The following is a 57,671-nucleotide window of genomic DNA, read 5'->3' as shown; positions in this document are numbered from 1 at the left end:
GTAGGCCTGGGTGAAGGCGTCGCGGATGTCGGCGGAGAGCTTGCCGTAGTCGGCCGCCGCCGCGTCGTCGCCCAGGGCCTTGGCCACCTCGGCCATCATGCGGGCGTTCTCGGCGTAGTAGGCCGTGCCCAGGACGCCCTGCTCGGTGGGGTCGTCCAGGTGCAGCCAGTCGTCGGTGAAGAACGTGGTGCGGCCGGGCTCGAGCAGGTCCGCTCCGGCGCTGTCGCGCACGAACTGGAAGAACTTCCGCATGGCGGGGTAGTTCTCCCGCAGGATGCGGGTGTCGTCGTAGGAACGCCACACGGAGTACGGCACGGTGATCATCACGTCCGACCAGCCGACACCGCTGTCGCCGAACTGTCCCTGGGGAGTCGGTACGACCGCCGGCAAGTCCCCGTTCGCGTACTGGGAGTTGCGTACGTCCGCCATCCAGTGGGACAGGAACGCGCGGGTGTCGACCAGGTAGTTGGCCGTCGGCGCGAACAGGCTGATGTCACCCGTCCACCCCAGGCGCTCGTCGCGGGCCGGAGTGTCGGTGGGGATGGAGAGGAAGTTGCCGCGCTGGCTCCAGGAGATGTTGCTCACCAGCTGGTCGAGCATGCTGTCCGAGGTCTTCAGCGTGCCGGTGGACGGGAGGTCGGATCCCCATACGACGCCCTTGACGTCGGCGAGCGCGGGGGGTTCGGTCACCCCGGTGATCTCGATGTAGCGGAAGCCGTGCTGGGTGAAGGTGGGCTCGTAGGTCACCGTTCCGTTCTCGGCGAAGGTGTAGCGGTCGGTGACCTTGGCGCTGCGGAAGTTGTCGGTGTAGAGAGTGCCGTTCTTGTTGAGCACCTCCGCGTAGCGGATCTTGACCGACTGGTCCGCGGAGCCGGTGAGGGTCAGGCGTGACGCACCGACCATGTTCTGGCCGAGGTCGTAGACGTACGTTCCGGGGGTGGGCTCGGTCATCTTGCGGGCCTGGAGCACCTGGGTCCGGCGCACCGGCTCGTCGCTCTGCGGGACCAGCAGGGCGGTACGGGACTCCAGGCTCGCGGCGGGCTCCCACTTCGCGTCGTCGAACCCGGGCCGGCTCCAGCCCGCCGGCTGCAGACGGGCGTCGTAGGTCTCGCCGTCCTGAAGGTCGGCCTTGACGTAGGGGCCGTCGCCCGCCTTCCACGAACCGTCCGTGGCGATCCACTGAACCGATCCGTCGGTGTACGTGATGCGCATCTTCGCCACAAGAGCGGGGGTGTCCCCGTACTGGCGGCTCCAGCCGAGCCCGACCTTGCCGGCCCACCAGCCGTCCGCCAGGGAAGCGCCGATCACGTTGTCGCCGCGGGCGAGCAGCTTCGTCACGTCGTAGGTCTGGGCCTGGATGCGTTTGTGATAGTTCGTCCAGCCCGGGGCGAGCACCTGGTCACCGACCGGCTTGCCGTTGAGCTCCAGCTCGTAGAGGCCGAGTGCCGACGCGTAGACGCGCGCGGAGGCGACCTTCTTGCCGCTCCTGGTCGCGAAGTCCTTGCGCAGCAGCGGCTGCGGCCGGGCCGCGGGTTGGTAGAGGGCGTCCGTGGTGCCGGACACGACGAGGGCGGAGTCGGCGATCTCACCGCCGGTGAACGGGTTGCGTCCGGAGGCGAAGTCGGTGTCGAGCAGGGTGGTGCCGTCGGCGCCGGTGACGACGGCGTCGTGGACCGTTCCGCGTTCCTCGCAGCACGCGTGGGTGCGGAAGCCGATGTAGCCCTTGGGGAACGTGGAATCCGTGAAGGTGTTGACCGGCTTGCCGTCGAGGGTCGTCCTGATGGTGCTGCCCGCCACGTCGTAGCGGACGGTGTGCCTGCCCTCGAGGAGGCCTGCGTTGGTGAAGCCATGGGACGCGAGATCCACCTGCTGCACCACGGAGTAGGTGCCCTTGACCTGCTTGTGGAGTCTCAGCATCGGGGTGGCGCCCGTGGCGCTGAACTGCCACATGTAGCCATTGCTCACATCCGGGGCGCGCAGGAACATGCCGAAGGCGGCCCTGTCCAGCTCGAACTCGACCGTGGCGGTGTAGTCGGTCCACCTGTCCAGCTCACTGGGAGCCGCAGGACGCGTGATCCACTGGGCGCCGTCCCAGTCGCCGGAGTCCAGCAGGCCGGTCTCGAAGTACGCGCTCGCACTCCACGGACTGGCAACTCCCTTGCCGTCCCAGGCCCGAACGCGCCAGTGGTAACGGGTGCCCGCCTCCAGCTCAGGACCGCCGTACCGCACGCCGACCTGACGGTCGGACGCCACCTTGCCGGACGACCACACATCGGCGGACCGCGGCGTACGTCCGACCTGGATCTCGTAGGCCTTCTGCGAAGCCGCCCGCCGGGCCGACGTCAACTGCCAGCCGAAGACCGGGTCTTCACCGCCGATGCCCAACGGGTTGACCCGGCCGTTGGTGGACAGGGCCTTGGCGGCGAACGGCGCGTCACGCACCGACGCCGCGCTGGACACGGAGCCTGGCAGGACCGCCGCGCCTCCGACCACGGCCAACACGAGAAAGCCTCTCAGGAGTACGAACAAGAGCGAGCGTTTACGGACCATGGCATCTCCACAGTGTTGAATCGTTTCATACGGTGGGTGTTCGTGGCTGACGTCGCCGCAAGGCGCAACATGCGTTCCTGTGTTGTGTGCAACGTTCTACGCTGAAACGACTCAACCCTGAGGTGGAGATGACTGGCGCGTCAAGAGGAGTGGCGGGAAATTCCCGGCGGGCGGACGCGGCAGGCCGTGCACCGGATCGCCTGCACGCGGCGTCGCTGCGTCCGCTCGCCACGGCGTCGGTTCGGTGTCCGTCCGCCGGATGTGGATCCGTCCGCCCTGCGGTGAGGGCGTGGGCTGTTGATCAGGCGCTGGGCGGTGCGGTACTGCTCCGCGTCACCAGGTGCGGTGTCGAGGCCGTGACGACGGCGCGGTCACGCCGCTTCTCGATCCGTTCCAGCAGCAGCCGGGCCGCGGTCTCGCCCATCATGGCGCCCGCCTGGTCGACGCTGGTCAGGCTCACGGGGGCGAGGGCGGCGACGGAGGTGTTGTTGTATCCGGCGAGCGAGAGGTCGCCGGGGATGCGCAGACCGAGCTCGGCGGCGGCCCGGAAGACACCGGTCGCGGCCACGTCCGCGCCGGCGAAGATCGCGGTGGGCGGGCGCGTGGAGGTGAGCAGCTCCATGGCGCCGCGGTAGCCGCCCTCGTCCGAGTACCCGGAGTGCACCACCCGGGCCAGGTCTGTCAGACCATGCCGGGCCATCGCCTCGCGGTAGGCGGCCCGGACGTGGTGTTCGGGCCGCTGCTCCCACTGGCTGCCGCGCACCGTCGGATGCGATACGTGCGCGATGTCCCGGTGCCCGAGTCCGACCAGGTGGTCCACGACCAGGTCGACGCCGGCCCCGTCCTGGTTGACCACGCAGTCGTACGCCGGCGAGGGGTCGTGGTGGCCGATCACCACCGTCGGCACCTCGGCGGCGATGCCCACCACCTCCGCGCGGGGAACGGCGGGCGCGATCAGGATCAGCCCGTCCATCCGCCGGTCCACCATGGCGTGGATCAGCTTGGTCTGGTCCTCCATCTCGGAGGAGCCGCTGGAGCCCATGAACAGCGCGTACTCGGTGTTCCGCAGAGCCGCGTTCACGCCGTCCAGGAGGTCGGCGTAGAAGGCGTTGCGGATACTCGCGAGCAGGACACCGATCGTGTAGGTGCGGCCCCTCATGCCGCGGGCGGCGGCGTGCGGGCGGTAGCCCAGCTCGGCCATGGCCGTCTGCACCCGCTCACGCATCGCGGGGCTCACCCCGTAGGCGTTGCGCAGCACCTTCGACACCGCGGAGGTGGACACGCCCGCACTGCGCGCGACGTCGGTGATGGTGGCCCTCTTCGAGCCGCCTGCCGGTTGCACTGGTGCGCACCTCCGTTGTCATGCGCCGCTCTGCCCCTTTTGGCGTTCCCGGAACGTTATTCGCGGATGACTTGACGGCTCCGGTCTGTTCGCTTCAATCTTTTGGGCATCCCTTCGTGGAACGTTACACGAAGGGAGATCGCATGACGGGGCTCGTCAACGGGCGGCTGCGCCACAGCCGGGCGGCCCACGGTGTCAGAGGTGGTCGACCGCGACCGGAGGGCCCCAAAGCCGCTGTCGAATCGTTGGACGAGTCGTAGACGGGCGATCGGTCCCGCCGTTCCGGGAACGGGGCGGCGGGACGGTGCTCGACACGGCGGGCTTGGCCGCGGGTTCGAGTCCCGGCCGGCTGCCCGTCCGCTCTGCGGCGGCAGGCGATACGGCCATGCGTGCCTCCAACGGCGGTAGTTGTCCGGGTGTCGGTGTGTGAGACAGCGACGGTAGCCGCTCGGTTTCACGCTGCTGGGGCGGTGTCGTGGCGTACGGCGTCGGCCGTACGCCCGGTCTGCGCCACGGTGACGGCCCGTACCACGAGGACGCCCGCCACGGCCGCGGCCACAACCACCGCGTCGGAGAGCAGCAGCTGCCAGATGTCCGTGTAGGCACGCGCGATGACCTCGTCCGTGGAGTCGGCGTACATCAGGCCCGCCCCGCTGAGCATCCCGGTCAGCCACAGGCCCCACCACCAGTTCAGGGCGCGGGGCAGCGGCTCGCCCGGGGCGCTCGCGCGGTGCACGTCGGCGACGATGCCGCGGGGCACCCAGAGGTTCGCGACGGGGACGATCCAGCCCAGGTAGATCCAGGGCCAGGAGTAGCGCGGGCGCTCGCCCGAGAGGGCGCGGGCGTTGTCGCGGGCGCGCACGAGCCAGAGCAGGAAGACGAGCGCACAGAGCCCGGTGGCAATGTCTCCCACGGCGCTGACGATGTGGTACGCGTCCTCCAGCGAGGTCGGCGTGCGGTGATTGCCGTTGCCCTGGTCGGGCGGCCCGGACGCCGGCTCACCGGCCGCGGCGAGGCGGATCTGCCACACGGCCCGCGCCGTCCAGGCCACGCCCGCGAGGGCGAGGGCGGCCTCGGCACAGCGGGCCGCCCCGCGCGGAGGGCGCGGGGCGGAGGCGTTCTCTGCTAGGTGATCGTTCACCCGGTCATCCTTGCCGACGCGGGCAGTCGGGCACCATCGCCGGACCGTCCTGTGACACGGCGGGGACCGGCCTGTGGCCCAGCGGCTCTCACGTCGCGAGAGCCGCTACCGGCCGCGGGCTTTACCGGTCGGCGCCGGTCCTTGCCAGGGTGACGTCTTCGGCGTTGACCTGCGTCTGTGCGTCGCTCTGGACGACATGTCGGCCTCCGTGGCTTCGATGCCTCGACCTTGGGCCGGTGCGAGCGCTGATCTATGGCAGGCCGGGTAAGAGGCTCGCCCTGATCGACTTCGCGGCCGGCTACCAGGCGCCTTACGCAACTGTCTTGCCGGCGATCTCTGTTGAACGCGACGACACCTCACACGCCGTCCTGTGTCTGGCATCCGCCGCATCGCGCTACGTCACCGGCACCGTCCTCAACGTCGACGCGGGCATGGTCGCCATCTGAGTAGGGTCGGGGACTGGCGCGGTGACTGTCGTTCCGTTTCCGGTCCCCGCCGCTTGAGTATCGAATTCAGATCTCCGGAAAGAGGTACGAATGGCCGAGCGCCACCGATCCGAGCGTGCGGCCCAGCTCGACAATCCAGTCTGGTTCTCGCTCACGGGAGCCGATGCCGCCCATGCCGTGGGCGGTGAGAAGGCTCGGCGGTACCGGTCCTCGGTCTCTCCGTTCGCCGCGGTCGCGGACGAGCGGGATCCGGCCGCGTGGGACGAGCTCGCCGAGGTGACGGGAAGCGACACGGTGGCCGTCGTCTGCTCGCAGACCCCGCCCGGCTGGCAGGAGCTGCAGGTGCTGTCCGGCTCCCAGATGGTGTGGGGCTCGTCGGCGGCCGCGCTCGGCTCACGCCCGGAGGGCGGTTACCCGGCGTTCACACCGCTCGGTTCCGACGATGTCGACGCCATGGTGGCTCTCGCCGAGCGCACCCATCCCGGCCCGTTCGAGCATGAGACGGTCAAACTGGGCGGCTACCGCGGGCTGTGGGACGAGGGCGAGCTCGTCTGCATGGCTGGCGAGCGTATGCACCCTGGCGAATGGGCGGAGATCAGCGCCGTGTGCACGGACGCCGGCTATACCGGTCGCGGCCTGGGCGGGGCGATCACCCGCTCGCTCGTGCACGACATCGTCGTGAGTGGGCGGCGGCCGTTCCTCCACGTCTTGTCGGACAACTCCCGCGCGCGCAGGTTGTACGAGCACCTCGGCTTCCGCGACCGCATGCACATGACGGTGCGCGTGCTTCGACCCATCGGCTGACCTTTGAGTGCCTGCTGATCTCTTCGGAGTGTTGTCGGGGGCGATGTGTGCTGATCCCTGCGAGAGGTCAGTGGAACGTCGGCGGCGTGCCTGGCGGCAGCACGGACTCGTCCAGGCCGTAGAGGAAGAGGAGCAGAGGCATCAGTGTTACCGGACACTGATCGTGCCGGGCGCGCGGGTGGAGCCGAGCCTCGCGGTCTCCGCGAGGGTGTGCGCCTCGCCTGAGGCTGCGTCAGGTCATGTCGAAGCAGGCCCGGGCCTGGTCGAAGCGGCGGGCGGCCAGGTCGTCCCGGCGGATCACCCAGTCGATGATGCCCAGGTCACCTTCGGTCAGATCCTCGCCGCCGAGTTCGGCGAGCAGCACCCAGTCGCCCGGGCCGTGGTCGTAGTCCGTGGTTGGATCCGCGTTCCAGACCCAGGGGTAGCCGCCCATCTGCACCGTTCCGCCCGTCTGCATCTCGTCGCAGGTCTCCCACCACACCTCCCCCAGGTCGCCGGCGTGCGGGAACTCCTCGGTTGCGTAGCCGCGGTTGGGCAGCGAGGGCTCGATCATCAGATGTAGATCTTGGGTGGGGTGGACCGGCGGCTGGTACTCGCCGCCCGGACGGCGTTCGGAGACGGGCGTGCCGACCGGGACGTAGACGAGCCGGGACCATTCGCGGCCATTCCACGGGTTCTCCGTGCTCGCGAAGAAGAGCAGCGTGCCCTCCTTCGGGAGCGGGATGTCCGTCGCGCCGGGCGGGATGGCCGCGAGGTCGACCGAGGCGAGGAACGGCAGGCGCGGAACGGGTTCGTCCTCGGGCATCGGCGGCAGCCCGCCGAGTCGTCCGGCCACCGGGCTGCCGGGCGGCGCCTCACCAGCGGTGCCCAGCATCGCGCAGGGACGGACGGTGCCGAGCCATCGCTCGACCTCGTCCTCCGGTAAGTCGCGGCTGCGGGCTTCGTTGCGGAATGGATCCATCGCATTCATGTCGCAGAGTATGCCTGGGGCGATCATGACCACCTGCCGCGATGAAGTGAACCGGTTGGGGGCCGGACGACCGACGCCGCCCTGACCGACCCGGCCCGCACTGACGGGCGTTTCAAGACGCCGGAACAGGCCCCGCGGCCCTCGGCCGTTCGTGCCGTGTCCGCCGCTGCGCACACGGCAACGGCGTCTGCCGCAGCGCCCCCACTCCCAGCCCGCCCGTCCTTGTCCAGGAGAAGCGGGACCGGGCGGCGGGCCAGGCGCACGACGACGGCGAAGACGCCACCCCAACTGTCGCAGGACATGGAGGGAACCTCGTTGTTGGCACTCGCGTCGTGCATGGCGGTGGCACTGCCAGATGACGACGAGGGAGTCATGGGTTGGAGATCGGTACAGAGGTAACGGCCGACACCGGTCCCGGCGCGGAGGCCGAGGCGGGGCGCACCGACGACCGGCCCTCACCGCCGTCGGCAGGGCGTCGTGTGCTGCGCTGGTCGCGTCGGCTGGTCGCGGTGCTGGTCAGCGTCTGTGCCCTGCTCGGCGCGGTGCGGCTGGTCGTGCCCGCCACCGCGGGCACGGACGGCGAGCCGCCCGGGGTCCGGCAGCAGCTGGCGTTCCTGCGTGAGGCGCTGGACGACGGGGCCGGCGGCGAGGCGCAGGGGATGTTTCCCGAGGGCTACTTCTTCCTGCACGCGCTCTATGGTCTGAGCTGGGTCGAGATCGGGATGCGCGAACCGGTCGGCGAGCGTTCGACGGCATTGCGAGAGGCACGGTGGGCGCTGCGGCGGCTGGACTCTCCGTCCGGCCGTGCCCCGTTCAGCCCGAGCCTCACCCCGCCGTACGGCGTTTTCCACCGAGGCTGGAGCAACTGGCTGCGCGGCGGGGTGCTGAGCCTGCAACCGGCCGGGCAGCGCGATCAGGCCGAGGTACGGCGGTTCACCCGGGACTCGGCCGCGCTCGGCGCGGCTTTCGACGCCTCGAGGTCGCCGTATCTGGAGGCGTACCTCGGTCAGGCGTGGCCGGTCGACTCGACCGTGGCGATCGCATCGCTGCGGCTGCACGACACCCTGCTGCCCGACCGGTTCACCGAAACCGTCCAGCGGTGGCTGCGCGAGGTGCGCCAGCGGCTCGACCCGCGCACCGGACTGCTCCCGCACCGGGCCGCCCCGGACACCGGCGACCCGATTGAGGTGGCCAGGGGCACCTCGCAGAGCCTCATTCAGCGCTTCCTGATCGACATCGACCCGGTCTTCGCCCGTCAGCAATACCTGCACTTCCGCAACCGGTACATCGCCTCGCCTCTCGGCCTCGGGCCGGCCGTGCGGGAGTACCCCGACGGCATGGACGGCCCGGCCGACGTCGACTCCGGCCCGCTCCCGCTCGGCGTGAGCCTGTCGGCGAGCGTGGTCACCATCGGCGCGGCCCAGGTCCACGGCGACGCCCCCCTCGCCGCCGCGCTGGCAGGCGTAAGCGAAGTAGCCGGCCTGCCGATCCACACCCCATGGACCAAGCGGTACGCCTTCGGCCTGGTCCCGGTCGGTGACGCCTTCCTGGCATGGTCGAAGACCGCACGACCGTGGGTGGCCAAGGAGCAACCTCCGCCACCGTCGCAGGTCTCGGCCTGGTGGCGCATCCCGCTGCTGTCGCTCCTGTCCGTGCTCGGCGCCGTGCCGTGGCTGCCCGCACTGGTGCGCCGCCACCGACGCCGCCGCGCCCACCGAGAACCAGCCGGCCTGGCGGTCGCACGGAGCCAGTGGTGACCACGCGCGGTGAGCATCGCCGTATGCCGGGAGGAGAAGAAGGCGCACTACGTGCTGGTGGTCAAGGGGAACCAGCCGACGCTGCACGATGCGCTGCGCTCCTTGCCTTGGAAGGAAGTGACCGCGCGGTGCTACGAGAGTGAGGCCGGGCACGGGCGGCGCGAGACCCGCTCGGTTCGCACCCTCACCGTCACCGGCCTCAACCTGGACTTCCCTCACACGGCAGCCGCAGGTTGGGCGCCCCCGGCAGGACTCGAACCTGCGGCCAAGCGCTTAGAAGGCGCCTGCTCTATCCACTGAGCTACGGGGGCCAGGTGTGGTGGCCGGTGGCACTGATACCCGGGTGTGGGCGGATCCGTGACCTTGCCGGGGACAAGGATAGGGCTCCCTTGCCCTGGTCCCCGGTGCTTCGCCTCCGTGGCTCAATGTGGAGGTTCGGTGAAGCGGTCCTGATAATCGCAGGCAGGTGCGATTCATGCATCGCTTTTGGCGTCTCGCGCCTCTGGTGTTGTGTACTCGTTATGCCTGCGCCCCAGTCGTCCCTTCCGCCCCGTGTGTCCGATCGGCGCGCAGATATAGCCATATGCTTCAGAAAGACTCCAAAATTGGGCATTCTTCGCATGTGGTGACCTTGGACGTACGGCCTCAGTTGCTCGACGCACTCTCCGCCCTGCGCGATCGTGTCGCCGCCGCACGTTTCCCGCTGCCCCTGGAGGGGGCCCCACGCGCGCGTGCCAACCGCGACGAACTGCTCGCACAGCTCGACGACTATCTGGTGCCCAGGTTGCGGGACCCCGAAGCGCCGTTGCTCGCCGTCGTGGGGGGCTCCACCGGAGCCGGAAAGTCGACACTCGTCAACTCCCTTGTGGGGCGCCGCGTCAGCGAGGCGGGAGTGCTGCGGCCCACGACGCGCACTCCAGTGCTGGTGTGCCACCCGGAGGACCACCACTGGTTCAGCGGAATGCGCGTACTGCCCGACCTCACGCGCGTATGGAGACCACAACCGGAACCCAGAGGTGACCTGCCGCAGCCGAGCGGGCACCGCGCGCGCGTACTGCGTATCGAAACCGCCGACACCCTCCCGCACGGGCTCGCACTCCTCGACGCACCCGACGTCGACTCCCTGGTGGCCGACAACCGCGTCCTCGCCGCCGAGCTGATCTGCGCCGCCGATGTATGGATCATGGTCACCACGGCCGCGCGGTACGCCGACGCCGTGCCCTGGCATCTGCTGCGTACCGCCAAGGAGCATGATGCCAGCCTCGTCACCGTCCTCGACCGCGTGCCGCACCAGGTGGTCGCCGAGGTGTCGCGGCAGTACGGCGCCCTGCTCACCAAGGCGGGGCTCGGCGACGTACCCCGCTTCACCGTGCCTGAGTTGCCCGAATCCGCCTGGGGTGGGGGGCTACTTCCGGCCACCGCCGTGGCACCGCTGCGGACCTGGCTCACGCATCAGGTGCAGGATCCAGAGACCCGGTATCAGGTGATGGCGCGTACGGCGTGCGGGGTGCTCGACTCGCTGAATACGCGGATGCCCGAACTGGCCAATGCCTCGGCCGCGCAGCACGCCGCCGCGCTGCATCTCACCGCTGCCGTCGACAGGGCGTACGACCGCGAGCACGCGCGCGTGCGGGCTCGTCTGCAGGCCGGAGCGGTGCTCGCCGGGGACGCGTTGAAGCGGTGGCGCAGCTATCCACTGGACTGCACCGCAGGTGAACTGCTCGACGCGCTCGTCGAGAGCCTGGCCGCGCTGCTGGTGTGCGCCGTCGCCGCCGCCGACGAGCGCGTCGACGAGGCCTGGCGCCGCGAACCTGCCGCGGGCGCCCCCGGCCTGACGAACCGTGATCCGGGCGCGGAAAGCGCCGAGCACCGGATCGGGCTCGCCGTACGGCGCTGGCGGCGGGTCATCGAGGAGTACGCCGAGGAGGAGGTACGCCGCCTCGACAAGAGCATCGCGCCCGACGCCGAGGTGGTGGCCGCGCTGGTCGCCACCTCGCTCCTGGGCGGCCGACGGGCGCGGTCCGCGGGCGAGCGACTGGCCGAACGGATCAGCGCGCACAGCGCTCTGCGGCTGCGCGACCGGGGCGGGCGACTGCTCACGGAGTACGTCGACAAGACGCTGCGCGCCGAACGAGAGCGGCGGCTCGCCCCGCTCGACGCCCTCGACGTACGCCCGGAGCCCCAGGCCGAACTCATCGCCGCGCTGTCGGTACTGCAGAAGGAGAGGTGACCGCGATGACCGCCGCCACGGATCACAGGGATCACTCCGACCACACCAGAGACGACGAGGGGCCCGGGGACGGTGACGGTGAGCACGCGCGCGTGGAGGACGATTCCGTACAGGAGGACGCTCGGGTGACAGGTGATTTCGACGGGCACGCGCGCGTGGAGGATGCCGGGGAGTCCGCTTCCACGGAGCCCTTTGAGCCCATGGAGTCGATGAATTCCATGGAGTCCGCGGATTCCACGGACACAGGCGCAGGCACAGGCACGGAGACGGACTCCGGAGGTTTCTGGGACGACGGGCTGATCGCACGGCGCGTGTCCGCGACGGACGAGGGACAGGGACAGGTCGTACGGGAGCCGGTCGGGGAGCCCTGGTCGCCACCCGTGGCTCCTCTGGTGTACGACGGGACGCTACGGTCGCGTCTCGACGCACTGCGCGAACTGGTGGGCCTGTCCCGGACCCGGCTCGACAGCAAGACGCTCGCCGAGGCGGGGCGGGTCCTCGACGCGGCGGCGGCGCGACGCAGGCTCTCCGGACAGCACACCGTCGTCGCCATCGCCGGAGCCACCGGCAGCGGCAAGTCGCAGCTCTTCAACGCGCTCGCCGGAGTGGCCATTTCGGAGACCGGAGTACGCAGGCCGACCACCGCCGCGCCCATCGCGTGCAGCTGGAGCGACGGCGCCGCGACGCTCATCGACCGGCTCGGCATCCCCGGACGGCTGCGGCGGCGCCCGTTGCAGAGCCCGGAGGCCGAGGCGCAGCTGCGCGGGCTCGTCCTCGTCGATCTGCCCGACCACGACTCCGCGGTCGTCCAGCACCGCGAGCAAGTGGACCGCATCCTGAGGCTCGTCGACGCGGTCGTCTGGGTCGTCGATCCGGAGAAGTACGCCGACGCCGTGCTGCACGAGCGCTATCTGCGGCCCATGGCGGGACACGCGGAGGTCACCTTCGTCGTGCTCAATCAGATCGACCGACTGCCCGGAGAAGCCGCCGACCTGGTCCTCGACGACCTCAGGCGACTGCTCGACGAGGACGGGATCGCGCTCGGCGAATACGGCGAACCGGGCGCGAACGTGCTCGCGGTGTCCGCTCTCACCGGGAAGGGCATCGGCGAACTGCGCGAGGCGCTCGGCCACTTCGTGGCAGAACGGGGCGCCGCGGCCCGCCGGATCTCCGCCGACCTGGACTCGGCGGCGGCGCGGCTGTGGCCCGTCTACGCGAACAGACAGTGGGCCGGGCTCAGTGAGGAGGCGCACGACGAGTTCGCCGACCGGCTCGCGGACGCGGTGGGCGCCACGGCCGCCGGAGAGGCCGCCGAGCGCGCCTGGTGCCGCCACGCCAACCGCGCCTGCGGTACGCCCTGGTTGCGGCTGTGGCGCTGGTACCAGGACCTGCGTGAACCGCCGACCGGGCGCCAGGCCGTGCGGCCGCACGCCGAGGAGGAGGCCACCGCGCGCCAGCGCGTGGAGCAGGCGGTGCGTACGGTGGCCGAGCAGGCGTCCGCCGGACTGCCAGGGCCCTGGGCGCAGGCGGTGCGCGAGGCGGCCGTACGAGGATCGCAGGAGCTGCCCGAGGCGCTGGACGAGCTGGCGGCAGGGGCCGGGACTCCGGCCGGGCGACCGCCGCGGCCCGGCTGGTGGCCGGTGGCGGTGCTGGCGCAGGCGTCCATGACCATCCTCCAAGTCATCGGCGGACTCTGGCTGCTGGGGCAGATCATCGGCTTCATGTCACCGAATCTCGGGGTGCCGGTGCTGCTGATGGTGATCGGCATCGTCGGCGGTCCTGGCATCGAGTGGGCCTGCAAGCTGGCGGTACGCGGGCCGGCACGACGGTACGGGCAGGAGGCGGAACGGCGATTGCGGGAGGCGGCCGCGGCGTGCGGTCGGGCGCGGGTGCTGGATCCGGTGGCGGCGGAGTTGCTGCGATATCGGGAGGTACGGGAGCAGTACGTGCGGGTCACGGGGGTCGGAACCCCGATCGGGTGACGGGGTTGTCCACAACCGGGCGGTAGCCCACAGCGCTCAGCGGGCTCGGGCCGGCGGAGGCAGTCTGGGACGGCGGCGATCACAGCGCGATCGTCGCGGCAGACGCAGCCGTACGGGACGGGCCCGTACGCGTGTGGACATGGGAGGGCTTCGGCCATGAACGAGATGACGGTGTGTGCGGTGGGGAACGTCGCTACGCAGCCGGTGTACCGGGAGACGGCGGCGGGGGCGTCGGCGAGGTTCCGGCTGGCGGTGACACAGCGGTACTGGGACCGCGAGAAGAACGCGTGGATGGACGGGCACACCAATTTCTTCACGGTATGGGCCAAGCGGGCGCTCGCGACCAATGTGCAGGCGTCCGTGACGCTGGGCGATCCGGTGCTCGTCCAGGGCAGGTTGAAGGTCCGCACCGATCAACGCGACGGCAAGACATGGACGTACGCCGACATCGAGGCGACCTCGGTCGGCCACGATCTGTCGCGCGGCAGCTCGGCGTTCCGGCGGGCGAACAAGGGGGAGTTGGCGTCGTCCGCGCCGTCCCGGCCGGAGCCCAGCTGGGAAACGGAGCTGGGAAGCCGGCCGACCGTGGCTGCCCAACAGCAGGGCGAACCAGCATTGGTGACGTGACGTCAGGTAGACCGGTCGAAGTGCGGCTTATCGGCTGATGTATCCCGAACGGTCCTCGTAGATTTATCGACAAGTCCGGCTCGGATGTGATCTTGGCGATAACAATTCCGAGTCGGATCGGTTATCCGATGGGATGCCTGAGGAGCGTGGTGCGCCTCGTATCTAGGATGCCGGGCATAGCTCTCGGGGCTACTGATTCTGCTGGTGGGACCGCACCCCCCACGTCAACGGGTCCTGCTCGAAGGGGAATTCTGTGCTTTCTTCGTTCTCTGCGTTGTCCGTACGCGGGCGAGGTGCTGCCCGCCTCGCGGCGGCGACGCTGGTGTCCGGGCTTGTCGTGGTGAGCGCGATGGCCACCGCGGGTTCGGCTGCCGCCGACGAGATCCCGCAGAGCCAGGGCGGCGCGACCGCCACCATCGGTGGCATGAAGACGTCCGGGCTCGCCGTCGTCCACGACAACGGCGAGGACCGGCAGGTGCCCGCGGGGCTGTTCGAGATGTCCGTCGACAACGGCGGCACCCTGCAGACCTACTGCGTCGACATCGACCACCCGACGCAGATGGCCGCCAAGTACCAGGAGACGCCCTGGAGCGGTACGTCGCTGAGCGGCAACCCGGACGCGGGCAGGATCCGTTGGATCCTGCAGAACTCCTACCCGCAGGTGAACGACCTCTCGGCACTGGCCGAGCGGGCCGGCGCGAGTGGTCTCACCGAGGAGGACGCGGCGGCCGGGACGCAGGTGGCGATCTGGCGGTACTCGGACGGTGTCGACGTGGACGCGGTGAACCCGAAGGCGGAAAAGCTCGCCGACTACCTGCACAAGAGCGCGCGGAACGTCGCGGAGCCCGAGGCCTCACTGACCCTGGGGCCGTCGGCGGTCTCCGGGCGCGCCGGTGAGTTGCTCGGCCCCGTCACGGTCCACACCAACGCGGACAGCGTGCGGGTGACGCCGCCCGCCGACGCGACGAGCGGGGTGAAGGTCGTCGACAAGGACGGCCGGGCCATCACCTCCGCGGCCGACGGCAGCCGGCTGTTCTTCGACGTGCCCGAGGATGCCGCGGACGGCTCGGCCGCACTGACGGTGCAGGCCTCGACCACGGTGCCGGTCGGCCGGGCCTTCGCCTCCGAGAACAGAAGCCAGACGCAGATCCTCGCGGGCTCCAGCGAGTCGACGGTCTCCGCGACGGCGACCGCGAACTGGGCCGAGGAGGGCGCAATCCCCGCGCTGTCGGCCGAGAAGAACTGCGCGAAGGGAGCCGTGGACATCACGGCGGCCAACGCGGGGGACGAGCCGTTCACCTTCGAGCTGATGGGGGCCGAGCACACCATCGAGGCGGGCACGTCGCAGACGGTGACGATCCCGCTCCAGGAGGACCAGGCGTACGACTTCACGATCAGAGGGCCGAACGGCTACGAGAAGCGATTCAAGGGCGTCCTCGACTGCCAGACGCAGAGCAGCGCGGGCGGTGAGACCACACAGACGCTGAGCGAACCGAGCCCGGCCACGGTCGGCGGCACCTCCACCGGAGGCACCGACCTCGCCGAGACCGGCAGCTCCAGCGCCACCCCGGTGATAGCCGAAATCGGGATCGCCCTGCTCGTGATCGGCGCCACCGCGCTGCTCCTCGTCCACAAGAAGAAGCCGACGCGGGACTGAGCGGAGGCGGGGTCGACCCGTCGGCGCGGACCGCCGTGAGGTCGGACAGCGGGTCGGAGTGAGCTCGGTGACGTGAGTCTGAGACCACCCGACCCCAGCCGCCCGCACCCAACCGCCCCACCGCCTAATCGTCGAGCTCGGTGAAGAGGGTCAGCTGGAGGGCGGCCGGGGCCTCGAGCCGGGAGTTCAGGGAGTTCCAGGGGGTGCGGGTCGGTTCGGCGAGTACCTGGGCGCCGGCGGCGGCCAACTGTGCGGTGGTGGTGGCGGAGTCGTCGACCTGGAAGGCGACCCGGATGTGGCCGGCGACGCGCTGCCCGACCTCGACTTCGTCGATGAAGGCGGCGTGGTTCGGGTCCGTCAGCTCCAGCGTGGCCCGGCCGGCGTCGAGAATGGTGACCCGTCCGCCGGGGGAGGAGAACGCGCCGCGCTCGGTCAGGCCGAGGACGTCGCGGTAGAAGTGCAGCGCCGCGTCGTAGTCGGCTGCCGTGACCACCAGGCGGAGTTCGTGTACGGCGGGTTCGTCGGGCATATCGGCTCCTTGGAGATCTCGTACGGGATCAGGGTCGCCCCAGCCTGCCGCTCCGGGAGGGGTCCCGGGGCCCCGGCGGTACAACTGTCCTGTGTCCATCCGGATTCCAACTCCCTTCCATGGCCAGCCGCTTGCGCAGTCCGCAGACTCGGGAAGGCAGGCGCGAAAGCCGCAGGAGAGGGCGGAGGTGAGCGTGGCGTGCGACCGGCGAAGCTGAAGGTGACCTCTCCTGCGGGGAAGGAGGGCGTATACGTACTGGAGGGTGACCAGTACACGGTCGGCCGCGTCGCGCCGAACCACGAGCCGGACATCGTGCTCGCCCCCGATCCACAGGGCTGGATCAGTCGGCTGCACTGCATCCTGGACCTGGATCTCGGCCAGTGGTGGGTCACCGACCACGCCAGGAACGGCACCTTGCTGCAACGGGACGTGCCGGGCAGCGAGGTTCGGCCGGTACGCGGCCGGGAGTTGCTGAAGCACGGTGACACCCTGCTGGTCCTCGGCGACATGATGGACGACGAGGAACTCCTCTACTGGCGGCTGACGTACATCGACGCGCACGCGACCCGTCCCGCGCCCGTATGGCAGGAGACGCCGGGCCAGGAGACACGGGGGCAGGAGGAGGCTCGCCCCGGTATCCGTTACGACGCGGTGGGCAGCCGGGTGTACCGGGTCGAGGGCGGCAAGGAGACCCTCGTCGAGGGACTGCGGCCCAAGGGACACCAACTTCTGCGGCACATGGTGTCGCGCGGCAGCGGTCTGCCGGTCACTGAAGCATCGGACGCCGAGGCAGTGACCGCCGAGGCGGTGGCCTGCGACCACGACGAGCTGATCACCGCGCTCTGGAAGCCCCGGGAGGAGTGGCCGCCGGGCCGCGGCTACGACAGGACGGACCTCGCGGGCGTGGTCCGCGCCGTCCGCCGCCGCATCGAGCCCGACCCGGCGCACCCCCGGATCCTGGAGACCGTCCCGACCATCGGCTACCGGCTGTACGTGTACCCGCAGGCCCCGCCCGAGGGTCCCGAGCAGCGGAGCGGCACATGACACGGCCCACGGCACGGCCAATGACCCGCCACACCACACGGCACATGAACGGCCCGACGCGGAGGGGACGCATGCATGAGGACATGGCAAGCGGCGGGGCGCGGCAGCCGGACGTCGCCGTACGCGGCACCAGCGATCTGTCCCGCTTCGCGGACCTGGCCGGAGTGCGGCTGTACCGCAGGAACATCTTCGCCGTCACCGGACTGCCGGCCGACGCACAGGGCCGTGCGGTACGCAGTCACCGGCAGCGTCTGGACGCCCGCCTCGCGGTCGAGGAGACCTGGCCGGGCGACACGGACTCGCCCCTGGTGGGAGGGCACCGCAAGGACGAGGTCCGTATCGCCTTCGAGGAGTTCCAGGACCCGCGGCGGCGGCTGGTGGACGAGCTTCTGTGGCGCTGGGGCGACACGGACTTCGGCTGCGGCTGCCCCGCGGCGGTGCATCAGGGCCACGACGCGGCAGTGCGGTTCCACGCTCTGGTGCTGGAGGCGGAGGCCGGACGCGTCGAGGCCACCACGGACGAGCGGGACCGGCTGTGGAGTGGGGCGGCAGTCCACTGGTCGGAGCTGCTGGAGCGCCCGGAGTTCCGGCGGCACATCGCCCACCGGATCAGGGCACTTGACGACCCGAGGCTCACCGAGCACTCGGCGTACGACTTCCTGGACGGGCTGCCCCGGCTGATCGCGTCCCCCTTCACGGAACTCGCCGACCGCCCCGGCGTCAGGCCCCGGCTGGCCCGGGTGTGTGCGGGCTGGGCGGAGCACGCTCCCTTCTCAGAGCTGCTCCCCGAGGTGTTCGAGGAGAGGGTGGAGGCGGCGATCGAGAAGATCCACGAGGGCCGGCTGTCCGCGAGGGACAAGATGAACGCCCAGATGTACGGGGACGCCGTCGACATCATGCGGGAGAAGGTCCTCCCCGAATTCGAGGGGCTCGAGCCCTTCCGGGCGTTCATCCCGGAGTGGCGTTACGAGGAGATCGCGCACGCCGTCGCCGTCGCGCTGAACAATCTGGCGGTCGCGCTCCTGGAGTACCACCGCTTGAAACCACCGAGTGCCGAACAGCGCAAGACGGTGGTCGAGCTCGCGGAGAAGGCGTACGAGATCGCCCCGGAACGCGACGTGGCGGGGATCAAGGCGAACTGGGACGTGATCTACGAGCAGTTCACGCGCTCCGGGCGGCGGGCGGTCGCCAAGTCGTCCCCGCGCTCCGGGCAGCCGGCGGTCGCCAAGTCGTCCCCGCGGAAGAAGCTCGGTCTCGGCATCTACGCATTCCTGGTGGTCATGGCGGGGTTCATCTGGGGACCGGCGGGAGCGGTCGTCGCCGCGCTCGGTCTCTTGGTCGCGTTCGGTTATCTGTTCGGGGCGTGACCCACATAGGCACAAGGAGAATGGGATGAGCTCTCACGCCAGCCGCCGCGTACGTGAACTACGCACCGCACTCGGCCAGTTGAAGCACCCGCCCGAGTTCCGCGTACCCCCGCCCTTCCTCGATCCCGCCCAGGCCGACTGGGCGGCGTCCGTACTCGCGGAGGTCGAAGCCGCCGAGACCCTCGCGGAGCAGGCGGCGGGAACCCCGGGCATCCCGGACGGTGCCGGAAGCGACGCCCTGCTCGGTGCCGCCCTCGGTATCTGGCGCGCCCTGCGCAAGCTCGACCAGGGGGCGGGACCACTCTCGGCGGCCGAGCTGCGGCAGGTGCGCCGGCAGGTCCATGCAAGCCGTCAGGCGCTCGCCGACGACGGTCTTGAGATCCAGGAGCACGACGGCGCGCCCTTCGACTCCGGTCTGTCCCTGGAGGTCCTGGTGTTCGAGGAGCAGCCGGGGCTGACCCGCGAGGTGGTGCTGGAGACCGTACGGCCCTCCGTCTACTTCCGCGGCGAACGGATCCAGATGGGCCAGGTCATCGTCGGCAGGCCCGCACCCGAAGACGCCCTGCCCGTGACGGACCACGCGGGCGACCACCACGCGGGCGACCCCGACGCCAACGACCAAGGAGGCCACGGCAGTGCGTGAAACCATCGACTTCGGCATCGACCTCGGCACCACGAACAGCGCCATCGCGGTGGCGGAGGACGACGGCGTACGGGTCATCAAGAACAACGACGGCTGGGACTGCACACCGTCCGCCGTGTGGATGCCCAAGGAGGGCGTGATCCACGTGGGCAGGCGGGCCCGGGAGCGCACGGAGGACGACCCGGAGAACGCCTACGCCGAGTTCAAGCTGGAGATGGGGGCCGCCGGCGCCCACCGCCGGTTCGGCCGCGCCGGAGTCTCGCTCACCCCCGAGCAGCTCTCCGCCGAGGTGCTCAAGTCGCTGCGCCAGGACGCGGCGCACGAGTACGGGTACCAGCCGGAGGCGGCGGTGATCACCGTCCCCGCCTCCTTCGCGATGAACCAGAACAACGCCACGTCCGCCGCCGCGGCCCTGGCCGGGCTCGGCGAGCACTGTCCGCTGGTGCAGGAGCCGACCGCCGCGGCGATCGCGTACGGCGTGCAGGACGCCTCGGACTCCGCCCGCTGGATGGTGTTCGACTTCGGCGGCGGCACCTTCGACGCGGCCGTGATGAGCAAGCGCGACGGCGAGCTCCAGCTGATCCAGCACGCGGGCGATCCGTATCTCGGCGGGAAGCTCATCGACTGGGCCGTGGTCGACGACCTGCTGGCCCCGGCGGTGCGACGCGACCTCGGTCTCACCGACTTCACCCGGAGCAACCAGCAGCGCTGGCTCAAGAACTTCGCCAGGCTCAAGCTGGCGGCGGAGAACGCCAAGATCGAGCTGTCCCGCAAGCCCTCGGTCGAGATCTACGCCGACCTGGAGGACGGCAGCGGCGGCACCGAGCCGTTCGAGTTCACCCTGACCCGGGGAGCCCTCGACGACCTGGCGCTGCCGTTCTACACCCGCGCCGTACGGCTCTGCCGCGACGCCCTGGCCCAGAGTTCGCTGCGCCCCGACCACATCGACCGGCTGCTGCTGGTCGGCGGGGCCACTCTCAGCCCCGGGCTGCGCGATCTGCTGGCCGACCCGGTGGACGGGCCCGGCATCCAGCTCGACCACAGCCAGGACGCCACCACGGTGGTGGCGCGCGGCGCCGCGGTCTTCGCCCGTTCGGTCCGGCTGCCGAAGAAGCAACGGCAGGCGGCGCCGGGCGAGTTCACGGTGGACCTCAACTACCCCGCGCAGTCCGTCGACACCACCGGAATCCCCGTCTCCGGTCGGCTCGGCAGCGGCAGCACGGTGGACTGGACGCGGTACGCCGTCACCTTGAGCAACCCGGAAGGACAGCCGCCCTTCCGGGGGCCGCGCACCGGACTCAGCCCGGACGGCTCCTTCTACACCGAGGTGGCCATCGACGCCGGCACCAGGTCCCGCTTCACCGTGGAGCTCACGGACGACTCCGGCACCCGGCAGAAGCTGAGCGGGGACACCCTGTCCATCGGCCACGCGGAGGTCGTGCCGGGCGACGCGGTGCTGACCGGCACCCTCGGCATCGGGAGGGCGAACGGCATCGGAGCGGCCGACGGTACGTTCGACCCGTTGCTCCGCAAGGGCACGGCGCTGCCGGCGATGGTGACGAAGACCTACCGGACGACCATCCCGCTGCGCCGTTCCGAACCCGACGCCGTCATCCGTATCCCGCTGCTGGAGGGGGAACGCAGGCGCGCCGACCGCAACACCCGGGTCGGGCTGCTGGAGATCCGCCCCCGGGACGTCCGTATCGACCTGCCCGCGGAGAGCGAGGTCGAGGTGACCTTCGAGATCCAGGCCTCGAACCAGGAGGTCCTCGTCACCGCCTACATCCCCCTCGTACAGCAGGAGTTCGAGGCGACGATCAACCGCTCCGAGCTGCTGCCGCCCCAGCACCCCGAGCTGGTCGACCGCCTGCGCGAGCTGGAGCAGCGGGCGCTCGATCTGCGCGAACAGGCCGATGAGGCGTACGCGGATCAGGCCCGGACGGAACTGGAGGACCTCACCGAGCAGAACACCCTTCCCCAGTTGCGCAAGGAGGTGGACGCCGCCGCCGTCGACACGGGCGCGGCCGTCACCAGCGACCGCCGCATCCGCGATCTGGAGGCCCAGCTCGACGACATCGAGGAGTCGATCCAGATCCCCGAGCTGCAGCGCGAGTTGTGGGATCTGCTGAGCACCTGCGAGACCAACATCGAGCAGGTCGGCGGCGGACCGTCCGACCGGCGGGAGCTGCAGAAGCTGCGTGACCGCGCCAGTTCGCTCGGGGACGAGGCCACGCCGGTGGACCTGAAGCGGCTCATCAAGAAGGCCGCGGCCTTCCATGTCGAGCTGCTGCGCCGCAGCGACTCGTGGGAGTTCCTGGTGTTCACCTCGCTGGTCGAGGCGCGCGACGAGATGTACCCGCCGGGCCAGGCGGACGCCGCGATCTTCGAGGGTCGCAGGGCCGTCGCCGCGGGAGATCGCGAGGCCCTCGCCCAGGTCAACAATCGGCTGCGCCAGCTGCTGCCGCCGGGCGGCGCGGACGCGGTCGACCGGAAGACCGGCGGGGTCAAGTAGCGGATGAGGACGAGGAGTTGACGGTGACCACCACATCCCGAATCCCGGCAGCCGACGGTGCGCGGTCAGGCCGTACGGCATCCGGAGACGCCGCCTCCGAAGGCTCCGCGTCCGGAGGTGCAGCGTCCGGACGTACGGACCCCGGAAGCACGGACTCCGGCGATACGGCCCCTGCCGTGAGCCCCCTCCGGGTCGGGCTCCTCGTCTCGTGTGCCCGGGCGGCGGCACGCTCCGGTGAACTGGACGAAGCTCTGCGGCTGTTGCGCTCCGCCGACGATCCCGCCGTCGGCGGCCACCGGGACGTACTCGATCTGCTGGCCCGCGTGCACGCCCAGCGTGGCGAGCTGCCCGAGGCGGCGGCGCACTGGCGACGCGTGCAGGAGCGGCACCCGGGGGATCCGGAGGCAGCGGCCGGGCTCGCGCGGATCGAGCGGCTCGGCCGCGGTGGCCCGCGGGCGGCGCTCGCCCGGCACCGTACCCGTACGGCACTGGCCGCCGCGGTGTGCGTGGTGGCCGCCATCACGGCGGGAACGTTCGCGCTCACCGACGCCACCGCCGACCGTCAACCGGCAGGGCACAGCGCCGCGCCGGCCCAACAGGCGGAGCAAGCGGAACAGTTGGAACAGGCGGAACGGATCGCCCAGCGCATCGCAGCCGATCGCGAGGCGGAGCTGGCACGGCAGCGAGCACGCGAGCAGGCTCGCAAAGCCGACGCCGCCGACGCCCTGGCCCGAGAGCTGCGGGCCCCGGGCCTGCGCCCCGTCGTACGCGGGAACTCCGTGGAAGTCGCCTTCACCGAGGGCCTGTTCGCCGAGAGCGACCGGCTCACCCCCACCGGCGCCGACCAACTGGCCGTCCTCGGCGACCGCCTGGCCGGGCGTGAGGCGCGCATCGAGATCCACGGCCACGCCGCCACCGTCCCCGGCGCCCCCCGCAGCGGCGGCTCCGTCCTCTCCCTGTGGCGCGCCCTCGTGGCCGCCCGCGAACTCAGCGCCACCAGCGGCAAACCCCTCACCGCGTTCACCACCACCAGCGCGGACCAGCAGGACGCCCCGTACGACACAGCCGCACGAAACCGCACGGTAACCGTGGTGATCACACCCGGGTAGCAGAGTGGCACCAACAGGCCCCGGCCCGATCGCGGACAGCCACCGACTGGCTAGACTTCGCACCCTCGTGCACGTGATCGCGCCACGTACGGGCCATGCCGTTCCCGAAGGGTTTCGACGCTTGATAGCCATCGAAGATGTCAGCAAGCGATATGCCGACGGCACGGTGGCCGTCGATCGCCTGTCCCTCCAGATTCCGAACCACTCCATCACCGTGCTCGTCGGGCCCTCGGGGTGCGGCAAGACCACCACGCTGCGCATGATCAACCGCATGATCGAGCCCAGCAGCGGCACGATCCGGGTCGACGGCCAGGACGTACAGCGTCAGCCGGTCAACGCCCTGCGCCGTTCCATGGGTTACGTCATCCAGAACGCCGGCCTCTTCCAGCACCGCACCATCATCGACAACATCGCCACGGTGCCGCGGCTGCTCGGCTGGTCCAAGCAGCGCGCCCGCGCCCGGGCGGCCGAGCTGATGGAACGGGTCGGCCTCGACAAGGACATGGCCCGCCGCTACCCGTACCAGCTCTCCGGCGGCCAGCAGCAGCGGGTCGGTGTGGCCCGCGCGCTCGCCGCTGACCCGCCGATCCTGCTGATGGACGAGCCGTTCTCCGCGGTCGACCCGGTCGTCCGCCGGGGACTGCAGGAGGAGTTGCTGCGCATTCAGGGCGAGCTCGGCAAGGCGATCGTGTTCGTCACGCACGACATGGACGAGGCCATCACGATCGGCGACCGTATCGCCGTGCTGCGCACCGGCGGCCGGCTCGCCCAGTTCGCGGCGCCCGACGAGCTGTTGTCGTCGCCCGCCGACGAGTTCGTGGAGGAGTTCCTGGGCGGTGACCGGGGCATCCGCGGACTGTCGTTCCTGTCCACGCGCGACCTCGAACTCGACCGTTCCCGGGTCTTCCCGATCGACGCCGACCGGCAGCGGATCGCCCAGGCGACGAGCGCTCGACCCGCCGATGCCCAGCCGGTTCTCGTCACCGGCATCGACGGCAAGCCCCTCGGCTGGACCGACCCCACGGCCTGGAACGGCGACGCCGGGACTCTGACGCCGTACGGGCAGAGCTTCGAGGTCGGCCGGGACTCCCTGCGGGTCGCCCTGGACCGGGCGGTCCTTTCGCCCACCGGTCACGCGGTCGCCGTGGACGGGTCGGGACGGGCGCTGGGGATCGCCGGTCAGGAGACGATCGCCGCGGCGATCCGCGCCGCCAGGCAGCGGCACGCCGCCACATCGCCTCAGGGCACGGACTCCCCGCAGGATCCGCCCCCGGTGAAGGCCACGCGATGAACGGCTTCTTCGACATCCCGAGCGACCTCCAGAGCAGCTATCTCGGCCTGATCTCCACGCACCTGCAAGAGGCCCTGATCCCGGTGCTCGTCGGCTTCCTGCTGTCGCTGCCGATCGGCCTGCTGTGCGTCCGCGTCCGCTGGCTCTACCCACCGGTGTTGTGGACCACCACGGTGATCTACGCGATCCCGTCGCTGGCCTTCTTCGTGGTGCTCATCGACTACACCGGGCTGAGCAAGCTCACGGTGATGATCCCGCTGTGCCTGTACAGCCTGGTCGTCCTCGTCCCGTCGGTCGTCGACGGCATCCGGTCGGTTCCCGAGGAGACGAACGCCGCCGCCCAGGCCATGGGCATCGGCCTCGTACGCCGCTATCTCCAGGTCCAACTGCCCATCGCCGTACCCGCGATCATCGCCGGACTGCGGGTGGCCGCGGCCTCCAGCATCAGCCTGGTCAGCGTCGGCGCGCTGATCGGCAACCAGGGCGCGCTGGGCAATCTGCTGACCACCGCGCTGCTCTACCAGCGCCCCGTCCTGGCCCTGAATTCGGTGGTCACCACCGCCGTACTCGCCGTGCTCGTCGACGCCCTGCTCGTCCTCGCGCGCCGGCTGCTCACCCCCTGGATGCCGCCCTCCGACAGCAAGGCCAGGCGCACGGCCCTGCGTACCGCCGCGGGACCCACGGCGCCGGACACGTCCACAACGGCGGGCGCCGCCCGCGCACCGGAGCGCGTCTCGTGAACGTACTGAACTTCATCGAGTCCTTCTTCAGCGACAGCGCCCACTGGAGCGGCTACGACGGAATCCCGCAGCGCGTGTGGGAGCACCTCCAGTACTCCGCCGCGGCGCTCGCGATCGCGGCGGCCATCGGCCTGCCGATCGGGCTGGTCACCGGGCACACCGGCCGCGGCGGCAACGCGATGGCGTTCGTGGCGGCGGCGGCCCGCGCCCTGCCGACGTTCGGGCTGCTGGTGCTGATGTTCGTCTGGCTCGGGCTGAGCGTGCTGCCCGTGATGATCCCGCTGGTGGTGCTGGCGATCCCGCCGATCCTCATCACCACCTACGAAGCGGTGCGCACCGTGGACCCCTCGCCCGTCGACGCCGCCCGCGGAATGGGCATGTCACAGGCGGGGATCCTGTTCCAGGTCGAGGTGCCGGCCGCGCTGCCGCTGATCCTCAGCGGGCTGCGTTCGGCGGCGATCCAGATCGTCTCCACGGCGACGATCGCGGCGTACGTCTCTCTGGGCGGCGTCGGCCGGTACATCGTGGACGGCCTCTACCAGCGGGACTACGAGAAGGTGGTCGGCGGCGCCACCCTCACCGCCGTCCTCGCCCTGTTCGTCCTCGTGGTGTTCTGGGCCGTGGGCCGGACTGCGGTGTCTCCAGGGGTGCGCAGGCACGGAACGGCCTGACACCTGCTGTGAACTCCCGCCTGGTCACCGCCGCTCGGCGGTGGCCAGGGCGTGTTCCAGGACCACGAGCAACGCGTCCCGGACCGAGCCGCGTTCACGGGCGTCGAACACGGTGAGCGGGACGTGGTCGGCGACGTCGAGGGCCCACCGTACGTCGTTCAGGTCGTGCTCGACCTTGCCGTCGAAGGCGTTGACGGCGACCGCGAAGGGGATCTGCCGGTGCTCGAAGTAGTCGACGGCCGCGTAGCAGTCGTCGAGGCGGCGGGTGTCGACGATGACGAGCCCGCCCAGCGCGCCGTCCACCAGGTCGTCCCACATGAACCCGAAGCGCTCCTGGCCGGGGGTCCCGAACAGATAGAGCTTCAGCGTCGGGTCGAGCGTGACGCAGCCGAAGTCCATGGCGACGGTGGTCGTCATCTTCTCCGGGGTGTGCGAGAGGTCGTCGACGCCGGCCGCGACCGAGGTGATGGACGCCTCGGTGGTCAGCGGCTCGATCTCGGAGATGGCGCCCACCGTGGTGGTCTTGCCCACGCCGAAGCCGCCCGCGATCACCATCTTCACCGGCAGCGGTGGCTGGGTCCCCTGGGCCTCATCGTTCACGGACCCGGCCCCGGGAGTCGGGGATGTCTCGAAGACCATCGATAACCCTTCGCAGTACAGAGGTGTCGCGGGCGGAACCGTTCTGCGGTACGTACAAGGCCAGTTGACCGTCCGAGCGCAGATCGTCGGCGAGCACCCGGATCACATTGAGGTGCATCCGCAGCTTCGCCGCGATCTCCGCCAGCGACTGCGGCTGGCGGCAGATCATGATGATGTCGCGGTGCTGGTCGAAGGCGAAGGCGTCCAGCGTGGCCAGCCCCACGTCGGTCGCGATCACCTGTGTCTCGATCGGAATCGGTGGTACGAGACTGTCGCCGCCGGCGATCCGCCCCGCCGTCAGCAGGAACGGCCTCACGAGCGGCGCGGGAGGCTCCGGCCCCCACACGACGTCGTCGGCGGCTGGTGGTTCACCGGCCGTCATCACGTTCCCCCTTCACCTTGCGGGCGTCATGGTCAGGCGACGCCCCCGGTCCTCACCGTCCGTCGCCGGCCGGCGCGATCCCCACGGTGTTCTTCAGCTCCATGACCAGCTGCGGGCTCAGCGCGGCACCGGCGCGATTGGCGAAGAGGGTCATCTCGTACGCGATGTTGCCGAGCTTCGCCTCCTTGGACGCGACCACGCCGAGCACCGCGCCCGCGCCGAGCGCCGACACCAGGACGTGCCCGCCCTCGAGGTCGATGATGACCTTGTTCAGGCCACCAAGTCCGTAGTTGCCCGACGCCCCCATGGCGAGGCTGGTGATGCCGGAGACGATCGCCGCCAGCCGTTCCGAGTCCGCCTGTCCGCGCAGTTGCGACACCGCGATCAGCAGACCGTCGGAGGAGACACCGATCACGTCGACGACCCCGGCGGTCTCGGTGGCGAAGCGGTTGAGCAGCCAGTTGAAATCGGCGGCGGCGGCCTTCATGTCCGTCCGCGGCTCCATGGCCCCGGATTGCGGTCCACCTGTCCACATCGTCACTTGCTCATGCCTTCCGGGAATGGGGATCTGTAGGTCTCGGGTCTGCAGGTCTGTGCGTTGTGCCAGGCCGGGGCTCGGCCGCGGCCTCGCGCTGGGCCCGCTGGACGGCGGCCTCGAACTCGTCGAGCTCGGACCGTGTCGCCTCCGGGTCGGTGGGCTGCCAGGCGGACGGCCGCTGCCTGACGGGCGCCCGCTTGGGCTGGCGGCTCGAGGCGGTGGTGGCCCCCAGGGTCGCCCCGCGCACCCGGCGCCGCAGCGGTCCGGGAGCGTCGGGCCTCGGCGGCGCCGTACCGGAGGATCCGCTGTCGTTTCCACCGCCGCGCCCGGCCGCCTCGTGAGCGCCGACTCCCGTACCGGGTGCGGGCCTTGGCGAGGGGGCGCCCCTTCTGGGCAGCGGGGGAGTGCCGGGGCCGTACGGAGTGTGGCCCCGGGCCTGGGCCTGCTCGCGCCCGCTCTCCGCCGTGGCTTCCAGGCGGCGCGCGTGGCCGGGGGACAGGGGCTGAACGGGGGAGCGGGGCGGGGCCTGCTCCGTTTGCGTACGCGCGGGGATCCGGCGGGGCAGGGACGAGCGGGCGGGCGCCGCCTCCACCATCGCGGGACGCGGTTCGGCCGGGCCGTTGCGGCGGGCGGGCGGCAGGATCTGCGCGGGCTGTGCCGTGGGCGCCGTCGGGTCGGCGGACAGCAGATGGGCCGGGGGAACCGCGACGGTGACGGTGACACCGCCGCCCGGGGTGCGGGAGAGCACCACCTCGATGCCCCAGCGCCGGGACAGACCGCCGACCACGAACAGACCGAGGACCTCCGTCGGCGCCAGGTCGAGCCGTTCCCGGCGGATCAGCCGGGAGTTCTCCTCGGCCAGCCGCTCCTCGCTCATCCCGAGACCGTGGTCGATGATCTCGACCAGGGCGCCGCCGGAGCCGTGCCGGGGCCGCAGGACCACCTCGACGCTGGTGTGCGCGGGGGAGAAGGTCACCGCGTTCTCCAGGAGTTCGGCGAGCATCAGCGTCAGATCGCCGACGATGTCGGGGGCGACGGTGACATCGCCCTCGGCGTGCGGAGCGACCCGCTGGTAGCCCTCGATCTGCCCCAGCGCGGCACGGACGATGTTGCTCAGCCGCATCGGCCCGGTGTTCAGGCCCGTCTCCCGGATTCCGGCGAGCAGCATCAGGCTGTCGGCGTTGCGCTGGAGACGTACGGCGATGTGGTCGATGCGGTAGAGCCGGTCCAGTACCTGCGGGTCGGTCTCGCCGCGCTCCACCGAGTCGATCAGGGCGAGTTGACGTGCTGTGAGGTTGCTGACGCGGCGGCCGACGTTGCCGAACATCTCGGCGATGTTGCGGCGGCTGACGACCTGGCGCTCCAGCAGGGCACTCGCGGTGACCTGAACCTGGTTGAAGGATTCGGCGAGTTCACCGAGCTCGTCGCGTACGGGCACGGGTACGGCTTCCAGGCGCGGCGGGCTCGCGTCGTCGGCGTCGTCGTCCGCGACCCGGGCCAGCTCCGTCTCGGCCGCGGCGGCCACGTGCTGGGCCGCGCCGGTCAGGGTCCGCACGGTCCGCACCACGGAGCGGCGCACCAGCACGGAGAACAGCAGCCAGGCCACGAAGGCGAGCAGCGTGCCGGCGACCAGCCAGGCCACCTGCCACCAGGCGGTGTTGGACGCGGACTGGGTGTCGGCGGCGATCTGGTCGATGAGCGACTGGGTGATCTTCAGCCGGTTCTGCGCCTGCCGCTCGTAGGTGGGCTCGGCCTTCAGCGCCTCGCCGAGGGCCGTACGCAACTGGGTCGCGTTCTCGGCGACCAGCGCGCCGGGGTCGACCTGGAGCGAGACATAGTGCTGGGCGATGACGCTCTGGTACGGGCTCTGCTCGATCCCGGCCAGTTCCGCGCCCTGCTCCTGGCTGGCGAACCGGGTGAACCGCTCCGCCTGGTGGCTGTACTGCTCCAGGTCGCCGACGGCGGCGGTGAACTGGATGAGCGCGTTCGGGTCCCGGGTACGGGCGGCGAACACACTGGTCTCGAAGGACGCGTGGGCCGTGTCGGCCCGCAGCAGCGCGTCGAGCAGATTGCCCGCGGACGAGGAGGACTCGATACCCGACTCACCGAGCCCGAGTCCGCTGATCAGGCCCTCGATCACCGATCCGTACGCGGGGTCGATGTTGTCGGCGGGGATGGGCCCCCGCTCCACGGTCTGCCTGAGGCTGTCCAGACCCTCCAGTTCCTTCAGCGCTTGGACTTCGCCCTCCGGCAGCCGGTCCCCGTAGGTCTTCCGGACCGTCTCTATCTGGGAGTTGACCTTCTGCTGCGCCTGGAGATACGCGGAGGCGTTGGGCGGTCCTTCCTCGGGGCCGGCGGCCTCATAGCGCAGGGAGATGAGCAGGGCCTGCCGGTGCTCGGTCTGCACACTGTCGATCAGCTGGGTCACCTGCGCACTGTCGCGCACGAGTTGGGCGGTGGAGGCGGCGGAGCGGGCCTGGTCGATCTGGGAGTAGACGACGTAGGCGAGCATCGCCGAGACGACCGCAAGCGGAACGATCACCAGAACGTTGAGTTTGCGCCGGAAGGGCCAGCGGTCCAGGAGGGGAGGCGTCGGGCCGGTGCGGGGCGCAGCGGGTGATTGTTCCCGGGCAACCTTTCTGTGCGCGGGCACCGAACCTCCTTGCTTCTTGCATCACGTGGGAAACCCGCTGTCCGAAACTCATGGGTTGCAGGGTCGCGACAGCGCGCTTCGACCGACAAGTGGAACCAGGTGGAACAGGACCCCCGACGCGGCCAACATTAGCGGCTGCCGTAAGAGTACGGCCATGATCAAACAAAAACTGGCACGGGGATACGCCGGATTCGCTCGCATATTGGCCCCGTTGCGCACACGGGACGAAGCCGTCCGGTGTCCATCGGTGATCAATTCGTGTCTTGACGGTCCATGACCTGGCTCGCTTGGATCGTCGCGACGCCGCAACTACGGCTGCACCGACTGCACCACCACCCCCGCCAAGTCTGGATGACGAACGTGACCTTCGCACGAAGCACCAGAAAATCCGCAACGTACGCCGTTTCCCTGCTGGTTGTGGCTACGGCCGCGCTGGCGGGCTGTGGTTCCTCCGACGACTCCTCCAGCAGCTCCGACCCCCTGCAGGAGGATGAAGCCAAGGGCGGGACCGTCGTGGTCGGTTCCAACAACTTCCCCGAGAGCATCCTGCTCGCGGACATCTACGGCGAAGCCCTCAAGTCCAAGGGCATCAAGGTCAGTTACAAGCTGAACATCGGCAGCCGCGAAACGACCTACGGTCTGATCAAGAACGGCACGATCACGGTGCTGCCCGAGTACAACGGGGCGCTGCTGTCCTACCTGAACAAGGACGCGAACCCGACGTCGTCTGAGGAGACCAACAAGGCCATCGCGTCCGAACTCGATTCCAAACTCACGCTGTTGGAGTCCTCGGAGGCCCAGGACAAGGACGCCGTCGCGGTCAACGAGGCCACGGCCAAGAAGTACAAGCTGACGGCGAAGTCGACGCTCGCCGACCTCGCCGAATTGGCGCCTGAGCTGGTCATCGGCGGTTCGCCTGAGTTCCAGACCCGGCACCACGGGCTGCCGGGTCTGAAGGAGGACTACGGGCTCGAATTCAAGTCCTTCAAGGCGCTGGACGCGGGCGGTCCGCTGACGGCGGCGGCGCTCAAGGGCAACAACATTCAGGCCGGGAACATCTTCACGACCGACCCCGGTATCGAAAAGAACAAGTTCCTCATCATGCAGGACCCGAAGAACCTCTTCGGCTTCCAGAACGTAACTCCGTTGGCATACAAGAGCGATCTTCCGGCGGAGGGCGTTTCCGCGCTCAACGCCGTATCGGAGAAGCTCGACACGGAAACCCTGATCAGCCTCAACGGCGAGGTGCAGAACGACAAAAAGGACCCGCTGGAGGTGGCCAAGACCTGGCTGTCCTCGAACGGACTGACCTGACGGGTACGGGGCTGGGCGGGCCTCCGCCCGCCCGGCGAACCCTCCGCCCGCTCCTCTAACCTGTCGCCCATGAACGTACCGGGGGACATGATCGACGGCCGCTTCGAGTTGATCGACCGGCTCGGAAGCGGCGGGATGGGGACGGTGTGGCGGGCGCGCGACAGCGTGCTGCACCGGGAGGTCGCCCTCAAGGCCGTACGGGCGGACGCGGCGACGTCGGACGCCCTGCGGGAGCGGGTGCTGCGGGAGGCACGGGCACTCGCCCGGATCAGCCATCCGAACGTGGTGACCATCCACCACATCGTGGACCACGACCCGCACCCCTGGCTCGTGATGGAGCTGGTGAGCGGTGTCTCCCTCCAGGAGCGGCTGGACGGCGGTCCGTTGCTCCCCGCGGAGGCCGCCCACATCGGCCGTCAGGTGCTCGCCGCCCTGCGGGCCGCGGACGCGGCGGGCATCCAGCACCGCGACGTCAAGCCCGCCAACATCCTCCTGCGGCCCGACGGCACCGCCGTGCTCACCGACTTCGGCATCGCGGCCCTCCAGGGCTCGACCTCCCTGACGGCCACCGGCGAACTCATCGGCTCCCCCGAGTACATCGCCCCCGAGCGGATCCGCGGCAGCAACGACGACCCGGCGTCCGACCTGTGGTCCCTGGGCCTCGTGCTGTACGTCTGCGTCGAGGGCGTCAGCCCGCTGCGCCGCGCGACCACGCTCGCCACCCTGGCCGCGGTGCTCGACGACCCGGTACAGCCACCGGTGCGCTCCGGCCCCCTCGCGCCCGTACTCCAGGCGCTGCTGGTTCGGGACCCGGCGGCCCGCCCCGACGCGGCACGCCTTGACGCGATGCTCGCGCAGGTGGAGCACGGCGCGACCCCGCACTGGGCACAGCCGACGGCGACGACGGCACCGCCGGCCCCGGCCCCGGACCCGGTGTCGCACCCGCTCACCCAGCTGGACACGCCCCGCCCGACGACGCCGCACCCCCGCCCCGACCACGCGCCCGGCCGCGCGCGCAGCCGTGCGCCGATCGTCATCGCGGTCATCGCGGTCGCCCTCGCGGTCACCGCCGCCACGGCCCTCGCCCTCACGCTCGGCGATCGGAACAGCAACGAGGCCCGCGGCGGTACGTCCTCCACTCCGGCCACGCAGCAGCCGCGCCAGAGTCCGGAGCCGAACCAGCAGCCGACCCCCGCACAGACCCCGACCCCGACCCCGACCCCGACTCCGACTCCGACGAAGCAGACGGCCAGCCCGGCCGCCCCACCCGCCGCCCCCAAGGGCGACCGCTGGATCGCCCAGCTCTACTCCGAGCCCGTCAGCGCCGGCACGGCCGCGAGAGACCAACGGCTCGCCCGGATCCGCCAGTCCGTCCCCGGGGCCATCTACGTCCGCAGCGACAACTTCGCCTCCCTGCGCCCCGGCTTCTGGGTCATCTACGCCCCGGGCCCCTTCGCCAACGGCCGCGCCGCCCTGACCTTCTGCCGCGAACGAGGCCGCACCAGCGCGAACACCTGCCTGGGCCGCTACCTGAGCAAGAACTCCGCAGACTCCGTCTTCCAGTGCCGCCCCCCGGCCGCCAACCCGACGGGCCGCTGCACCCGCCCGTGAACAGGGCCACCCAAGTCAGCGGTAAACCCCCAGGTCAGAGCCCCTCGGTCATATGAGTTTCCCCCGAGGGGTGGCCGTCGGGCAGTATGGGGTGTATCTGCCCACTGCCGATTTCAAGCGTCCGGACGGTTTCTCTTGGCTGAGTACATTTACACCATGCGCAAGGCGCGCAAGGCGCACGGCGACAAGGTGATTCTCGACGACGTCACCCTGAGCTTCCTGCCCGGAGCGAAGATCGGTGTCCTCGGCCCGAACGGCGCCGGCAAGTCGACCGTCCTCAAGATCATGGCCGGCCTTGAGCAGCCGTCGAACGGTGACGCGTTCCTGTCGCCCGGTTACACCGTCGGCATCCTGCTGCAGGAGCCCCCGCTGAACGAGGAGAAGACCGTCCTGGAGAACGTCCAGGAGGGTGTCGCCGAGGTCAAGGGCAAGCTCGACCGGTTCAACGAGATCGCCGAGCAGATGGCGACCGACTACTCGGACGCACTGCTCGACGAGATGGGCAAGCTCCAGGAGGAGCTCGACCACGCCAACGCATGGGACCTGGACGCCCAGCTCGAGCAGGCCATGGACGCCCTGGGCTGCCCTCCCGGTGACTGGCCCGTCACCAACCTCTCCGGTGGTGAGAAGCGCCGCGTCGCGCTCTGCAAGCTGCTGCTCGAGCAGCCCGACCTGCTGCTCCTCGACGAGCCCACCAACCACCTCGACGCCGAGTCCGTGAACTGGCTGGAGCAGCACCTCGCCAAGTACCCGGGCACCGTCGTCGCCGTCACCCACGACCGGTACTTCCTGGACAACGTCGCCGGGTGGATCTGCGAGGTCGACCGCGGCCGTCTGCACGGCTACGAGGGCAACTACTCGCAGTACCTGGAGACCAAGCAGACCCGTCTCAAGGTCGAGGGCCAGAAGGACGCCAAGCGTGCGAAGCGTCTGAAGGAAGAGCTCGAGTGGGTCCGCTCCAACGCCAAGGGGCGGCAGGCCAAGTCCAAGGCGCGCCTTGCCCGTTACGAGGAGATGGCCGCCGAGGCGGACAAGATGCGGAAGCTGGACTTCGAGGAGATCCAGATCCCGCCGGGCCCCCGCCTGGGCAATGTCGTCGTCGAGGTCGAGAAACTCACCAAGGGCTTCGGCGAGAAGCTCCTCATCGACGACCTGTCCTTCACGCTGCCGCGCAACGGCATCGTCGGCATCATCGGTCCGAACGGCGCGGGCAAGACCACGCTGTTCAAGATGATCCAGGGCCTGGAGGAGCCGGACTCCGGTGCGATCAAGGTCGGCGACACCGTCAAGATCTCGTACGTCGACCAGAGCCGCGAGAACATCGACCCCAAGAAGACGCTGTGGGCCGTCGTCTCCGACGAGCTGGACTACATCAACGTCGGCCAGGTCGAGATGCCGTCCCGCGCGTACGTCTCCGCCTTCGGCTTCAAGGGCCCCGACCAGCAGAAGCCGGCCGGCGTCCTCTCCGGCGGTGAGCGCAACCGGCTGAACCTCGCGCTCACCCTCAAGCAGGGCGGCAACCTGCTGCTCCTCGACGAGCCGACCAACGACCTGGACGTCGAGACGCTGTCCTCGCTGGAGAACGCGCTGCTGGAGTTCCCGGGCTGCGCCGTGGTCGTCTCCCACGACCGGTGGTTCCTCGACAGGGTGGCGACGCACATCCTCGCCTACGAGGGCGACTCCAAGTGGTTCTGGTTCGAGGGCAACTTCGAGTCGTACGAGAAGAACAAGATCGAGCGGCTCGGCCCGGACGCCGCCCGTCCGCACCGCGCCACCTACAAGAAGCTGACCCGGGGCTGATCTTGCGGCACATCTACCGCTGCCCGCTGCGCTGGGCGGACATGGACGCGTACGGCCACATCAACAACGTGGTCTTCCTCCGCTATCTGGAGGAGGCACGCATCGACTTCCTGTTCCGCCCGGACAAGGATTTCCAGCAGGGGTCCGTGGTGGCACGCCATGAGATCGACTACAAGCAGCAACTGGTGCACCGGCACACGCCGGTGGACATCGAGCTGTGGGTCACGGAGATCCGGGCGGCGTCGTTCACCATCACGTACGAGGTCAAGGACCCGGACCAGGTGTATGTCCGGGCCTCGACGGTGATCGTGCCGTTCGACTTCGAGGCGCGGCGACCGCGCCGTATCACCGCCGAGGAGAAGGCCTTCCTCGAGGAGTACACGGAGTCCGAGGACGACGAAGATCCATCGGAGGCCGTCGCCGCATGACGGCCCTGCACCTCGCCGACGCCGGGGAGGCGGCGGACCTCGCCGCCTTCCTCGCCCGGCTGATCCACTACGACCGCGCGGCAGCCGTGCGGTTGCAGGGGTCGGGGACGGCGCTCGCGGTGTTCGGCCGGCCCCCGTCGTTCGAGGTGCTGGCGATCCGTACGGCACGGCTGGCCAAGCCGTACGAGAACGGCCTCGACGCCTCGCTCGATGTGACCGTCTCGGCCGGTGAACTCCTGGAGTCCCTCGACGAGTCGGCGGCCACGGCCCTCGTGCCCGCCGCCGTCACCGGTCCGCCCTGGGCCGGGGTGCTGCCGCCGCGCGGCGGCTGGCAGCAGGAGCCGGGGCTGCCCGCGCTGGAAACAGTGCGGTCGATGGTCGCCTCGGCGGTCGCCGAATTCCGCTCCCGTATCGGGGAGTTGGCGCCCGAGCGGCGTACCCGCGCCGAGCTGGACCGGATCGGGCGGGAGATCTGGTCCCGGCCGATCGGCGACACCGAACTGCCGGTACGGGCCGCACACGCGGCGCAGTCACTGGGCTTCCTGAGGCCCGCACGCACGGCCGCGCCCGACGAGACCGTGCGGCTGCTCTCGTCGGGCGCATGGCTCAGGCTGCGCACACCATACGGCTCGATCGCCGTACGCAGGGCGGGACTTGGGGCGCTGGACGTCAGCGTGCGCTGACCGCCCGTATCAGGGAGAGCGGCGGGGGAGTGCGGCGGTGCGGCGTCAGCCCGCCGTGTTCACCATCGACGCCGCCGCGTACGTCAGGTAGTTCCACAGCGTGTGCTCGTGCTCCTCGGAGAGGCCGAGCTCGTCGACGGCGACCCGCATGTGCTTCAGCCAGGCGTCGTGCGCCGCGCGGTCGACGGTGAAGGGGGCGTGGCGCATCCGCAGCCGGGGGTGGCCGCGGTTCTCGCTGTACGTGGTGGGGCCGCCCCAGTACTGGATCAGGAACAGCGTGAGGCGCTCCTCGGCCGGGCCCAGGTCCTCCTCGGGATACATGGGCCGCAGCAGCGGGTCCTCGGCGACACCCTCGTAGAAACGGTGGACGAGGCGGCGGAAGGTCTCCTCCCCGCCGACCTGCTCGTAGAAGGTCTGCTCCTGAAGCGTGCCGCGCCGAATCTCGACCACGTTGGTTGGCCTCACAAAAATCGTTCTGGTCAGCCCCTGGCTCTTTTCGGCCGGGGGTCCGGGGGTTGTCCCCCGGAAATTGCAGCCACCGTTCTATGGTCTCAGACGGGGAGACCGAGGACTCAAGGCTTAGGACCACCGCCCAGGGCTTGGGCCCCCGCCGGAACGGCGCGTTCACGCGCTCGCCTCCGGGAGCCGCGCGCCGCACAGTGGAGATATGAGCGCGCACGTCATCGACCATGGCCTGGAGGACCTCGCCGCCACGGCGCGGGCGGCGCTGGTGCGTGGGATCGACGCGGGCGGGGCCTGGGACAGCGACCCGGTCTGGCGGGAGGCCTTCGAGAGTGTCCCGCGTCACCTCTTCGTGCCGTACTACTACGTCGGTGCCGAGGACGGCTACGAGCGGCTGTGGTGCGCGGACCCCGACCCGCGCAGGCGTGAGCGCTGGCTGCGTGGCGCGTACGCCGACTCGCCGCTGGCCACCCGGGTGCGCGACGGCGAGCTGCTCTCGTCCAGCAGCCAGCCATCCCTGATGGCGAAGATGCTGGCGGAGCTGGAGGTACGGGACGGCAACACGGTCCTGGAGATCGGCGCGGGCACCGGCTACAACGCGGCCCTGCTCGCCCACCGGCTCGGCGACGAACGGGTCACCACCATCGACCTGGACCCGGAGATCACCGAGTCGGCCCGGCGGCATCTGGCCGCCGCCGGACACCACCCGGCCGTCGTCACCGGCGACGGCGCCCGTGGCTGCCCCGAGAACGCCCCGTACGACCGCGTCATCGTGACCTGCGCCGTGACCTCGATCCCGCGCCCCTGGCTCGCCCAGTGCACCCCCGGCGCCCACATCCTCGCGCCGATCGCGACCGGCGTGATCGACCTGCGCGTACGCGACGCCGAGCACGCCGAGGGCCACTTCCTGCTCACGCCCGCCTACTTCGTGCCCCTGCGCGGCACCGAGCGGCCAGAACCGCGGCCCACGGCCGATGGCGGCCTGCCGCGCCGGGCGATCCAGCAGGAACTCTTCCGCTTCCTGCTGGCCCTCACCGCGGGCGCCCTCGACCCGCACGAGGCCCTGGCCCTGTGGGAGCGCGAGGAGCAGCCGGAACGCGCGCGGTACGGGATCACGGTCAGCGGCGAACGCGAGTGGGCCTGGCTGGACGACCCGGAAGGTCCGTACGCCTGGCCGCTCGCGTAACGCAGATCACACGGATCACAAGTACAAGTACCGGCTCAGCCCCTGCGGATCGTGATCGTCGTCCACGCCCCCACGTGCACCCGGTCGCCGTCCTGCAGCGGCACGGGGACGAAGGGCTGGATGGGCTCCTCGCCGCCGTTGACGGTGGTGCCGTTCGTGGAGTTCTGGTCGACGACCGCCCAGCTGCCGTCCGGCTGCTGGACGAGGACCGCGTGCTGGTGCGAGACGCCCGGGTCCTCCGGCGGCACCGCCAGGTCGATGTCCGGGGACTCGCCCGTGGAGTGGCGACGGCGGCCGATCGTGATCTGGTTGCCGATGAGCGGGCGCTGCTGCTCGGGGGAGTACGCGGGGAGGTTCAGGCCCGCGGCCTCCGGGCCGGAGCGCTGCATCATCGCCATGAAGTAATCGCGGTCGGGCCCGATCGTGATGTTCCAGGCCATCGGCTGCTGCTGGTACCCGGGCGGGGCCTGCGTCGCGCCGGGCTGCGGGTAGCCGTAGCCGCCCTGGCCCTGACCTTGCCCCTGACCGCCGGGACCGCCGCCCGGCGGAGGGAGGACCCAGTCGTCGTTGCCTCCGTAGGGCTGCCCGCCCGGACCCTGCGGGTGGCCGGTCTCCTGCGGGTACCCGGTCTCTTGCGGGTATCCGGGCGGAGCCTGCTGCTGGTACGCCTGCGCGGCACCGGGGCCACCGGGCCCGCCCTGACCCTGACCACCCTGACCACCGAAGTCGCCGGGACCACGGGGGTACCCACCCTGGCCCGAGGGATCGCCGCCGTACCCACCCTGACCCGAGGGGTCGCCGCCGTACGGCGAGAGCGGCTCGGCGGGACGGTTCATCTGCGAGGGCCGCGAGCTCTGGTAGTCGTACGGATCATGGCCGGAACCGTGCTGTCCGGGTGCCTGCTGCTGGAACCGCAGCGCCGGGTTCGGACCGCCGCCACCGGGCGGCGCGGCCGGGGTGTACGAGGTCGCCGTGTTCGTCAGGAAGTTCCACCGGCACTCCTCGCAGAACGGCGCCGCGCCTTCGCGCGGTGTGCGGCACTGCGGGCAGTACTCCGGCTCGGGCGCCCCGTGGTCCGGTACGGCGGACAGGTGCGGGCGCCCGCCCTGGCCGGGCTGCGGATAGCCGTAGCCGGCGGCCGGGGGCGGCGGCGGAGGCGGGGGCACGGCACCGGCCATGCGGTGACCACAGACCTCGCACCAGTCGTCGGAACCCGACTGGTGTCCGTTCGGGCAGGTCGGCATGTCGGCGCTTCCCCCTTTCTTCTTCCGGCCCCGGGGGGCCGAAGTTCTCCGTCCCCCTCGGTACAGGGTCCGGGTCCGTCGCTCCGGCCCCGGGGAGGGGCCGGACCACCTATTTCTTTACACGAACAGTCTTTGTCGACCGTGTCTCGAGCGTCATCTCGTCGGCCTCTTCGACCTTCGCCTTCAGTCGCACAGTACCTGCCGGGGCGTCGACCACGTCCACCACCTTCGCAAGCAGTTTCGCCGTATCCGCGTTTCCGGAGACGCTGGCGAGCTGAACCGCGCGGCCCAGCTTGGCCGTTGCCCCGTCGACATCTCCCGCTTTACGGGCATCCAGACCCTGCTGGATGACTTGTGCCAGTTCGGCCTGACCCGTGTAGTGCGCGACCTGCGGGTTGATCGACGTGGACGCCGCCATGTCGTCGGTCCACACGGCCCGTACGAGACCCTGCGCGCCCAGTGGCTGGGCGGGGCCGTCGGGTTGCGGGATCACCAGGGAGACCCGGGCCGCGAGCATCTCCTGGCCGATGCCCGCCTCGGGCACCTCGACGCACACGTGGTAGTCGCGGGACTCGTCTCCCCATGAGCCGGTCGGGTAGTCTCCGGCGCGTGGGCCCGCCTCCGTGCGGCGGTCGGTCAACTCCTCGACCGTGGGCGCCACTTGCTTGACGAACTTGATGGAGGTGCCCACCGGCGTCCACAGCCGCAGCGCGACGTCCGCGACCTCCTTGCCCATCGCCGTCTCCATCATCTGCGTGAAGTCGGCGGACAGGCCGGCCGGGTCGGCGACGATGTCGGCGGTGCCGAGCAGCGCGGAGGCGATCCCGGTGACCTCCTTGACCTCCCAGTCGGTGCCGACGCCCCGCGCGTCACAGGTGAAGCGCCCCGCGCAGGCGTCCAGCGCGGCCTTGAGGTCCTCGGCCGACTCGTGTTCGTTGCGGCCGTCGGTGAGCACGATGCCGTGCCGGATCGTGACGTCCGCCGAGGCCAGCAGCCGGTCGGCGAGCCGCAGCCAGGTGCCGATCGCGGTGCCGCCGCCCGCGCTCAGCTTGCGCAGCGCCTGCTTGGCCTGTTCACGGGTCGCCGCGTCGGCCACCGCGAGCTGCCCGCCGCCCGGATAGACCTCCTTGGCCACATGCGTGCCGCCGATCACCGCGAAGTGCACTCCGTCGCGTACGGCGTCGATGGCGGCGGCCGTGGCGTCCCTGGCGCCGCGCATCTTGGTCGGCGGATAGTCCATCGAGCCCGAACAGTCGACCATGATCGCCACGGCCGCGTCCGGGCCCTGGCCCGGTGTGTACAGGTGCGGCGCGGCGACCGCGCTCCCGACGGTGCCGCCGCCGGTCGAGGTCACCGTCACGATCGCGTTGACCTCGCGCCCGCCTTCCGGCAGGTACTCGTTCTGGTACACGTCCACCGAGAACTGCGGCACGTTCGACTTAGAGAAATTGGCCATGCCTTCTTTGCTCCCCCTCAGGACCCCCACGAACTGTGGGTGATGTCGGTGAGCGGACCGGTCCCCTCCGGTCCGCGGCCGTTCCTGTCCGGCCTCAGGCCGGTCCTGTCCGGCCCCGGAGACCGTTCCCTGTCCGGCCTCAGGCCGATCCTGCCCCCATCGGTGGGGCCGGGAACGGCAGGACGGCCACTGTTACGTTGTCGTGGCCCCCGCCGTCCAGGGCGTGGCCGACCAGAACCTGGGCGCTGTGCAGCGGGCGGAGCGCGGCGTCGAGCGGGGTGACCTGCGCCAGCTCCTCGGCCGCCTCCGCGTAGTTCCACAGCCCGTCGGTGCACACCACCACTACACCCGGCCGGTCCGGCTTGAAGGAAGCGGTGTGCGGTTCCAGTTCGTACGCATCCGCCCCGAGCCAGCCGGTGATCGCGTGGGCGCGCTCGTCCGCGTACGCCTCCGCCTCGTTCATCAGGCCCGCGGCGACCATCTGCGCGGCCCAGGAGTCGTCCTCGGTGAGCCGGGCCGCGGGGGAGGTGCGGTCCACGGGGACCCAGTAGGCGCGGCTGTCGCCGACCCAGCCGACGATCAGGAGCGTGGGGGTGACCACGGCGCCCACGAGGGTGCAGGCGGGCGCGTTCTGATGCGGGGCGTGCTCGGCCGGGGCGGCTCCCGCGAGGGCGTTGACGGCCCGGGAGGCGGCGATGATCGCGTCGTGCATGGCCTGCTGGGGATGCGTGCCCCGGGGCAGGGCCTCCAGGAGCGACTCGTTGGCGGCGCGGGACGCGGCCAGGGAGGCCTCGTCCGGGCGGGTCGCCGAGGACACCCCGTCGCAGACGATCGCGACGACGGCGGAGGAGCCGTCGGGCAGCGCGGTGGAGGAGATCGCGAACGCGTCCTCGTTGCGGTGGTGGCGCAGTCCCCGGTCGCTGACCGCGGAGACTGCGTCCAACTCCTGTTCCATGTGGTCCCGTTCACGTGGTTGTGCGTGGCCGCAGTTCTCGCAGTAGCCGTCCTGGTCGACCTGGCCCGCGCGGCAGGCCACGCACACCTTGGTACCCGAGGACGGAGTCGTCGCGAAGTCGGCGGTGCGCGGGTCGGGTGCCTGAAGGGTGTACTCGTCCGGATGCGGAGGCCCGTCGAACCGTACGCCCGACGCGTGGGCCGGGAGTTCGTGGCCTGCCGAGTCGGTGCCCTGGATCTCCGAGGGCACATGGACCGGGGCGGGCCTGTGGGAGCTGTCCGTCTCGGGGGCGATCGGCCAGTCCACCGACGGTGCGGCCGGCGGGGGGTACGGGGGCGTCGGCGCCGTGCCGTTCATGGTGATCGTGGGGTTGTCGTCCGGTGGTGCGGGCACGGCCGACAGGTCGTACCCGCACGCACCGCAGAAGCGGTCGCCTGAGTCCAGCGGCTCCTCGCAGCTGGGGCACTTCGACAACGCCGGGGGCATCTGCGACATGAATTACACCCACGTCCGGGGGCGGTAGCGGTTGGCGCGCTCCACCAGATCGATCCTCTCCTCGCCACCTTGGGCGAGCCGGGCCAGTGTCCGGTACGAGCGCTCCAGACCGAAACGGAGGCCTCGCTCGTCCAGGTCACTGCCGAGCAGTACGGTACGCGCCGGTGTGCTCGGTGGCGCGGAACCCCGGCTCCCGGAGAGTACCCAGTCCAGGGCGCAGCCAAGGACCTCTGTGGACAACTGCTCGCGGCGGACCGCGTCCAGACCGTATCCGCCGAGCGCCTCGATCTGGCTCGCCGCCGCGGTCAGGTCGTCCAGGAACTGAGCGTCCGGCGCCGCGTTCATGCGGTGCCGCAGTCGTGCCCGTACGGCGGCGACGCGGGCCGCCGTGTAATGGATGTTCGCCTCCGGCACCGACTCCAGGGTCCGTACGGCCCCCCGCCGGTCGCCCGCCGCCAGCTGTACGCGGGCCAGTCCGAACGCCGCGCTCACATAGCTCGGGTCGGTCGTCCACACCAGGCGGTAGTACTCGGCGGCGTTGTCCAGCTGCCCGAGGACCTCCGCGCACAGGCCGAGGGCCAGCTTGGGGGCGGGCTCGCCGGGGAACGCGTCGTAGATCGCGTCGAAGGACAGCGCCGCCACCTCGTGGTCGCCGGTCGCGAGCGCGGCGACCCCGCGATACCAGACCACCCGCCAGTCGTCGGGGTGGTCCGCCTCCAGGGCCGCGAGTGTCCCGGTGGCGCTCTCCAGCTCGCCCATCTCCAGGCGGGCCCGCAGTTCGCGCAGCCGCAGCTCCAGGGAGCCGGTGGGCGCCGCGTGCAGCGCGGAGATCAGCTCCGCGGGCGCGGACGCCATGAGGGCGGCGAGGAAACCGGCGTTCGGGTCGCCGGGGTCGACCCGGGGGACCGGCAGCGCGAGGGCGCTGGCCGCGCTTTGGACGGGCTTGACCAGGGCGGTCGGCGGCGGCGCGAGGGCGCCGACTGCGCTGTGGGCGGGGGCGGCATTGGCGGCTCCGCCGCCTGCCTGCCCGGCGCCTCCGGCGCCGAAAGTGTTGGCGGCTGCGCCGCCGGACGGTGCGGCGCCCCCGCTGCCGAGAGCGCCAGCGCCTCCGGCGCCAGGACCGCCCGCCTGCCCGGCGCCTCCGGCGCCAAGAGCGTTAGCGGCTCCGCCGCCCACCAGCGCGGCACCTCCGGTGCCTGAAGAAACGGCTGCACCCCCGTTGCCCGCGGCAAGCGCCCGGCCCCCGTTGGCCCCGACAAGCACCCGGCGCCGCCGTCCCACCGGCACCGCCCGCGCTCCCAGCCGCGACACATCCCCGTCCAGCCGCCCGAACAACTCCGTGTCCGTGACCTTCAGTTCGGGTCCGAAGAGCGTGGACAGCGAGGGGCGGGGGCGGCCCGTCTGCAGCGCCACGACCTCGCGCAGGACGCCCGTCAGCTGCTCGGCCATCTCCTGCGCGGAGGCGAACCGGCGGGCCGGGTCGGGGTCGGTGGCGCGTACGAGAAGCCGGTAGAACGACTCGTACTGGCGGAAGACCTCGATGTTGTCGGGGTCGGGCAGGGAGTCCACGAAGACGTTCGTGTAGCCCTGGAAGTCGAAGGTCAGCACCGCGAGCGTACGGGCGACGGTGTAGAGGTCGGAGGCGACCGACGGGCCGAGCTCGGCGACCTCCGGCGCCTGGTAGCCGACCGTGCCGTAGATGGCCGACTCGTCGTCGTCCATCCTGCGCACCGCGCCCATGTCGATCAGCTTGAGCTGGTCCTCGGTCTGGATCGCGTTGTCGACCTTGAAGTCGCAGTACAGCAGGTTGCGGCTGTGCAGATGCCCGAGTGCCTCGAGCGCCTCGATGCCGTACGCGCAGGCCTGCTCCACCGGCAGCGGGTCACGCTTCCCGGCGGGCGTACGACGCTCGTTGGCGATCTCCTTGAGGGACTTGCCGCCGACGTACTCCATGACGATGTAGCCGTCGAGGGAGCCCGTGCGCTGGTCGAGGTGCTCGACGAAGTTGTAGATCCGCACGATGTTGGAGTGCTCGATCTCGGCGAGGAAGCGACGCTCCGATATCGCGGCGGCCATCGCGTCCTGGTCGCCCGTGTCGAGCAGGCCCTTGAGTACCACCCAGCGGTCGGACACCGCGCGGTCCACGGCGAGGTAGACCCAGCCGAGCCCGCCGTGCGCGAGGCAGCCGACCACCTCGTACTGGCCGTGCACGACGTCGCCCGCGCCCAGCTTCGGCACGAACGAGTACGGGTGGCCGCACTTGGTGCAGAAACCCTCCGTACGCCCCGGCCTCTCACCCCGCGAACGTCCCACCGGCGCCCCGCAGTCGGAGCGCGAGCAGAACCGCTTGCGCTCGGGCACCTCGGGGTTCTCCTGGACCATCGCGCGCGGATCGGGGCGCGGCACGTCCGGGACCTGGACGAGGCCGACGCCCAGCCGGCCGCGGCCGGAGGATCCGGCCGTCGAACCGGAGCTGCGCACCGACACCGAACGGCCCGACGTCCGTCCCGACAACGAGCGCGACAGACGCCCCGACACCGAGCGCCGGGACTGCGAGGAGCGTGCCGAGCGCGACGACGACCGGGAACTGGAGCGCGAGCTGGCACTGCCGCGGCCGGAGCCGCGCGAGCCCTTCCCGCCCGCCGTGATCCCGGTCGGCGGTGAGCCGACCATGCCGCTCGAGGAGACGACCGGCGCCAGACCGCAGGTGTCGCAGTACAACTCGCCGCCGCCCACGTCCTCGTACGCCCCCGTGCAACCGGGGCGCTGGCACTGCTTCCGCTCGCCCGCGTTCTCTTCGCTCATGAGTCCCCCCTCCGGTCCTGTGGTCCCCCGTGGCCGGCCTGGCCGGGGACCTTGGGCACCAGCAAGTCGGCGGCCGCGTGCTGGTAGCGCAGCACCGCCTGTTCCGCCACGCGCAGATCGCAGGGCGCGCTCCACAGCATGCGGCGCGCCGCGTCATAGCGCTCCACGAGCAGCGGGTCCTCGGCGAAGCCGTGCCGGGCGACCTTCGCCTTGTACGCGTCGAGCCGGCCGCGCAGCTCCGCGCGGACCGCGAGCGGCGCGGTGACGGCCGTCAACGACTCGCGTGCGCGCAGGAGTTCGTCCTCGGCCCTCTGCTCCAGGGCCTCAAGGAGCGGCGAGAGGCGGTGCCACTGCGCGTGTCTGCGGTACTCGGCGGCCGTCGCCAGCTGCTCCTGCAGCGCGGTCGGCGGGCCGCTGACCGCGGGCACCTCCGATGCGGCGATCTTCGCCAGCACCTCACCGCGCGCGGAGCGCGCCTCGGCAAGGGTGCGGTCCGCGCGCGAGAGCGTGTCCCGCAGCTTCACCAGCCGCGCCTCCGCGTCCTGCCGCACGCTCAGCACCGCGTCGATCTCGCGGCGCACATCCTCCAGCGCGCGCGCCTCGCGGTCGTAACGCGTGGTGTCGGGCCGCCCGCCGCCCGGCGCCGAACTGCCCTGTGTGGGCAGCCAGAACGCCAGCGGATCGGACACCACCTGCTCACGCAGCGACGTCAGCGTGCGCGTGATCCGCTCCAGGTCGTCGCCCGCCGGGTGCTCCCCGGGGCGTACGCCCACGGAGTGCGCGAGCTGGCGGGTGCGCTGCAGCTCCGCGGCCAGCAGGTCGATCCGCGCGGGCAGCGCCGACCAGACGGCGTCGGCGGCGACGACCATGTCGAGGGACTGCGCGTACAACTCGTTCATACGCTCCACGAGTTCGACCAGGGTGAAGCGCTCGCTGAGCTTCCCCGTGCCGGCCATCGTGGGTGCGGAGGCGGTCGCGGCGGCGCTGCCCGCCACCGTGACGCTCTCGCCGCGCAGCAGCTCCGTCAGCTCCACGAGGTCGTCGCGGTTCGGCCAGCGCCTGCGGGAGCGCACGTCACGCGCGGAGCGCAGGGCGTCCGCGTACGCGTCGAAGTACGTCCACAGGAGCGAGATCGACGCCTCGGCGGCCGTCCAGCGCTCCCGGGTCGTCCCCGTGAGCTCGGCGCCTTCGAGGAGTCTGCGGCCCGCGTGGTCCTGCAGGGCGAGGAGCGAGGTCTCGATGGCCTCGTGCTCCGCGCCGAGCCGCGCCAGCGCACGGTCCACCTCGTCCCGGTCCATTACCGGCCCGGAGGGTCCCGTGACGCCCATCGATCACCTCTCGCTCTCAGTCGTTCCCTGTGCGCGTTCCCCCGCGCTCCGGGCAACTCTCCAGTGGTATCAGGTTGGTGGTATCAGCTTGGCCGCCGGAACCCGGCTCCGGCTACTGGTACTTGACGGGCGGTGGTCCCGCCGGTTTCTTGATGGTCGGCTTGAGCCACTTGTCGTACGACTGCTGCCAGCCGTTCTCGCGGTAGTCCACCAGTACTTGGTTGACCCGGCGCACCAGGTCCTCGGCGTCTTTGTTCATCGCCACTCCGTAGTACTCGGTCGTGAACGGCTCCCCCTTGAGTTCGACCGTCGGGTCCTGCGCTGCCTGGCTCGCGGCGAGCGCGCCGTCGGTCACCACGGCGTCGACCTCACCGAGCTGGAGCCTCACCAGGCAGTCGAGCTGGTTGGGCACGGTGGTCCTGATGTCGGCGGAGGCGACCAGCTTGCCGGACTTCTTGTCCGCGACCAGGGTCTCCCAGGCGGTGGAAGTCGCCGCCGTGCAGATCTTCTTGTTCGCCAGGGTCGCGTCGTACCCCTTGATGTCCGAGGTCTTCGGGGCCAGGACCTGCTGGCCGGTCTCGAAGTAGGGCGAGGAGAAGGCGACGTCCTTCAGCCGGTCGCAGGAGATCGTCATCGTGCGGACCACCATGTCGACGCGGCCGTCCTCAATCGCCGGGATCCGCTCGTTGGTGGGGATGGCGCGGAACCGGATCGCGCTCCGGTCGCCGAGGATCTCGCCCGCTATCGCGTGCGCGAGATCGATGTCGAAGCCCTCCAGCTCGCTGGTCTCCAGGTCGCTGTTCGGATCGCGGTAGCCCCAGCGGTAGCTGTTCTGGTCGACGCCCACCACCAGCTGGCCGCGGTCCCGGATCTTCTGGATCGTCTCGCCGTTCTCGTCGCCGGACGGCGCAAGGCTCTGGTCCTGCGGGTCGGTGCACTCCTCGGCCTTGGTCTGCGTGCCGCTGGCCACACCCTGGCCGCCGATGCCCGTGCTGCCGTCCCCTCGGGACTGCGTCAGCGGCAGCACCAGCGCGAAGACCGCCGTCAGGGCCAGGACGACCGCCATCGCGCCGACGCCGCCCCAGCCCTTCAGAGCGGCCCGTACACGTCGTGCCTTCATCGTCATGCCCCCTCTCACCGGTACTCCGACAGCCGGCGCCCGATACCGAGCACCGCACCCGAGGCGCCCAGCACCGCGAGCACCGCGGCGCCCACCGGAAGCCCCGTCATCGCGCCCTTGCCGTCCGCGGCCGCCACCTCGAACTCGCCCTGCTCATGCTTGAGCGCCTTGTCGAGATCCTTGTCCACGTTGACGAAGCACTGGCCCGTCGGCTCCTTGTCATTGGAGCCGATCACCTTGTCCAGCGCGCCCTGGTAGTCGCCCGAGTCGTCAGCCTTGCGGGCGACCTTGTGCCGGTCCTGCCAGACCTGCATATTGGCCGTCGCGCCCTTCACCGGGGACTCGCCCGCACTGTCGTCGGCGAGGTTCTCGGCGGCAGCCAGCTTGGCGGAGAGGTCCTTCATCTGCGCTTTGTAGTCGTTGTCGTACGCGTCCACGACCTCGCCGTCGACCTTCTTGGTCTCGGCGCCCCGGCTGACCAGCGTCAGGGTCTCGTTGCCGCGGGCCTTGAGGGAGGCGATACGGGCGTCGTTCAGCACGTTCAGCGAACGTACCCCGTGGTCGTACGAGTCGTTCAGCCCTGCCCTGGCGAGGCTGTGGCCGACCACCAGCCAGAGCAGCACCACCGTGGAGGCGGCGGTCGCGGTGACCAGGCCGTGGTTCAGTACCCGGTTCGTACGGTGGAAGTTGCGCCGCTGGGCCCAGACCAGGCCGCCGATCGCGAGGACGCCGGCGCCGATCGCTATCCACGGGTAGGGCGTCGCGGCGTCGTAGTCGGAACGCAGCCGCTGGTTCTCCATCTTGTAGAGATCCTCGGCGTCCTTGAGCATGACCTGCATCTTCGCGTTGGCGTAGCGCAGGTAGGCGCCGCCGAGAGGGTAGCCCTGCCGGTTGTTGGACCGGGCGCGCTCGACGAGGCCCTTGTACTCGGGCAGCCGCTTGTTCAGCCGTGTGATGGTCTCCTCCGACTTGGAGCCCGGCTCGGAGTTGGCCGCCGCGTTGATCAGCCTGTCCGCGGCCGTGTTGATGCCCTGCTCGTACTCCTGGCGGGACTCGGTGGTCTCCTGGCCGCCCGCGAGGAAGCCGCTGGAGGCCGCGGTGTTGGCGGTGGCGAGCGAGCGGTAGATGAGCGCGGCGTCGGCGCTCAGCGGCTGGCTGCTGTTCAGTACGTTGTCGGCGGCGTCCGACCGCTCCGTCATCTGCCAGGCGGTCATCGAGCCGAACGCCACGAGGAGCAGGGCCAGCGCGGCACCGATGATGCGCAGCCGCCCCGGCTCCGTCGTCGCCGCGGCACGCAGTTGGTCGACGCCTTCCGCCCAGGCCGTACGGCGCGGGGGCGTCGGGTCGGGCCCGCCGGGCACGGCAGGGCCGGGCTGCGCGGCGGGTGCGGCCGGTGGCACCGCGACCGGTGGACCTGGCTGCGGCGGCATGGCGGGCATCGTGGGCGGTCCCGCGCCAGGTGGCGCCGAGCCGCCGTTCGGCGTGTATGTCACTTGACCTCCCCCATGGTCATCCCTCCGTCACGTCCGCCCGCACGTCAGGACGCACGGGAAGAGGTGCACGGCCGCAAGTATCCCCGCCAGGACTGACATCGCACAGCCCCAGACTGGATCTTGTTCGTATCGCAGTGCAATTCGTACCGCAGCGCAACCATGAATACGCGATCCAGGACCCTACGGTTCCCTGCGCCCGCCCTCGTAATGCGCCCGCACGCGCGCGTGCACCTCGTCGGACACCCCTAGGTGATCGAGGCCGAGCAGCGCGGCGCCCAGGACGGGGCTCGCGGTGACCACCCGGGGTACGGCCTTGGGGGCGCGTTCGGCCAGCAGTTCCCTTGTCCGGTCGTCGAGTTGGGGGTGCCGGGCCGCCAGGATGCCGCCGCCGAGAAGTACGGGGGCCTCCTCGTCGAGCAGTTCCAGACGGGACAGGGCGACGCTCGCCATGACCGCCACCTCCTCCGCGAGCCGGTCGACCAGCGCGCGGGCCACCGGGTCGCCGGCCGCCGCCGTGGCGAACAGGACCGGAGTCAGCTCGTGACGCCGCTCGTGCCTCAGATGCCCGAGGTGAAAGGCCTCGATCAGCGCGTACATGGAGTCGAGGCCGAAGTGGGCGGGCAGGGCGCGGGCCAGCACGGTCGGGCCGCCCCGGCCGTCCTCGGCGCGCGCCGCATGCCAGATGGCCTCCTCGGCGAGGCCCCCGCCGCCGCCCCAGTCACCGGAGAGGCGGCCGATGGCGGGAAAGCGGGCGATGCGTCCGTCGGGCCGCATGCCGACGCAGTTGATGCCCGCGCCGCACACCACCGCCACTCCGCGCGGCTCGGCGACCCCGGCGCGCAGGATCGCGAAAGTGTCGTTGCGCACCTCGACACTCGTGCCCCACGCGCGCGCGTGCAGCGCGGCGGCCAACTGCTCCTCCTCGACAGGCAGATCGGCGTTGGCAAGACACGCGGACACGTGGTCCACGGCCGTGACCCCCGCCTCGGAGAAGGCCCGGTCGACGGCCTCGGACAGGGTGTCCATCGCCTGCCGCACCCCGACCACGGGCGGCCGGAAACCGCCCGCGCGCGCCTCGGCGAGCACCCGCCCGTCCCGCGCGACGACGGCCACGTCGGTCTTGCTGTTCCCGGCGTCGATGGCGAGAACACCCGCTCTCACGCCCACGCGAGGTGCTCCCGGTTGTGCGCGAGCAACCGGTCGGTGAGGGCGTCGGCGTACGCGTACTGGCCCACCAGGGGATGCGCGAGCAGCGCACGGAACACCCGCTCGCGGCCACCGTGCAGCGCGGCCCGAAGCGCCAGGTCCTCGTACGCGGTGACGTTCGCCATCAGGCCCACGTACAGCGGATCCACCGACGGCACCGGCAGCGGAGTGGCCCCGCTGGATCCGACAGCCGCCTGCACTTCGATGACGGCGTCGTCCGGCAGGAAGGGCAGCGTCCCCTTGTTGTACGTGTTCACGACCTGGTACGGACTTCCCACCCCACCACCGAGCAGCGAGGCCGCGAGGTCCACGGCCGCCTCCGAGTAGTACGCCCCGCCCCGCTTGCCGAGCAGGGCAGGCTTCTCGGCAAGCTCCGGGTCGCCGTACATCTTCAGCAACTGCCGCTCCATCTCCGCCACTTCGGCGGCCCGCGACGGCTTCGTACGCTGCTCCCGTACGACCTCGTCGTGCGCGTAGAAGTAGCGCAGGTAGTAGGAGGGGACGACGCCGAGGCGGTCGAGGACGTCGCGGGGCAGGCGCAGATCGGCGGCGATGGCCTCGCCGTGCTCGGCCAGCAGCTTCGGCAGGACGTTCTCGCCCTCGGGCCCCCCGAGTCGTACACCCGTCTCCCAGGTGAGGTGGTTGAGCCCGACGTGATCGAGGTGGATGTCGACGGGCGCGACGCCGAGCAGCCCGGCGAACTTCCGCTGGAAACCGATCGCCACATTGCACAGCCCGACCGCTTTGTGACCGGCTTCCAGCAGGGCGCGGGTCACGATGCCGACCGGATTGGTGAAGTCGATGATCCAGGCACCCGGATTCGTCCGCCGTACGCGCTCCGCGATGTCCAGCACCACCGGCACCGTACGCAGCGCCTTCGCGAGACCGCCCGCACCGGTCGTCTCCTGGCCGACACAGCCGCACTCCAGGGGCCAGGTCTCGTCCTGCTCACGCGCGGCCTGTCCGCCGACGCGCAGTTGCAGCAGGACCGCGTCGGCGCCGTCGATGCCCGCGTCCAGGTCGGAGGTCGTGACGATGCTCCCGCCGTGCCCCTGCCGGGCGAAGATGCGCCGCGCCAAGCCGCCGACCAGCTCAAGACGTTCGGCCGCCGGGTCGACGAGCACCAGCTCCTCGACGGGCAGGGTGTCCCTCAACCGGGCGAAGCCGTCGATGAGTTCGGGGGTGTAGGTCGAACCTCCGCCCACTACTGCCAGTTTCACGCTCAGTCAGCCCTTCACTCCGGTCAGCGTGACACCCTCGATGAACGCCTTCTGCGCGAAGAAGAACACGATGATCACGGGGGCCATGACCAGCAGGGTCGCGGCCATGGTCAGATTCCAGTTCGTATGGTGGTTGTCCTTGAACGACTCAAGTCCGTAACTGAGCGTCCAGGCCGCCGGATTGTCGCTCGCGTAGATCTGCGGGCCGAAGTAGTCGTTCCAGCAGTAGAAGAACTGGAACAGCGCGACGGCCGCGATCCCCGGTTTGGCCAGCGGCACGACGATCCGCAGCAGCGTGCGCAGCTCACCGCAGCCGTCGACCTTCGCCGCGTCCAGGTACTCGTTCGGAATGGTCAGCAGGAACTGGCGCAGCAGGAAGATGCTGAAGGCGTCGCCGAAAGCCATCGGGATGATCAGCGGCCACAGCGAGCCGGTCATGTGCATCTGCTTGGCCCAGAACAGGTACATCGGCACGATGATCACCTGCGGCGGCAGCATCATCGCGGAGATGACGAGCATCGTCGCGATCCGCCGGCCGCGGAAGCGGAACTTCGCCAGGGCGTACGCCACCGGAAGGCTGGAGATGACGGTGAAGAGGGTGCCCAGGCCCGCGTACATCAGGGTGTTGCGCCACCAGGTCAGAAAGCCGGGAGCGTTCCAGACGTTCGCGTAGTTGTCCCAGTTCCAGGACCTCGGCCACAGGGCGCTGGTCAGCGCCTGCCGATCGTCCATCAGGGACGTGAGCAGGATGAACACGAACGGCATGACGAAGAACAGCGCGGCGGCGATGCCCAGGCAGTGCACGGCGATCCAGTGCAGCAGCGCCTTGCGCCGGGCGGTACGGGCCGCGGGGCTCCGGCCGGCCGTGCCGAGCGGGCCGACGGGTTTGGTGGGGACAGATGGGCGGGTGGTGACGGTGTGGGTCATGGAGATCAGTCCTCCACCGTGATCAGGCCGCCGCGGCGGCGCATCAGCAGCGCGGTGAACGCCATGGACAGAGCGAACAGCACAAGGGCGACCACGCAGGCGGAGCCGGTGTCGAAGCGCTGGAAGCCCAGGCTGTAGATGAGCTGGGGCAGGGTCAGCGTGGATTTCCCCGGGTAGCCGGGCTCGTAGATCTGGCCGGCTCCGGCGCCGATGACACCGCTGGCCGTCTTACCGGCGATGAGCGGCTGCGTGTAGTACTGCATCGTCTGGATCACGCCGGTGACCACGGCGAACAGCACGATGGGCGAGATGTTCGGCAGAGTGACGTAGCGGAAGCGCTTCCAGGAGCCCGCGCCGTCCAGCTCGGCGGCCTCGTACTGCTCCTTGGGCACATCGAGCAGCGCCGCCATGAAGATGACCATGAGGTCGCCGATGCCCCACAGCGCGAGCAGCGTCAGGGCCGGCTTGGACCAGGTCGGGTCGTTGAACCAGCCCGGCTGCGGCAGGCCCAGATCACCGAGCACCTGGTTGACCGGGCCGGTGCCGGGGTTGAGCAGAAAGGCGAAGGCCAGGGTCGCGGCGACGGGCGGTGCGAGATACGGGAGGTAGAAGAAGGTACGGAACACACCCGCACCCGTCTTGATCTTCGTGATCAGCAGCCCGACGCCGAGCCCGAACACCACCCGGGCCGCCACCATGACCACCACGAGCCACAGGGTGTTGCGCATCGCGGCCCAGAAGAAGGGATATTGGCTGAAGACGTAGGTCCAGTTGGTGAGCCCGTTGAAGGTGGGCGGCTTGAAGCCGTCGTACTTCATGAAGGAGAAGTAGACGGTCGACAGCAGCGGATAGACGAAGAAGACGCTGAAACCGATGAGCCAGGGGGAGAGGAACGCCAGCGTGCGCAGCCCCTCCCGGCGGCGCTTGGTACGCAGCGCCGCCGAGTGGCCGTGAAGGATCGTCATCGGGCTGCTACTTCGCCTTGGCGATGTCGGTGTCGATCTGCTTCGCGACCTTCGCAAGCCCCGCGTCCAGGCCCTTCTCCTTGCCGGACTCGTAGTCGTACGCGAAGTTCTGCAGGGTCTCCTGGTACGCGCTGCCGTTGACCGCGGCGGGCGCGGTGTTGCTGTTCGGGTTTTCGGCGATCTTGACGAAGGCCTGCATCGTCGCGTCGTTCTCGAGCTTCGGGGACTTCAGCGCCTCGAAGGTCGAGGGGACGTTGTTGATGGCGTTGGCGAAGGAGACGACCGCGTCGGTGTTCGTGGTCATGTACTTCACCAGCTCCCAGGCGGCGTTCTGCTTGCTGCTGGTGCTGGCGAGGCCGATGATCGTGCCGGTCAGGAAGCCCTTGCCGTATGTGTCCGCCTGGTCGTCCGGGACCGGGAACGGCGCGACCCCCACCTCGAAGTCGACGCCCGCGTCCTTCATCATGCCGCCGCGCCACTCACCGTCGATGTTCATGGCGATCTGCCCGGTGTGCAGCGGGTTCTGGGCCGACCACTCGTCACCGAAGGTGGAGCGGTACTTCTCCAGCTTCTGGAAGCCGCCGAGCGACTTGACCATGTCCTGCTGCCAGGTCAGCAGCTCCTTGAACGCCGGGTCCTTGGCGACGTTCGACTTGCCGTCGGCGGTGAAGTACTCCGGGCTCCACTGCGCCGCGAGGTGCGGGACGGTGACCTCGTAGCCGTGGAAGTTCGGCATGAAGCCGAGCTGCGAGTAGCTGCCGCCCTTGCTCTTGGTCAGCTTGACCGCGGCGGCCTTGAACTCGGAGAGCGTCTTGGGCGGAGACGTGATGCCCGCCTCTTCGAACATCGTCTTGTTGTAGTAGAGCCCGTACGCATCGCCCAGCAGCGGCAGTGCGCAGCGCGTCCCCTCGAACTGGGTGTAGTCCAGCATCGGCTTGGGGAAGGTCTTCGCGGTGTCGATCTTCGACTTCTCCAGGAAGGGATCGAGGTCGGCGAAGACACCCGACGAACAGAACTTGCCGACGTTGCTCGTCTCCGGGGACGCCACCACGTCCGGTGCGTTCGAACCGCCCGCGCGCAGCGCCTGGTTGACTTTGTCGGCGTCGACGTTGCCGACGACCTTGACGTTGATGTTGGGGTGCGCCTTCTCGAAGGCCGCGACGTTCGCCTCGATCGCCTTGACCTCGGTGGGCGCGCTCCAGGGGTGCCAGAAGGTGATGGTGGACGGCTTGCTCGCGTCGTCGGTCGCGCCGGACGTGCTGGAACCGGTGCAGGCCGTGGCGGTCAGGGCGATCGCGGTGGCCGCGACGGCGAGACGTACGGGGGTGATTCTGGGCATGACGGAACTCCTTGGGGCGTGCGCGGGGAACTTTTGGGCGTGCGAAGGGAATTGGGCGTGCGCGGGGAGGGACGGGGCGGGCCGAGGGGCCCGCGGATCAGGCGGTACGGTCCGGCCGTACGGACCAGGAGATGGTGGATCAGGTGGTACGGGTCAGGGGGTGCGACCCGTGGTGTCGAAGACCTCGTCGCGGGTGGCCGCGAGGGCGGACTGCAGGGCGCCGGTCAGTACGGGGCTGTCGGGTGTCGTACTGAGGCGGATGGCGGGGCGGGGAACGGCCAGTTCGGCGAGCTCGGACTGGACGAGGGAGCGCAGGGGTTCGCCGCCGGCGGTGATCACGCCGCCGGCCAGGATGATCAGTTCGGGGTCGATCACCGCGACGACCGCGGCGAGTCCGGTGGCGAGCCGGGTGGCGAACTCTGCGAGCACGGCCTGCCCCGGTCCGGGGGTCTCGGCCGTACGAGCCGCTTCGGCGACCACCGCGGCGGCCTTCTCGGTGAGGGTGCCGCCGCCGCTGCCCGGTGGGGCCGTCAGCCCGTGTTCGCGGGCCAGGCGCAACACGGTCCGGCGACCGGCCAGTTCCTCGAAGCCGCCGGAGTTGCTGCGGGCGACATTGCGTACGAGCGGGGCTCCCGGCAACGGGAGGAAGGCGACTTCGCCGGCGCCTCCGGTGGCGCCCCGGTGCAGCCGGCCGCCGATCACGACCGCGGCGCCGAAGCCCCGTTCCCCCCAGAGCAGGGTGAAGTTCTCGCAGCCGCGCGCTTCGCCGATGCGCTGTTCGGCGATGGCGGCGAGGTTGACGTCGTTCTCCACTTCGAAGGGGATGGGGCCGAGCGCGGCGGCCATGTCCTCCAGCAATCGGGGTGAGTGCCAGCCGTGCAGATGGCTGGCGTAACGCAGGTTGCCGGTGGCGGGGTCGAAGGCGCCCTGCGTACCGATCACGACCCGGTGCACATCGGCCCGGTGCAGCCCGGCGTCCTTGACCGCGCCGTCGAGGGCCAGCAGTACGCGGTCGATGGCGCCCTGTGCGCTGCGGCCGGGCGTCGGCAGTTCGAACCGTCCGACGGTCTTGCCGGTGATGTCGGCGATCGCGGCACGGATACCGGTCGGGGTGACGTCGAGGCCCGCGACCCGCGCGGCGGCGGGGTTCACCGCGTACAGCTGGGCGTTGGGCCCCGGCCGCCCCTCACTGGTGCCGGTCACGACGACGAGACCGGCGGCTTCCAGCCGGGCGAGGAGCTGCGAGGCAGTCGGCTTGGAGAGGCCGGTGAGGTTGCCGATCCTGGTCCGCGACAGCGTCCCGTGCTCCAGCAGCAGATCGAGAGCGGCCCGGTCGTTCATGGCGCGCAGGACGCGCGGGGTGCCCGGGGTACCGGCGGATCCTGCCATCGCTGTCGTCACCTGCCCTTCCGTCGGCCAGCTTTTCAGTGATCACGTGCGGGCGTCCATGCGGGACCTCGCTGGGCTCTACCCGATCACTGTTAGGAAACTTTCCTATTGGTTGTGGAAGGTAGGCCTTCGGCCACAGAGGCGTCAATACCAGCCACCGCCAGGCAACAAAGTCGTTACGTGGGGCTGTACGGCTAGGGTCGGCCCATGGCTGGCGAGGACGAAGCGCTTGTGGACCATGGCCTTCCGGACGACGCCCTTCTGGCGGAGCAGCAGGCCTACTACCGGGCCAGAGCGCCCGAGTACGACCGGGGCTATGCCGAACGCGAGGACCTACGGAACCTGCTGGCCGTGACCGACGAACTCCCCATCACCGGGGACGTGTTGGAGCTGGCCTGCGGAACGGGCCAGTGGACCGCCGCACTCGCCGCACGCGCCCACTCGGTGACCGCGCTCGACGCGGCAGCGGAGACACTGGACATCGCATGCGCCCGCGTCACATCCCCCAACGTCCTGTTCACCCAGGCCGACGTCTTCACCTGGCACCCGTCCCGCCGCTACGACACGGTCTTCTTCGCCTTCTGGCTCTCCCACGTCCCACCGTCACGACTGCCCGCCTTCTGGAACACGGTCCGCGAGGCACTCACCCCACAGGGCAAGGCGATCTTCATCGACGAGGGCCCGTCCGAGGCCTGGCGCGAGGAATTCCTCGCACCGCAGTCCGCGTCCACGGTGGTGCGCCAACTCGACGACGGCAGCCGGCATCGCATCGTGAAGGTCTTCCATGACCCCGAGACGCTGACGGGTGATCTCGCGGGGTTGGGGTGGTCGGCGGATGTGCGGCTGGTGGGCGGGAGCTTCATCGTGGGCGTGGCAGAAGCGGTGGGGGAGCGGGGCTGACGGGGGAGCGATCGCGTCAGCAACTCAGAGAGTCGGCCTGAACAGCGCGAGCAGAAGCGCCCCCGGCGGCCGCCTGTGCGCTAGCGTCCCGCGGCATGCGCATACACAGGGTGGGGACATCGCTGGTCGGGCTGCTGGCCGCAGTGGGGTTGGGCACCGCGGCCTTCGTTGTGGTGGGGTCGCCGCTGGGGTACTTCCTGTTTGAGTACGGGTGCCGGGCCGAGGAGGACAGGCTCGGGGAGGTCCTGGCGGGGGAATCCGTGCTGGGCGCACGGCCGGAGGGGGCCGGAGAGGGAGAGCCGTATCAGGGGTGCGATGACGACGATCTGTTCGTGGTCGCCGGGACGTCCTATGCCTACGGAGAGCCTCGGGAGAGCGTCCTCGCGCACTATCGGAAAGCCGCGCTGGCGGAGGGGTGGCGGGTCCGGACGAAAGACTGCTTCGCCAAGCGGATAGACGGGACGACCGCGTATCTGACGGTGGAGGGGCCGACCGACGGGTCCCTGCAGGTCGAGATCGTCGCGGACCGGGACGACAGCGACTGGTGCTGAGCGTGCCCGCACGCCGCGTCCCTCCCGGCATCGTCCGTCTTGCCGGCACGCTCGGCTCCTCGATGAACTGGCCGATCATCACTCCAGCGGCATTCAGCTGGGCCACCTCGGCCTCTCCGCCCCCGCCAGTTCCTTGCGCGGTTGCTCCACACGCTCGGCCAGGACGATGCGCCGCTGCATCACCCACGTCAGCACCCCACCCGCAAATCCCTCGTCGTCTGGTGCTCGCGCTTCCGTGATTCTCGTCGTTCCCGTGAACCATGTGCGCTCCGATCAGAACCGTTGGGGTGGGGAGCCGGGGAACATGGTGGTGTGCCTGATCTGCTGTGGGATGACGTGAAGAGTTTCTTCGACCCTGATCTGATGGGGGCGCTGCCGGATGTGCGCGTTCCGGATGCCTCGGTGGAGGACTGGCAGGTAGTCCTCGATCTTGTCGAGGCGAGGGGTTGGACGTGTCAGTACTCCGAAGGCGAGACGGTGCTGCCGGTGCCTCGGGCGGAGGCCGTGCTGTCTCGCCCGGCTCACGCCGAGTGTCCGGAGCTGCGGGTTTGGCCCACGGTTGGTGTGCTGGCGATCTTCCGTTTTCTTGACATGGATGAGGTCGACTTCGACGTCGATCTGCGGGAGTTGCAGGGCCAGGAGCGGCTCGATGCGTTCTGCGCCTTCTTGCGGGAGATCGGGCGGAGCCTGGGCAAGCCGGTGTTGATGGATCCGGAGGGAGGCCATGGCCATCCGGTGCTCGGCTTCGACGCTGAGGCCGATCGCGTCGTTCTCCTTGCTGAGCCGTTGGTCAGATGACGGCTGCCGTTGGCCAGGTTCGTAGAGCCCGGAGCGACGACGCCGTCACGGTGCTCCACGCGGCGTTCCCCTTCAACGGCGAGGACTTCGCACTCTTCCTGCGGGACGTCCCCGGAGCGATGTTCTTTCTCGGCGTCGCAAACCCGGAAGCCGACCTCAACGGGACACCGCACGCCCGGGACTTCGGCGCGGACGAGCGGGCCCTCGGTATTGGAGTCCGTGCCATGGCCGGTTTCCTGTTCAGCCGACTCACCACCTAGTGCCCCGGCAGGTAACGTTCGCCCGTCAAGGAGCGCCCGCCGCGGAGCGGCTGTGTCACCGCGGTGCGTGCTCTCGGCGTGCCGGGTGCAAGCCCTCGTACTGGACGTACTT

Annotated in this window: 48 protein-coding genes and 1 tRNA gene (1 of these 49 running past the window's edge); 25 read left to right on the top strand and 24 right to left on the bottom strand. The window is 70.4% G+C overall.

The genetic code is table 11. The features are described 5' to 3' along the window. From OP79_RS31955 to OP79_RS31945, 3 genes are all read right to left on the bottom strand, one after another. Nucleotides 1–2,550 carry the 5' portion of an alpha-L-rhamnosidase gene (locus OP79_RS31955; RefSeq protein WP_051745078.1) on the bottom strand. 723 nt of this gene lie to the left of the window's left edge, so only the first 2,550 of its 3,273 coding nucleotides appear in the window; its start codon is at nt 2,548–2,550; its stop codon lies beyond the left edge, outside the window. 301 nt (nt 2,551–2,851) lie between these two features. Further along, complete coding sequence (locus OP79_RS31950; RefSeq protein WP_033325130.1) at nt 2,852–3,892, bottom strand: LacI family DNA-binding transcriptional regulator; 1,041 nt, start codon at nt 3,890–3,892, stop codon at nt 2,852–2,854. A gap of 454 nt (nt 3,893–4,346) precedes the next feature. Then, nucleotides 4,347–5,033 (bottom strand): DUF4328 domain-containing protein, encoded by a 687-nt coding sequence (locus OP79_RS31945; RefSeq protein WP_051745077.1) that lies wholly within the window; start codon nt 5,031–5,033, stop codon nt 4,347–4,349. Nucleotides 5,034–5,269: 236 nt separating this feature from the next. Here OP79_RS31945 and OP79_RS56485 point away from each other — a divergent pair, with 236 nt between their 5' ends. Continuing rightward, on the top strand, nt 5,270–5,479 hold the full coding sequence (locus OP79_RS56485) for a hypothetical protein (RefSeq protein WP_033325129.1): 210 nt from the start codon (nt 5,270–5,272) through the stop codon (nt 5,477–5,479). A gap of 90 nt (nt 5,480–5,569) precedes the next feature. Next, entirely contained in the window at nt 5,570–6,283 is a 714-nt protein-coding gene (locus OP79_RS31935; protein ID WP_033325128.1) for a GNAT family N-acetyltransferase, read from the top strand. Between the two features lie 232 nt (nt 6,284–6,515). Here OP79_RS31935 and OP79_RS31930 read toward each other — a convergent pair whose 3' ends face one another. Then, entirely contained in the window at nt 6,516–7,253 is a 738-nt protein-coding gene (locus OP79_RS31930) for a DUF1963 domain-containing protein (RefSeq protein ID WP_157857391.1), read from the bottom strand. Between the two features lie 377 nt (nt 7,254–7,630). Between OP79_RS31930 and OP79_RS31925 the strand changes: the two genes are divergently transcribed. Beyond that, entirely contained in the window at nt 7,631–9,010 is a 1,380-nt protein-coding gene (locus OP79_RS31925) for a hypothetical protein (protein WP_245685522.1), read from the top strand. A 238-nt stretch (nt 9,011–9,248) separates the two neighbouring features. Here the strand turns inward: OP79_RS31925 and OP79_RS31920 are convergent. Next, nucleotides 9,249–9,321, bottom strand: a tRNA-Arg gene (locus OP79_RS31920). 311 nt (nt 9,322–9,632) lie between these two features. Here OP79_RS31920 and OP79_RS31915 point away from each other — a divergent pair. The 4 genes from OP79_RS31915 (at nt 9,633) to OP79_RS31900 (ending at nt 15,506) form a co-directional block, all read left to right on the top strand. Beyond that, nucleotides 9,633–11,240 carry a dynamin family protein gene (locus OP79_RS31915; protein WP_033325126.1) on the top strand — a complete coding sequence of 536 codons (1,608 nt, stop codon included), beginning with the start codon at nt 9,633–9,635 and terminating at the stop codon, nt 11,238–11,240. A 5-nt stretch (nt 11,241–11,245) separates the two neighbouring features. After that, a complete protein-coding gene (locus OP79_RS31910; RefSeq protein ID WP_033325157.1) occupies nt 11,246–13,222 on the top strand; it encodes a YfjP family GTPase in 1,977 nt (658 codons plus the stop codon). 156 nt (nt 13,223–13,378) lie between these two features. Continuing rightward, nucleotides 13,379–13,849 (top strand): single-stranded DNA-binding protein, encoded by a 471-nt coding sequence (locus OP79_RS31905; protein ID WP_033325125.1) that lies wholly within the window; start codon nt 13,379–13,381, stop codon nt 13,847–13,849. A 253-nt stretch (nt 13,850–14,102) separates the two neighbouring features. Beyond that, entirely contained in the window at nt 14,103–15,506 is a 1,404-nt protein-coding gene (locus OP79_RS31900; protein ID WP_211270902.1) for a Cys-Gln thioester bond-forming surface protein, read from the top strand. Between the two features lie 124 nt (nt 15,507–15,630). Here the strand turns inward: OP79_RS31900 and OP79_RS31895 are convergent, their stop codons facing one another. Beyond that, the gene (locus OP79_RS31895; protein WP_033325124.1) at nt 15,631–16,035 is read right to left on the bottom strand and encodes a VOC family protein; all 405 of its coding nucleotides are present in this window, start codon (nt 16,033–16,035) and stop codon (nt 15,631–15,633) included. 198 nt (nt 16,036–16,233) lie between these two features. Here OP79_RS31895 and OP79_RS54285 point away from each other — a divergent pair, with 198 nt between their 5' ends. The 8 genes from OP79_RS54285 to OP79_RS31855 all read left to right on the top strand — a co-directional run bounded on the left by OP79_RS54285 (nt 16,234) and on the right by OP79_RS31855 (nt 25,412). Continuing rightward, entirely contained in the window at nt 16,234–17,079 is an 846-nt protein-coding gene (locus OP79_RS54285) for an FHA domain-containing protein (RefSeq protein ID WP_033325123.1), read from the top strand. A gap of 71 nt (nt 17,080–17,150) precedes the next feature. Further along, the gene (locus tag OP79_RS31885) at nt 17,151–18,446 is read left to right on the top strand and encodes a hypothetical protein (protein ID WP_051745075.1); all 1,296 of its coding nucleotides are present in this window, start codon (nt 17,151–17,153) and stop codon (nt 18,444–18,446) included. A gap of 25 nt (nt 18,447–18,471) precedes the next feature. Next, on the top strand, nt 18,472–19,089 hold the full coding sequence (locus tag OP79_RS31880) for a hypothetical protein (protein WP_245685521.1): 618 nt from the start codon (nt 18,472–18,474) through the stop codon (nt 19,087–19,089). Continuing rightward, the gene (locus tag OP79_RS31875; RefSeq protein ID WP_033325122.1) at nt 19,082–21,601 is read left to right on the top strand and encodes an Hsp70 family protein; all 2,520 of its coding nucleotides are present in this window, start codon (nt 19,082–19,084) and stop codon (nt 21,599–21,601) included. Before OP79_RS31880 ends, OP79_RS31875 begins: the two co-directional genes overlap by 8 nt. 176 nt (nt 21,602–21,777) lie before the next feature. After that, entirely contained in the window at nt 21,778–22,710 is a 933-nt protein-coding gene (locus OP79_RS31870) for a tetratricopeptide repeat protein (protein ID WP_051745074.1), read from the top strand. Between the two features lie 121 nt (nt 22,711–22,831). Then, a complete protein-coding gene (locus OP79_RS31865) occupies nt 22,832–24,001 on the top strand; it encodes an ABC transporter ATP-binding protein (protein ID WP_051745073.1) in 1,170 nt (389 codons plus the stop codon). Next, nucleotides 23,998–24,741 (top strand): ABC transporter permease, encoded by a 744-nt coding sequence (locus OP79_RS31860; RefSeq protein WP_078492134.1) that lies wholly within the window; start codon nt 23,998–24,000, stop codon nt 24,739–24,741. The genes OP79_RS31865 and OP79_RS31860 overlap by 4 nt, the downstream gene beginning before the upstream one ends. Beyond that, entirely contained in the window at nt 24,738–25,412 is a 675-nt protein-coding gene (locus tag OP79_RS31855) for an ABC transporter permease (protein ID WP_033325121.1), read from the top strand. Before OP79_RS31860 ends, OP79_RS31855 begins: the two co-directional genes overlap by 4 nt. Before the next feature lie 24 nt (nt 25,413–25,436). Here OP79_RS31855 and OP79_RS31850 read toward each other — a convergent pair whose 3' ends face one another. The 4 genes from OP79_RS31850 to OP79_RS31835 are packed head-to-tail and all read right to left on the bottom strand — an operon-like array spanning nt 25,437 to nt 29,624. After that, nucleotides 25,437–25,967, bottom strand: a complete 531-nt coding sequence (locus OP79_RS31850) for a GTP-binding protein (protein WP_245685524.1) — start codon at nt 25,965–25,967, stop codon at nt 25,437–25,439. Nucleotides 25,968–26,001: 34 nt separating this feature from the next. Then, entirely contained in the window at nt 26,002–26,433 is a 432-nt protein-coding gene (locus tag OP79_RS31845; RefSeq protein ID WP_033325119.1) for a DUF742 domain-containing protein, read from the bottom strand. A gap of 52 nt (nt 26,434–26,485) precedes the next feature. Further along, nucleotides 26,486–26,938 carry a roadblock/LC7 domain-containing protein gene (locus OP79_RS31840; protein WP_245685520.1) on the bottom strand — a complete coding sequence of 151 codons (453 nt, stop codon included), beginning with the start codon at nt 26,936–26,938 and terminating at the stop codon, nt 26,486–26,488. Nucleotides 26,939–26,978: 40 nt separating this feature from the next. Next, nucleotides 26,979–29,624, bottom strand: coding sequence for an ATP-binding protein (locus OP79_RS31835; RefSeq protein ID WP_051745072.1), 2,646 nt, complete (start codon nt 29,622–29,624; stop codon nt 26,979–26,981). Nucleotides 29,625–29,975: 351 nt separating this feature from the next. Here OP79_RS31835 and OP79_RS31830 point away from each other — a divergent pair, with 351 nt between their 5' ends. From OP79_RS31830 to OP79_RS31810, 5 genes are all read left to right on the top strand, one after another. Beyond that, nucleotides 29,976–30,938, top strand: a complete 963-nt coding sequence (locus OP79_RS31830; protein ID WP_033325149.1) for an ABC transporter substrate-binding protein — start codon at nt 29,976–29,978, stop codon at nt 30,936–30,938. Nucleotides 30,939–31,007: 69 nt separating this feature from the next. Further along, nucleotides 31,008–32,549 carry a serine/threonine-protein kinase gene (locus OP79_RS31825; protein ID WP_033325117.1) on the top strand — a complete coding sequence of 514 codons (1,542 nt, stop codon included), beginning with the start codon at nt 31,008–31,010 and terminating at the stop codon, nt 32,547–32,549. Nucleotides 32,550–32,684: 135 nt separating this feature from the next. After that, nucleotides 32,685–34,349, top strand: coding sequence for an energy-dependent translational throttle protein EttA (gene ettA, locus OP79_RS31820; protein ID WP_033325116.1), 1,665 nt, complete (start codon nt 32,685–32,687; stop codon nt 34,347–34,349). A gap of 2 nt (nt 34,350–34,351) precedes the next feature. Then, a complete protein-coding gene (locus tag OP79_RS31815; RefSeq protein ID WP_033325115.1) occupies nt 34,352–34,777 on the top strand; it encodes an acyl-CoA thioesterase in 426 nt (141 codons plus the stop codon). Beyond that, the gene (locus OP79_RS31810; RefSeq protein ID WP_033325114.1) at nt 34,774–35,460 is read left to right on the top strand and encodes a DUF8185 domain-containing protein; all 687 of its coding nucleotides are present in this window, start codon (nt 34,774–34,776) and stop codon (nt 35,458–35,460) included. Before OP79_RS31815 ends, OP79_RS31810 begins: the two co-directional genes overlap by 4 nt. Before the next feature lie 45 nt (nt 35,461–35,505). Here the strand turns inward: OP79_RS31810 and OP79_RS31805 are convergent, their stop codons facing one another. Beyond that, nucleotides 35,506–35,910, bottom strand: coding sequence for a globin (locus OP79_RS31805; protein WP_033325113.1), 405 nt, complete (start codon nt 35,908–35,910; stop codon nt 35,506–35,508). A gap of 217 nt (nt 35,911–36,127) precedes the next feature. On the opposite strand from OP79_RS31805, the gene OP79_RS31800 reads away from it, so the two are divergent. Further along, the gene (locus OP79_RS31800) at nt 36,128–37,108 is read left to right on the top strand and encodes a methyltransferase domain-containing protein (RefSeq protein ID WP_033325112.1); all 981 of its coding nucleotides are present in this window, start codon (nt 36,128–36,130) and stop codon (nt 37,106–37,108) included. Nucleotides 37,109–37,143: 35 nt separating this feature from the next. Here OP79_RS31800 and OP79_RS31795 read toward each other — a convergent pair whose 3' ends face one another. The 13 genes from OP79_RS31795 to OP79_RS31735 form a co-directional block, all read right to left on the bottom strand. Then, on the bottom strand, nt 37,144–38,352 hold the full coding sequence (locus OP79_RS31795; protein ID WP_033325111.1) for an FHA domain-containing protein: 1,209 nt from the start codon (nt 38,350–38,352) through the stop codon (nt 37,144–37,146). A gap of 109 nt (nt 38,353–38,461) precedes the next feature. Further along, nucleotides 38,462–39,808 carry a vWA domain-containing protein gene (locus tag OP79_RS31790; protein ID WP_033325110.1) on the bottom strand — a complete coding sequence of 449 codons (1,347 nt, stop codon included), beginning with the start codon at nt 39,806–39,808 and terminating at the stop codon, nt 38,462–38,464. Between the two features lie 139 nt (nt 39,809–39,947). Beyond that, the gene (locus OP79_RS31785; protein ID WP_033325109.1) at nt 39,948–41,258 is read right to left on the bottom strand and encodes a PP2C family protein-serine/threonine phosphatase; all 1,311 of its coding nucleotides are present in this window, start codon (nt 41,256–41,258) and stop codon (nt 39,948–39,950) included. 3 nt (nt 41,259–41,261) lie between these two features. After that, a complete protein-coding gene (locus tag OP79_RS31780; protein WP_033325108.1) occupies nt 41,262–44,063 on the bottom strand; it encodes a serine/threonine-protein kinase in 2,802 nt (933 codons plus the stop codon). Continuing rightward, on the bottom strand, nt 44,060–45,391 hold the full coding sequence (locus OP79_RS31775) for a hypothetical protein (protein WP_033325107.1): 1,332 nt from the start codon (nt 45,389–45,391) through the stop codon (nt 44,060–44,062). The genes OP79_RS31780 and OP79_RS31775 overlap by 4 nt, the downstream gene beginning before the upstream one ends. Nucleotides 45,392–45,503: 112 nt before the next feature. Further along, nucleotides 45,504–46,511: a glutamate ABC transporter substrate-binding protein gene (locus tag OP79_RS31770; protein ID WP_033325148.1), complete on the bottom strand. Its 1,008-nt coding sequence runs from the start codon at nt 46,509–46,511 to the stop codon at nt 45,504–45,506. A gap of 14 nt (nt 46,512–46,525) precedes the next feature. Next, a complete protein-coding gene (locus OP79_RS31765; RefSeq protein ID WP_033325106.1) occupies nt 46,526–48,004 on the bottom strand; it encodes a hypothetical protein in 1,479 nt (492 codons plus the stop codon). 180 nt (nt 48,005–48,184) lie between these two features. Beyond that, on the bottom strand, nt 48,185–49,171 hold the full coding sequence (locus OP79_RS31760) for an N-acetylglucosamine kinase (protein ID WP_033325105.1): 987 nt from the start codon (nt 49,169–49,171) through the stop codon (nt 48,185–48,187). Beyond that, the gene (locus OP79_RS31755) at nt 49,162–50,430 is read right to left on the bottom strand and encodes a 6-phospho-beta-glucosidase (protein ID WP_033325104.1); all 1,269 of its coding nucleotides are present in this window, start codon (nt 50,428–50,430) and stop codon (nt 49,162–49,164) included. Before OP79_RS31755 ends, OP79_RS31760 begins: the two co-directional genes overlap by 10 nt. 6 nt (nt 50,431–50,436) lie before the next feature. Beyond that, nucleotides 50,437–51,357, bottom strand: coding sequence for a carbohydrate ABC transporter permease (locus tag OP79_RS31750; RefSeq protein WP_033325103.1), 921 nt, complete (start codon nt 51,355–51,357; stop codon nt 50,437–50,439). Nucleotides 51,358–51,362: 5 nt separating this feature from the next. Next, nucleotides 51,363–52,322, bottom strand: a complete 960-nt coding sequence (locus OP79_RS31745) for a carbohydrate ABC transporter permease (RefSeq protein ID WP_033325102.1) — start codon at nt 52,320–52,322, stop codon at nt 51,363–51,365. 7 nt (nt 52,323–52,329) lie between these two features. Beyond that, nucleotides 52,330–53,661 carry an ABC transporter substrate-binding protein gene (locus OP79_RS31740; protein WP_033325101.1) on the bottom strand — a complete coding sequence of 444 codons (1,332 nt, stop codon included), beginning with the start codon at nt 53,659–53,661 and terminating at the stop codon, nt 52,330–52,332. Nucleotides 53,662–53,814: 153 nt separating this feature from the next. Continuing rightward, the gene (locus OP79_RS31735; RefSeq protein WP_106972525.1) at nt 53,815–55,050 is read right to left on the bottom strand and encodes an ROK family transcriptional regulator; all 1,236 of its coding nucleotides are present in this window, start codon (nt 55,048–55,050) and stop codon (nt 53,815–53,817) included. 207 nt (nt 55,051–55,257) lie between these two features. On the opposite strand from OP79_RS31735, the gene OP79_RS31730 reads away from it, so the two are divergent. The 4 genes from OP79_RS31730 (at nt 55,258) to OP79_RS31715 (ending at nt 57,559) form a co-directional block, all read left to right on the top strand. Continuing rightward, entirely contained in the window at nt 55,258–55,950 is a 693-nt protein-coding gene (locus OP79_RS31730) for a class I SAM-dependent methyltransferase (protein ID WP_051745071.1), read from the top strand. A 95-nt stretch (nt 55,951–56,045) separates the two neighbouring features. Further along, nucleotides 56,046–56,501: a hypothetical protein gene (locus tag OP79_RS57285; RefSeq protein ID WP_245685519.1), complete on the top strand. Its 456-nt coding sequence runs from the start codon at nt 56,046–56,048 to the stop codon at nt 56,499–56,501. 312 nt (nt 56,502–56,813) lie between these two features. Then, nucleotides 56,814–57,299 (top strand): hypothetical protein, encoded by a 486-nt coding sequence (locus tag OP79_RS31720; RefSeq protein ID WP_211270901.1) that lies wholly within the window; start codon nt 56,814–56,816, stop codon nt 57,297–57,299. Beyond that, nucleotides 57,296–57,559, top strand: coding sequence for a hypothetical protein (locus tag OP79_RS31715; protein ID WP_157857389.1), 264 nt, complete (start codon nt 57,296–57,298; stop codon nt 57,557–57,559). The genes OP79_RS31720 and OP79_RS31715 overlap by 4 nt, the downstream gene beginning before the upstream one ends. The last annotated feature ends 112 nt before the right edge of the window (nt 57,560–57,671 follow it).

It is taken from the genome of Streptomyces yerevanensis, assembly GCF_000716805.1.
In the GTDB taxonomy this organism is placed as follows: Bacteria; Actinomycetota; Actinomycetes; order Streptomycetales; family Streptomycetaceae; genus Streptomyces; species Streptomyces flaveus.
The sequence above is the reverse complement of the archived record's forward strand: the minus strand, read 5'-3'. Positions and strand labels throughout refer to the sequence as shown.

Excerpts from the sequence above, each read along its gene's own strand:
- OP79_RS31935 (WP_033325128.1), top strand. The coding sequence starts at position 5,570 with ATGGCCGAGCGCCACCGATCCGAGCGTGCGGCCCAGCTCGACAATCCA.
- OP79_RS31930 (WP_157857391.1), bottom strand. The coding sequence starts at position 7,253 with ATGAATGCGATGGATCCATTCCGCAACGAAGCCCGCAGCCGCGACTTA.
- OP79_RS31910 (WP_033325157.1), top strand. The coding sequence starts at position 11,246 with ATGACCGCCGCCACGGATCACAGGGATCACTCCGACCACACCAGAGAC.
- OP79_RS31905 (WP_033325125.1), top strand. The coding sequence starts at position 13,379 with ATGAACGAGATGACGGTGTGTGCGGTGGGGAACGTCGCTACGCAGCCG.
- OP79_RS31895 (WP_033325124.1), bottom strand. The coding sequence starts at position 16,035 with ATGCCCGACGAACCCGCCGTACACGAACTCCGCCTGGTGGTCACGGCA.
- OP79_RS31885 (WP_051745075.1), top strand. The coding sequence starts at position 17,151 with ATGCATGAGGACATGGCAAGCGGCGGGGCGCGGCAGCCGGACGTCGCC.
- OP79_RS31880 (WP_245685521.1), top strand. The coding sequence starts at position 18,472 with ATGAGCTCTCACGCCAGCCGCCGCGTACGTGAACTACGCACCGCACTC.
- OP79_RS31860 (WP_078492134.1), top strand. The coding sequence starts at position 23,998 with ATGAACGGCTTCTTCGACATCCCGAGCGACCTCCAGAGCAGCTATCTC.
- OP79_RS31850 (WP_245685524.1), bottom strand. The coding sequence starts at position 25,967 with ATGGTGATCGCGGGCGGCTTCGGCGTGGGCAAGACCACCACGGTGGGC.
- OP79_RS31845 (WP_033325119.1), bottom strand. The coding sequence starts at position 26,433 with ATGACGGCCGGTGAACCACCAGCCGCCGACGACGTCGTGTGGGGGCCG.
- OP79_RS31840 (WP_245685520.1), bottom strand. The coding sequence starts at position 26,938 with ATGGAGCCGCGGACGGACATGAAGGCCGCCGCCGCCGATTTCAACTGG.
- OP79_RS31830 (WP_033325149.1), top strand. The coding sequence starts at position 29,976 with ATGACGAACGTGACCTTCGCACGAAGCACCAGAAAATCCGCAACGTAC.
- OP79_RS31825 (WP_033325117.1), top strand. The coding sequence starts at position 31,008 with ATGAACGTACCGGGGGACATGATCGACGGCCGCTTCGAGTTGATCGAC.
- OP79_RS31810 (WP_033325114.1), top strand. The coding sequence starts at position 34,774 with ATGACGGCCCTGCACCTCGCCGACGCCGGGGAGGCGGCGGACCTCGCC.
- OP79_RS31800 (WP_033325112.1), top strand. The coding sequence starts at position 36,128 with ATGAGCGCGCACGTCATCGACCATGGCCTGGAGGACCTCGCCGCCACG.
- OP79_RS31795 (WP_033325111.1), bottom strand. The coding sequence starts at position 38,352 with ATGCCGACCTGCCCGAACGGACACCAGTCGGGTTCCGACGACTGGTGC.
- OP79_RS31790 (WP_033325110.1), bottom strand. The coding sequence starts at position 39,808 with ATGGCCAATTTCTCTAAGTCGAACGTGCCGCAGTTCTCGGTGGACGTG.
- OP79_RS31785 (WP_033325109.1), bottom strand. The coding sequence starts at position 41,258 with ATGTCGCAGATGCCCCCGGCGTTGTCGAAGTGCCCCAGCTGCGAGGAG.
- OP79_RS31780 (WP_033325108.1), bottom strand. The coding sequence starts at position 44,063 with ATGAGCGAAGAGAACGCGGGCGAGCGGAAGCAGTGCCAGCGCCCCGGT.
- OP79_RS31775 (WP_033325107.1), bottom strand. The coding sequence starts at position 45,391 with ATGGGCGTCACGGGACCCTCCGGGCCGGTAATGGACCGGGACGAGGTG.
- OP79_RS31770 (WP_033325148.1), bottom strand. The coding sequence starts at position 46,511 with ATGAAGGCACGACGTGTACGGGCCGCTCTGAAGGGCTGGGGCGGCGTC.
- OP79_RS31750 (WP_033325103.1), bottom strand. The coding sequence starts at position 51,357 with ATGACCCACACCGTCACCACCCGCCCATCTGTCCCCACCAAACCCGTC.
- OP79_RS31745 (WP_033325102.1), bottom strand. The coding sequence starts at position 52,322 with ATGACGATCCTTCACGGCCACTCGGCGGCGCTGCGTACCAAGCGCCGC.
- OP79_RS31740 (WP_033325101.1), bottom strand. The coding sequence starts at position 53,661 with ATGCCCAGAATCACCCCCGTACGTCTCGCCGTCGCGGCCACCGCGATC.
- OP79_RS31735 (WP_106972525.1), bottom strand. The coding sequence starts at position 55,050 with ATGGCAGGATCCGCCGGTACCCCGGGCACCCCGCGCGTCCTGCGCGCC.
- OP79_RS31730 (WP_051745071.1), top strand. The coding sequence starts at position 55,258 with ATGGCTGGCGAGGACGAAGCGCTTGTGGACCATGGCCTTCCGGACGAC.
- OP79_RS57285 (WP_245685519.1), top strand. The coding sequence starts at position 56,046 with ATGCGCATACACAGGGTGGGGACATCGCTGGTCGGGCTGCTGGCCGCA.
- OP79_RS31715 (WP_157857389.1), top strand. The coding sequence starts at position 57,296 with ATGACGGCTGCCGTTGGCCAGGTTCGTAGAGCCCGGAGCGACGACGCC.